The organism is Gordonia sp. PS3, from assembly GCF_041950545.1.
Classification (GTDB): domain Bacteria; phylum Actinomycetota; class Actinomycetes; order Mycobacteriales; family Mycobacteriaceae; genus Gordonia; species Gordonia sihwensis.
The window spans coordinates 2,574,475-2,630,002 of record NZ_CP169524.1; the positions used below are offsets into that span (position 1 = coordinate 2,574,475).

Here is a 55,528-nt window from a genome sequence, read left to right on the forward strand (position 1 = left end):
TGTTCGGCCTGCTGGCCGAACCGGGTCAGGCCGCATACAACTCCGCCAAGTTCGCCGTCCGCGGCTTCACCGAGGCGCTGAATCAGGAGATGATCATCGCGAAGCACCCGGTCAAGGTGACCTGCGTGCATCCGGGCGGAATCAAGACGGCGATCGCCCGCAATGCGACCACGTCGGGCGATCACGACCAGGCGAAGACCGCGGAGTTGTTCGACAAGTACCTGGCGAACACCAGCTCGGAGAAGGCCGCCGACATCATCATCAAGGCGGTCGAGCGCGACCGCGCACGCGTCCTCGTCGGCGCGGACGCGAAGGTTCTCGATCTGTGCGTCCGTCTGGTGGCCTCCGGCTACCAGGGCATCGGCGCCCGCGTCACCGGTTGGGCGCTCAAGCGCACCAAGTAGCCTCCCGGACCACGGACGGGGCCGCCGCGACGAGACGATCGTCGCGGCGGCCCCGTCTCGGTGTACGAGCCCGGCGGATCAGACGCCGTGCGTGCCGATCCATTCGTTCGCGACGGCCGCGGGGTCGGCGCCCCGCTCCACGCGCGCGGCGAGCTCGGCCAGATCCGCGGTGGTCAACTCACCGGCGACACGGCTGAGCGCCTTCATCTGCGGCTTGCCGATCAGGGATGCGCGGAATACGGGCACGAGATCCTGCGCCATCGGCCCGGATTCGGCCGACCGCAGGGCCGTCACGTCGTCGCGGCCGGCCAGCGCCGTCGCCGCCTCCAGCCCGGTCAGCGTTCCGAGCGCCTGCCCGCCGCGGACGCGGTCGACCACCTGCTGCGACGTCAGGCGCTCCGTGATCGCACCGAACCGGCAGACGCTGAACGCCTGCTTCTCCTCCGCGGTCAGCTCGCCGGTGCTCACCAACGGCAGTCCGGGCGGCACCGCCCCGCATTGCGCCAGGTCGGTGAGGTGATCGGCGTCGGAGACGGTCTGGGCGAGGATCAACTGCCTGCGGTCGTTCACCGCTGCCGGATCGCCGATCGTCACGCCCTGCGGCAGAGCGCGGTTCACCGCCTCCTCCACGTCTTCACTCGACACGGCGTCGGGCCCGGGCATCAACGCGGTCAGCAGATCGCCGGTGAACGCCGGGAACAGGTCCACATCGCCCTGCGCCGCCTCGTCGAGGAGCCGTCTGTCGGCCGACGCCCGGCCGCCGACGTCGACTCGGACGCCGGTGCGCGCGAGCGCTCCCGCGTAGATCTGCGCTGCCACCTGCATCTCGGGGGTGCCGTCGGTACCGACGCGCAGAGGTGCCGGTACATCGGATCCGCACGCCGTGATCAGGGTCGCAGCCGCGCCGATCGCGGCCGCGAGAGCGGCGGCGCGGCGGGAGAATCGTCGAGTAGACATCGCCGACCAGACTAATCGACGCTCACGCCGTGGCCGCGAAACCGATCACCGACGTCGCGATCAACTGGACCGCGATGGCCGCCAGAAGCAGACCGGCGATCTTGGCGAGCAGCGTGATGCCGCTGACCCGCAGCACCCTGATGATGCCGGTCGAGAAGAACAGCGCCAGCGCCACCACGGCATGGACGGTGAGAATGGCCGCGGCGATCGCCGTGTACCCGGGCACATCTCCGTGTACCTGGCTGACGGCGACGATCACCGCGGCGATGGCTCCGGGGCCGGCGAGCATCGGTGTGCCGAGCGGTACCAGCGCCACGTTGACGTCGTCGGACACCTGTGCGGCGGTCGAACCGCCGAGTCCCATGAGCAGTTGCAGCGCGACCAACAACAGCAGCAGTCCACCCGCGCCCTGCAGCGCCGGTATGCCGATGTGCAGGTAGGCCAGGATGGCGCGGCCGCCGACCGCGAACAGGCTGATGACGAGCAGCGACACCAGCGGTGCCTGCCAGGCGGCCTTACGCCGGTACTCGGCTGAGCGCCGGCCGACGAGGGACAGGAACACCGGAACCTGCCCGGGCGGGTCCATGATGACGAGCAGGGTGATCGCGGTCGTCGTGTACACGGAGACGTCGAATGGCACGGACTGAGTGTAAGCGGGCGGCCCGGCGGCTCGCTAAGGTCGACGTGTGCCGTCCATGCCGAGAATGCTGCAGCCGGGTAACCGCGGGCCGGGTAAGAACCCCGAGGTCGCAACGCCCCCGGTCCCCGTGGCTCGCGCGATCGTCGACTGCGGCGTCTACGTCGACGGCATCCGGCAGCCCACCCCGCCCGACATCCGCTCGGCTCTCGCATTCGTGCGGACCACCGGAAGCGGCTTCGTGTGGCTCGGTCTGCACGCACCGGACGAGCGGCAGATGAACGACGTCGCCGAGACCTTCGGGCTGCACCCGCTGATGGTCGAGGACGCCGTCCACGCCCACCAGCGTCCCAAGCTCGAGACCTACGACGACACTCTGTTCCTCGTTCTGCGGACCGTCAAGTACATCGACCACGACGACGACGAGGTCGCCAACGACATCGTCGAGACCGGCGAGATCATGGTGCTCGCCGGACGGGACTTCGTCATCACCGTCCGCCACGGGGAACACACACATCTCGCGGGCGTACGCGCGCGCCTCGAGCAGACACCCGAGCATCTGCGGCTCGGCCCCGCGACTGTCGTCCACGCGATCGCCGACCGGGTGGTCGACTCCTACCTGAGAGTCGTGCGCGAGATGGAGGCGGACGTCGACGGGCTCGAAGAGCGCGTCTTCGCGGCGTCGTCACGGGATCTCGACATCGACGTGGTCTACCTGTTCAAACGCGAGGTGCTGGAGCTGCGCCGCGCGGTCCAGCCGCTGGCGGTGCCGCTCTCACTGCTGTCGGGCAGCTCCGGCACACTCGAATCGGCGGCGCTCACCCCGCACGACACCGAGATCCAACGGCACTTCCGCGACGTCGCAGACCATCTGACCACGGCGAACGACCTGGTCGTCGAGTACGACGAGCGCCTGACGGCACTGCTGAACGCCGCCGCGACCAAGGTCAGCACCCAGATGAACACCGACATGCGGAAGATCTCGGCGTGGGCCGCCATCGCCGCGGTCCCCACCGCGGCGGCGGGGATCTACGGGATGAACTTCGACTTCATGCCCGAACTCCACTACCGGTACAGCTACCCGCTGCTGCTGCTCACTCTGTTCGCGGTGTGCTTCACCCTGTGGCGGATCTTTCACCGCTCCCACTGGCTGTGAGCGACGCTACGGCGACACCGCGGCCCGGCCGGGGTCGGTCACATCCGTGCCGGCCTCAGCCCACGCCGCGCGCAGCTCATCGGCGCCCTTGAGCCGCACCCATGCCGCTTCGTTCGCGGTGATCGGCACCGCACGCAGGAAACGCACCGGATCGGCGGGGTCGTCGAGCGGCAGATCGGCGAACCGGTCGTCGCCGGTGAGGAGGAAGGCCGAGCAGATCGCCCCGGCCCACAGCGGCTCCTGCAGGTCGATCAGCGAGTCCTCCGCCAGGATCAGCCCTTCGACGGCGGGCGCCGCGGCGAGCATGGCCAGCGACTTGTGCAGTCCTTGCAGCGGCATGCTCGCGCGCAGGGTCACCGTCACCTCGGCTCGCGGTCCGCGGACCGGGTCGGGAGCGAAGTCGGCCGGATCGTGCATCGGGTGGCGTGCGCACCCCACCGTCACGTAGACCACTCGGTCGCCGTCGGCGAACCGCAGCACGTCGATCGGTTCGACGCCGAGAAAGGTGACCGACGCCCGCTGCGGCTCGCTGCCGACGGCGGCGGACACGTGGGCGATCACCCGATCGCTGACAGAACTCACCCCACCAGTTAAACACCGGTGGGGTGAGTCGGATCGGTGCGGGGCCGTGCCCGGCGCACGGCCTCAGCGCAGGCTGACGCCGCTCGCGGTGTCGAAGACGTGCATCCGTGCCGGGTTCAGCGCCAGGGTGAGCGTCTCGCCCCTGCGGGCCTGGGTGTAGGGCGACAGCCGGGCCACCTTCTGCCCGCCCGCGGTGGTGGAACCGAGGTCCTCGGCCAGCTTCGAGAGCACCTGCGTCGCCGAGTCGGGCGCCTGCCAGCCGAAGTACACGTACTTGTCCGACCCCATCGACTCCACGAGGTCGACCGTGATCGGAAAGCTGAGGAAGCCGGCCAACTCGGCCTCGTGCGTCAGCGCCGCGTCCACCAGGTGCTCCGGCCGGATGCCCAGCAGCACCTCGCCGTTGCTGTCGGCCTGGCGCGCACGGCCGGCGATCTCGTTGTAGTCGGGGAACTCGATGTGGCCGATGGCGGTGTCCGCGCCGGTCGCGGTCAGCCTGCCCGGGAGGAAGTTCATGGCCGGCGAGCCGATGAATCCGGCCACGAACAGGTTGGCCGGGCGGTCGTAGAGCTCCTGCGGCGCGCCGACCTGCTGGACGTAGCCCGCGCGCATCACCACGACGCGGTCGCCGAGCGTCATGGCCTCGGTCTGGTCGTGGGTCACGTACACGGTCGTCGTCCCCAACCGGGCCTGCAGCGAGGCGATCTCGGTACGCATCTGGACACGCAGCTTCGCGTCGAGGTTCGACAGCGGCTCGTCCATCAGGAACGCATTGGGCGTGCGGACGATGGCCCGACCCATCGCGACGCGCTGACGCTGACCGCCCGACAGGTTGGCGGGCTTGCGGTCGAGGTACTCGGTGAGGTCGAGCATCGCGGCGGCCTCGTCGACGCGGCGGGCGATCTCGGCCTTGTCCATCTTCGCGAGGCTGAGCGGGAAGGCGATGTTCTGACGCACCGACATGTGCGGGTACAGCGCGTAGCTCTGGAAGACCATCGCGATGTCCCGGTCCTTCGGAGCCACCTCGTTCATCCGCTTGCCGCCGATGCGCAACTCACCGGACGTGATGTCCTCGAGACCGGCGATCATGTTCAGCGTCGTCGACTTGCCGCAGCCCGACGGTCCCACCAGGATGACGAACTCGCCTTCGGCGATGTTCAGGTTCACCCCGTGCACGGCGATCGAGCCGTCCGGGTACTGCTTGGAGACGTTCTCCAGAACGATGTCGGCCATGGGTTATCCCTTCACCGCGCCGGAGGTGAGGCCGGCGACGATACGACGTTGGAAGAAGAGCACGAAGATGATGATCGGAATGGTGATGACGACGGCCGCTGCGGCGATGGCCCCGGTGGGCTCCTCGAACTGACTGCTGCCCGTGAACTGCGAGATCGCGACGGGCGCCGTCTCCGCATTCTCGGTGGAGGTCAGCGACAACGCCAGAAGCAGGTCGTTCCACGCGAAGATGAAGACCAGGATCGCGGCGGTCACCACGCCCGGCGCCGCCAGCGGGACGATCACGCGGCGGAACGCCTGAGCCGGCGTGGCTCCGTCCATCTGCGCGGCCTTCTCCAGGTCCCATGGGATCTCCCGGAAGAACGCCGAGAGAGTGTAGATCGCCAGCGGCAGCGCGAAGGCCACGTAGGGCAGGATCAGACCGAGCCACGTGTCGAACAGGCCGAGCCGGCGTTCGATGTTGAACAGCGGCGTCACCAGTGAGATCTGCGGGAACATCGCGATCAGCAGGGCCGCTCCGATGAGCAGCTTCTTCCCGCGGAACTCGAGCCGCGCGACCGCGTAGGCGGCCATGGTTCCCAGCAGCACGGCGATCACCGTGGTGATCAGGCCGATGCCGATCGAGTTGATCAGCGCCGACGTGAACAGGCTGGTGTCGAAGATTCCCTTGTAGTTGTCGAAGGTCCACTGCTTCGGGATGAAGCTGCCGTCGGTCACACTGCCGGTCGGCTTGAACGACAGGCTGATGATCCACCACAGCGGGATGATCGCGTAGAGGACCACCAGAACATTGGCGACGGTCCAGCCGACTTTACGGCGAATGCTCGCATCCATCGGTGGTCACCTCCCCTCGTCGTCGGAGCCGGGGGCGGCGGTGCCGAACCCCTTGATGAACACGAAAGCGATGATGGCGACGCACAGGAAGATCAGGATGCTGATCGCCGAGCCGACACCGAGATTGAAGGCCTTGAAGAGGTTGTCGTAGCCGAGCATCGACACCGACCCTGTGCCGTTGGAGCCGGCCGTCAGGACGTAGATGTTGTCGAAGATGCGGAACGCGTCCAGCGTGCGGAAGAGCAGCGCGACGAGGATCGCCGGCTTCATCAGCGGCAGGATGATGCGGAAGAGCCGGGTCCACGCGCCCGCGCCGTCGAGTTGGGCGGCCTTGAGGAGGTCGTCCGGCACCAACGCCAGCCCGGCGAGCAGCAACAGCGCCATGAACGGCGTCGTCTTCCACACCTCGGCCAGGATGATGATGAACAGCGACGGCCACTGCTGGGTGAGCGGCGCGGAGCCGTCCGGGAGCAGGTTGGCCAGGTAGCCGGTGCCCGGCGTCCACGCGTAGTACCAGGAGAACGCCGCGGCGACCGTCACGATGCCGTACGGGATGAGGACCACGGTGCGGACCACGCCCCGGCCGAACAGGGTCCGGTGCATGACGAGGGCGATCGCCATGCCCAGCACCAGTTCGATCAGCACCGACACCAGGGTGATGAACACGGTCACGCCCAGCGCCGACCACCAGTAGCCGTCCGAGAGGACGGTGCCGTAGTTCGACAGGCCGATGAACTTCTGCTCGTCCGGCGCGGTCAGCGTCGCCTTGTTGAGCGAGAGCCAGAAGGCGTAGACGATCGGGTAACCGGTCACCAGCGCCATGACGATCGCGGCGGGTGCGATGAGCCAGTACGCCAGACGTCGCTCCGACGACTTGCGTCCAGTCGCCTTCGGCGCCAGGGGCGCCGGCTGCGCCGGAGTGGGACCGGTGTCGAGGATCTCAGACATCGAACCTCCGTTCATTCCAGGCCCGGCGGGAGTCGCTCCGGCGGCAGCCGCGGCCATCGCGGTCTCGGGCACGGCCTGCGGCATCGGTGGGGGCGGCGGTGGCGGGGCGGGTTCATCGGGTCGGGGTGCGGCGGCCTCCGGCGGCACCCATACGTCGGAGTGCACCGGCTCGGCGCCGTCGCGGGAGTGCTGACCGTGCCCGTCCCCCGAGACGCCGTCCCCGTCACGGGGTTCCGGCGACCGCTGGTCATCGTGCTTGTCGTCGCTCACGGGATGATCCCCTCGCCGTCGATGGCCTTCTGGACCTGCTCGGTGAGCTTGTCGACCATCTGTGCGGGATCCCAGGCGCCCACCGGCGCGAGGGTGGCGGTCACGAGCGTCGAGATCGCCTGATACTGCGGCGACGCCGGCCGCGGCGCCGAGTGCTCGGATTCGAGCTGTGTGCGGATCACGTCGCCCATCGGATACGCGAGCTTGAAGTCCTTATCGTCGTAGATCGACGCGATGGTCGGCGGCGTTCCACCCGATATCGCGTACACCTTCTGCGCCTTCTCGCTGGTCATGCACTTCGCCGCCTCGAAGGCGAGCTCCGGCTGCCGGGAAGTGGATGCGACGGCCAGGTTCAGCCCGCCGGGCGTCGACTTCGCGGTCTTGCCGGGGAAGACACCCGGGTAGAGCGCGAAGTCGAAGTGCTTACGCATCTTGGCGTTGATCGGAGCGAGCTGCGCGTCGGTCGGCGGATTGTCCTCGTCGGTGAGCAGAGTCTTGTACGGCGAGAGAACGTCCTGGAGGAAGGCGACGTCGCCGGTCGCACCGTTGGTGCGCGCCGAAGCCCACACGAACGGCCAGTTGATCTCGAACGCCGCCTTGCCCGTCTCCATCCCGAGCCGGGCGGTGCCCTCGTCGGACTGGGTGATCGACGGGTCGTGCCCCGGCGCCGTGGCCACCGCCTTCATCACCTCGAGCGCCTTCAGCGTCGCCGCCCGGTGCTCCGGGGTGTCGCTGAGGGTCACCTTGGACGCGTCGTTCGGATCGAGCACCGAACCACCGGCGCTGGCGAGCAGCGAGTTGAACCAGACCATGAGGCCCTCGTACTGCTTGGCCTGGACCATGATCCAGCTCGGTCCGCCGGCCTTCTTGATGGCCTGCGTATCGCTGAGCATCTCATCCCAGGTCGCCGGCGCCCGCCGGCTGCCGAGCGTGTCCTTCATCAGGTCGGGCCGGTACCAGAGCAACTGGGTGTTGGTCCAGATCGGCATCGCGTACATGCGTTTGGCCGCGTCGTCGGGCCGCTGCCACATCGCTGTGGCCACCGGGCCGCCGAGATTGGTCTTCTCGATCTCGGCCGCGGTGTCGTCCGGGACCGGCACGAGCCAGCCGGCGTTCGCGAACTCCGCGGTCCACACGACGTCCATGCCCATCAGATCCAGGGTGTGGTCGTTTCCGGCCAGCCGCCTGGCCAACTGCAGTCGCTGATCGTCGGCGCTCTTGGGCAGGACGTTGGCCTGCAGCTTGTAGCGCCCGCCCGACTCCTCGGTACAGGTCTGCGCGAACTGCTTGATGTAATCGAAGCCGTCGGCCGGCGCATAGATGTTCAGAACACCCTGCTCGTAGCCCGTGGAGCAACCGGCCAGCATCGGCGCGGCGACCGCCGCCGCCACCGCCACTGCCGACAGCCGCCTGGCCAGAGATCGTCCCCTCGGCGCGGATCTACCCTTGCTCATCTCGCTGCCAGCCTCCTGCCTGTCGGCCTCGTCTAAGAATCAGCTGTGAAAGCTGATGCGGGCCTTAGGTTATCCCACGACAGGTGACATAGCGCACACGATGGCACATCGGCGCGCCCGAGACGACGGAGGAGCGGTCAGAGAGCCAGTTTGGCGAGCATGTCGCGCGCCTGTTCCGCGGTGCGCGGATCGCACAGCACGTCGTACCGTCCGGCGACCAGTTGCATGGTGGAGGTGAAGTCACGCTGGCCGCGGGTGGCCGCGTACGGGATGGCGGCGCTGATCAGCCCGAACACCATGCCGGCGAGCACGCCGAAGAGGATCGGCGTCCACGACGTCCCGACCACCAGTGAGACGAGTGCGCCGAAGAACAGGCCCAGCCAGGCGCCGGACCCGATGCCTCCCGCGATCACCTTGCCCCAGGTGAGTCGTCCGAGGACTTTCTCGACCTGCATCAGGTCGACGCCGACGATCGTCAGATTGTCGACCTGGAATTCGTTGTCGGACAAGTAGTCCACCGCGCGCTGGGCCTGCGCGTAGGTGTCGTAGGACCCTACCGGCCAGCCCTTCGGCGGCGTCGGCAATCCCGGCATCGGTCGCATTGGGTTCGTCACTTCGGCTCCTGAGCTCGGCTCACTTTAGGCTTGACGTATGACGCCCGCCCTCAAGGTCTTCGTCGCCAGACTAGTCGGCCTCGCCGTTCTCGGCCCTGATGGTGAATCAATCGGTCGGGTCCGGGACGTCGTGATCTCCATGCACATGCCGGGCAAACAGCCGCGCGCGCTCGGGCTCGCCGTCGAACTCACCACGCGCAGACGCATTTTCGTGCCGATGCTGCGTGTGACGAGCATCGAGCCCGACGCCGTCACCCTGACCACCGGACATGTGAATCTGCGACGCTTGCGGGTGCGCCCGAACGAGGCGTTGGCGGTGGGTCAGATCCTCGACACCCGGGTCCGCACCGACGATCCGGACTACCCCGAACTGCACGATGTGGACCTGACGGTGGTGGATCTGGCGATCGAGCAGAACCGCAGCCGCGACTGGATGGTCAGCCGCGTGGCGCTGCGCACCACCCGCAAGGGCCTGCGCAGGCGCGGCGAGACGATCGTCGTGCAGTGGCGCCACGTCCGCGGCATGAACCGTCTCGAACTCTCTCGCCCGGGACAGGGCGTGGAGATGGCCCTGGCGCAGTTCGAGGACATGCGCGCGCCCGACGTCGCCAACGCGCTTCGCGAACTGCCGGTGAAGCGGCGCGACGAGATCGCCGCGGCGCTCGACAACGAGCGTCTCGCGGACGTGCTGCAGGAGATGCCCACCGACGATCAGACCGCGATCCTCGGCAGCATGGAGCCCGACCGCGCCGCCGACGTCCTCGAAGCGATGGACCCCGACGACGTCGCCGACCTGATGGGTGAACTGCCCCAGGCCGAGGCCGAGGCGTTCCTGTCCCGGATGGACCCGGAGGACTCCGAATCCGTCCGGCGGCTGCTGCTGCACTCCCCCGACACCGCCGGCGGCGTCATGACGCCGGAACCCCTGATCGTCACCGCGAACGCGACGGTGTCCGAGGCACTGGCCCGGGTGCGCGACCCGGACGTGAACTCGGCGGCCGCGAGCATGGTCTTCGTCGTCCGCCCGCCGACCAACACCCCCACCGGGAAGTTCCTCGGCGCGGTGCACACGCAGGCACTGCTCCGAGAGCCGCCGGCCAATCTGGTGGGCGGCATCCTCGACAAGGAGATGCCGCGACTGCTCCCCGACGACTCGCTGGAGAAGATGACCCGGTTCTTCGCCACCTACAATCTGGTCTGCGCACCGGTGATCGACGAAGCCGATCACCTCCTCGGCGCCGTCGTCGTCGACGACCTCCTCGATGCCCTGCTCCCGCGCGACTGGCGCGAGACCGACCCCGAAGGGACCGCTCCATGAGTCCTTCCGGACGCCATCTCGACACTCCGAGCCCTCGTCGCAGCCGGTTCAACGTCAATCTCGACTCCGACGTGGTGGGCGTGTACTCCGAGCGGATCGCCCGCTTCCTCGGCACCGGCCGGTACCTGCTGATCCAGACCGTGATCGTGGTGATCTGGGTGCTTCTCAACGTGGGCCTGTTCGCCTTCGAATGGGATCCGTACCCGTTCATCCTCCTCAATCTGGCCTTCTCCACTCAGGCCGCGTACGCCGCGCCGCTGATCCTGCTGGCACAGAACCGCCAGGAGAACCGGGACCGTGTCTCGCTCGAGGAGGACCGCGCCCGCGCCGCCCAGACCAAGGACGACACCGAGTTCCTGGCCCGTGAACTCGCCGCCGTGCGGCTCGCGGTCGGCGATACCGTCACCCGCGACTACCTGCGCCGCGAACTCGACGATCTGGTCGACGAACTGGTGGAACGGATTTCGGCACGCGCGGGCAAGGGTGAAGAACCGGATCCGACATGACCGGAGGAAACGCTGCATGTATGCTGGCTCACAGTCGTCGGGGGGATGATCGCAGACTCCCCCTGATTCGACGTGAACGACACGCCGAATGCAGTGAGAGTCGATGAGGACCAATGGGATGACTTTCTGGCGCAGCCGCCCGAACCGGATTCACGTGCCGCGCCGCGGCCTGGCGGTCGGGACCACCGCGGCCGCACTCGGCGCGCTGGTGCTCGGCGGAACGGTGTCGAGTGTCGCGGCCGATCCGGTGTCCTCGGTCCAGCCGGGACCCTCGATCGATCTCGCGGGTGCCCAGAGCGCGGTGGCCGCCCGCGCGGTCGCGGAGACCGTGCCCTCCGGCAGCAGCCAACTCGTCGGATTCGCTCCCCCGGCCGACCCCACGGCCGCCGGCGGCGGCGACCCGCAGTTCCGGCTCGCCGCCGACCTTCCCGCAGGTCCCCTCGGCATTCCCGGGATGGTCCTCAAGGCGTACAAGCTCGCCGCCACCCGGGTGGCCGCCGAGTCGCCGCAGTGCAAGCTGCCCTGGTTCCTTCTCGCCGGCATCGGACGCATCGAGTCCGGCCACGCGGGCAACGGGAACGTCGACGCGTACGGCAACACCCTGACCAAGATCCGCGGCCCGGTACTCGACGGCTCGCTCGCCGGAAACGCCGTCATCCACGACTCCGACGGCGGCAGGCTCGACGGCGACGGCGGGCACGACCGCGCGATGGGTCCGATGCAGTTCATCCCGAGCACGTGGGCGGCCTGGGGCGCCGACGCCAACGGCGACGGCAAGGCCGACCCGGACAACATCTTCGACGCCACCTATTCGGCCGGACGCTACCTGTGCGCCGGTTTCACCGACATCATGGCCGGCCAGAACAAGGTGAACGCGGTCCTGCGCTACAACCACTCGATGGCCTATGTGAACAACGTGCTCGCATGGGCGGCCGCGTACTCGACCGGCGTGATGCCGACCACACCCATCCCGGAGATGTCGGCGACTCCGGACGACAAGGACAAAGACAAGAAGGACAAGGACCGCGACAAGAAGAACGGGGACCGCGACAAGAAGCCCGGCGAGTCCACCCGGCCGTCCACCCCGAAATCGTCCACGCCGCCGAGTAAGCCGTCACCGAGCAAGCCTCCGCAGGCCTGCCTCGGCATCATCTGCCTGCCGCCCGGCATCGGTCCGGCCCCGGCGCCCGCCCCCAAGCCCTCGCCCAAGAAGCCGGCGCCGGCTCCCGCCGGCCCGGCGAAGACCGCCGACCGCTGAGGCGAGAAGCCGAGTCCGTCTCGGCAGCGATATGGTTGAGGTGTGACCACTCCCGCCACACCCACTGAGTCCGCCGTCCGTTCCGCACTGAGCAAAGTGATGGACCCGGAGATCGGCAAGCCGATCACCGACCTCGGCATGGTCAAGTCCGTCGCGGTCGCCGCCGACGGCAGTGTCGACGTCGGGGTGTACCTGACCACGGCGGGCTGCCCGATGCGCACCAAGATCTCCGACAACGTCGAGACGGCCGTCGCCGATGTGCCCGGTGTGGGCGCCGTGCGCGTCGAACTGGACGTGATGGACGACGAACAGCGCACCGAACTCCGCAAGAAGCTGCGCGGCGACCGTGCCGAGCCGGAGATCCCGTTCGCCAAGCCGGGCAATCTCACCAGGGTGTACGCGATCGCCTCCGGCAAGGGCGGTGTGGGCAAGTCGAGTGTCACCGTGAACCTGGCGACCGCACTCGCCGACCGCGGTCTGTCCGTCGGCGTCCTGGACGCCGACATCTACGGTCACAGTGTTCCGCGCATGCTCGGCAGCGACGCGAAGCCCACCCAGGTGGAGTCGATGATCATGCCGCCGCAGAGTCACGGCGTGAAGTTCATCTCGATCGGCCAGTTCACCGACGGCAACACGCCGGTCACGTGGCGCGGCCCCATGCTCCACCGGGCGCTGCAGCAGTTCCTCGCCGACGTCTACTGGGGCGATCTGGACGTTCTGCTCCTGGATCTGCCGCCGGGCACGGGCGATGTCGCGATCTCGATCGCCCAACTCATTCCGGGTGCGGAGATCCTGGTGGTGACCACCCCGCAGCAGGCCGCCGCAGAGGTCGCCGAACGCGCGGGCGCGATCGCCCTGCAGACCCGGCAGAAGATCCTCGGCGTGGTCGAGAACATGTCCTGGATGCAGCTCCCGGACGGCACGCGGATGGAGCCCTTCGGCTCGGGCGGCGGCGAGTTGGTGGCGCAGCGGCTCACCCGCGCCGTGGGATCTCCCGTCGAACTGCTCGGGCAGGTCCCGCTGGAACAGGAACTCCGCGAAGGCGGCGACGTGGGCACTCCCGTGGTGCTCTCGGCACCCGAATCCGCCTCCGGCTCGGCGCTGCGCGCCATCGCCGACAAGCTGGCCGTCCGCCGGCGCGGGCTCGCCGGCATGAGCCTCGGAATCGACACCACCCGGCACTGACCCGCCGGGACCCGACCGGTCCGGCTAGGTCGCGTCCCAGTCGGTCACGTCGTACTTGCGGGCAGGAGGTGCGGGCGGCTGCGGCGATTCGCGCGACACCTGCCGCTCCCCGTCCGGCTTCGCCGGCGGCCGACTCACGTCGAGGGTCTCACGCACCGACTTGCCCAGATCGTCGATCGTCGACGAGTCACCGTCGAAGATGTGCTTGGTGACGATGCTCTTCGGGCTCATCTGGCGGAGTTCGTTGAGCTGAGTGAGCGGCTCACGGAGTTGATCGAAATCGGGCCCGAGTTCGTCGCGCAGCTGCGAACTCGCCCCCGTCGCATAGTCGCGCACCTTGCGTACCGCGCCCATCGCCCAGCTGACCGCGCCCGGCAGACGTTCGGGGCCGAGGATGATGAGCGCTGCGGCCAACAGAATGAGGAGTTCACCCCAACCGACACTGCTGAACATGATTCCTCGCCGCTCTCTGGACTGGTCCGACGCTTCCGGCGCTAATCGCTGACCGGGGTGAGCTCGCCGTCGAAGTATCGACCGTCGCGCCAATACGTGAACTTCACCTGCTCACCGATTTTCGACGTCCGCACCGCGACGGTCAACTCGTCCGCGCTCTCGATCGGGCGCCCGTTGAACTTGGTGATCACGTCGCCCTCGCGCAGACCGGCCTGGGCCGCCGGACTGCCCCCGGCGACGTCCTTGATCTGCGCACCGAAGATGCGGTCGTTACGGACGGTGGCGGCGGTGATGCCGACCGACGGGTGCTTCACCTTTCCGTCCGCGATCAGGGTGTTCGCGATCGGGATGACCTCATTGATCGGAATCGCGAAGCCGAGACCGATGGACCCGCCGCCGGTCATCGCGCCGGCCGTGTTGACGCCGATCACCTGGCCGTCGTCGTTGAGCAGCGGCCCGCCCGAGTTGCCCGGGTTGATGGCCGCATCGGTCTGGATGGCGTTGATCACAGCGTCGGTATCGGAGTCGGCGTCCGGCCTCAGCGGCACCGGCCGATCGAGTGCGCTGATGATGCCGCTGGTGACCGTCTTGTCCAGCCCGAGCGGCGAACCGAAGGCGATCACCTCCTGACCGATCTGAAGGTCGGCGGAGTCGCCGAGCTTGGAGACCGTCAGATTCGCGACGTCGTCCACTTTGATGACGGCCAGATCGGTCTTCACGTCACGTCCGACGAGCCGCGCGGGCACGCGCTGACGATCGGAGAAGACGACTTCGAGCTTGGCTTTGGAGTCGTTGGCGGCCTTGGAGATCACGTGGTTGTTCGTGACGATGTACCCGGCCTTGTCGACGATGAATCCCGAACCCGAGCCGCCGTCGACCGCGGTGCGGACCTCGATGGTGACCACCGATCGCTGAACGGCCTTGGCGACCCGCTCCACATTGGTGCCGCCGGTCGCGGAGTCGGGGCTGTCGCCCTCGAGGTGAACGGTGTCGGCGTGCAGCGGCGTGACGACCTCTGCGGTCCATCGTCCGACGAGCCCGCCGAAGAGTCCGACGAGCAGTGCGAGCAGTCCGAGAGTCGCCAGAGCCCACCAGTGCACCCGGCCGCCGAACAGCAGCTCGCGTATCCCCAGTAGCGGCCCCTTCTCCCTCGGCGACGACTCCGGGTCGACGCCGACAGCCGGTGCGGACAGGTGCGCGGCACTGTCGGGATCACGCCACGGATCCGGTTCCGGCACGTCGTCCGTGGCGGGCTGGGCGTACGGGTCGCGCTGTAGCGTCTGGGTCTCGCCCTCGGGCCGGCCGAATGCCTCCGCGAGGACCGGATCGGGCGGTGCGATCGTGGGCTGCGGGCGCTCGGCCGGTGATGCCTCGGGAGCGAACGAGCCGTCGACACCCTCCGGCCTGCCGAAGGTGGCGGCGAGGTCGGACGCCGGTTCGTTCGCGGGCAGCACCGGATCGGTCGGCCGGTCGTCGGACGAAGCAGAGCTGTCGGTCACGAGTCAGCGGCCCCAGCGGTTGGTGCGCCGATCCCTGCGGAAGTCGATCTCCTGAGTCGGGATCTGGCTGAGCTGCGCGCGGAGCGAGTCGGGCACGCTGAGGTCGGTCTGGCAGGTCTGCAGCATCGACCGCGCACGCGCCTGTGCGGCGACCTCGCGCGAGCAGTCGGGGCAGAGCGCCAGGTGAGCGTCGGCGCGCGCCGACGCCTGACGGGTGAGTTCGTCGTCGACGTAGGCGACGACCGCCTCGGGATTCAGATGCTCGGTGGACGCGAATCCGGTCGGGCGCCGGTATTCGGGGTTCGGTGCGATCGACGTCGGAAACGGCGACCACCGACTCCCGCGTGAACGTCCTGTCTGGCCCAGACCCACCGGCGTCACCCCTCTCCTCAGATGCACTCGAACTCGATTCAGAGCCACGGTCCAGCGTAGCCGACAGAACCGGAGAGGGTCGCGGAGGTCACTCTGCGGCCGCGACCGAGCGGCTGTCGGTGTGGCCGCGAGCCGCCAGGTACTGGCGGATGCCCTGGCGTCCGCGGTGGATCCGGCTGCGGACGGTGCCCATCTTGACCCCGAGCGTGGCGCCGACCTCCTCGTACGAGAGTCCCTCGATGTCGCAGAGGACCACGGCGGCGCGGAACTCCGGCGCCAGCGAGTCGAGGGCCGCCTGCAGATCGGGATCGAGGTTGGCGTCGGCGAAGGCCTGCTGCGGGTCCGGGGTGTCGGTGGGGATCCGGTCGTAGTCCTGCTCCAGCGCCTCCATGCGGATCTTGGCGCGGCGTCGGACCATGTCGAGGAACAGATTCGTCGTGATGCGGTGCAGCCAGCCCTCGAAGGTGCCGGGCTTGTAGTTGGTCAGCGACCGGAACACCCGGATGAAGGTCTCCTGGGTGAGGTCCTCGGCGTCGTGCTGATTTCCGGAGAGGCGGTACGCCAGCCGGTACACCCGGTCCGCGTGCTCTGACACCAACTCGTCCCACGAGGGCATCAGATCTCGATCGCCGGTCGCGTCGAAGCCCGCGGTTCCGCGGAACGCTCCGGTGGTGGTGTCGGGGTCTGCTTTGCCGATCATCGGGACGGTCATCGTGTAGGTGCCAGTTCCTTTCCTCGCTCCGGGCCTGTCAGGGCTATTCTCCCCGATCAACGCGCCCGGCGCGATCGATATTCCGGACCATTGCGCTCTACCCTGTCGCACCTGAATGTGGTGCCCCTATAACTGTCCTGAGGGTTTGATAAGGAAGACCGGGCCCGCAGACGGCGTGCCCGCAACCGCAGGTCAACGACCGTATGGCACCCTCGATGTCATGAGTGACACAGCGGCCGCGGCCGCAAGCCTGAGCGAGTACGCCGAAGCCGCGATCATCGAGGACGAGGCCCTGATCGAAGCCCGCATGCGCGCCGAGGAGCTCGGCGCCACGGCGATCTCCCCCGCCACCGGAGCGCTGCTGTCGCTGCTGGCCCGGGTCGCCGGGTCGACGCACGTGGTCGAGATCGGCACCGGAGTCGGCGTCAGCGGGCTCTGGCTGCTGGCGGGCATGCCCGAGAATGGCGTCCTGACCACGATCGATCCCGAGCCCGAGCATCACCGGGCCGCCCGCGAGACCTTCGCCGACGCGCACATCGGTCCCGGCCGCACCCGGCTCATCAACGGCGCGCCGACCGACGTGCTCACCCGGCTCGCCGACGAGACATACGATCTCGTCTTCGTCGACGGAGCACCGCTGAGCTATCCCCTGTTCGTCACCGAGGCGATCCGCATTCTCCGGCCGGGCGGACTGGTCGTCGTGAACAACGCCTCGGCCGACGGCACGATCGCCGACCGTGAGGCCGACGATCCGCGGACCCTGGCCGCGCGCGAGGCGGCGTCGATCATCGCCGAGGACGACCGGCTGCTGCCCGCTGTGATTCCGGTGGGAACGGGTCTGCTCGCTGCCGCCAAGGCCTGAGCGGCCGGCCGATCGCGCTCGGGATCACACGTCGGTCGAGAACCGGATTCCGCTCTCGGGGATCTGCACTCCCGGCCATACGCGCGCGCCGCGCAGCAGCTCGCATCGGGCACCGACCTGTGCACCGTCGCCGATGACGGTGTCGCGCACCAGCGCATGCGCGCCGACGGTGGCGCCGAACCCGACGATGCTGCGCTCGACCACCGCTCCTGCCTCCACCGACGCGCCGTCGAAGATCACCGCGCCGTCCAGCCGTGCCCCCGACCCGACCCGCGCGCCGCGGCCGACGACGGTGCCGCCGATCAGCACGGCGTCGGACGCCACGTCGGCGCCGTCGAGCGAGAGCGACTCCCCGCAGGGCTTCGCCAGCGCGGGCGACGGCGCGATGCCGCGGACCAGGTCCGCCGAACCGCGGACGAAGTCCTCGGGAGTCCCCATGTCGCGCCAGTAGGCGTCGTCGACGTGCGCCTGAATGTGCCGTCCCTGCGCGAGCAGCGACGGGAACACCTCGCGCTCCACCGACACCGGCCGACCGGCCGGGATCTCGCCGATCACCTTGCGGTCGAAGACGTAGGTGCCCGCGTTGATCTGATTGGTCGGCGGATCCTGAGTCTTCTCCAGGAACGCCGTGACCCGCCCGTCGGCGTCGGTCGGCACGCAGCCGAAGGCGCGCGGATCACCGACCCGGACCAGGTGCAGGGTCACTTCGGCACCCGAGCGCTCGTGCGTCGACAGCACGTCGCGGATGTCGGTGCCGCCGAGGACGTCGCCGTTGAACACGAGCACCGTGTCGGCGGTCAGCTCGTCGTAGACGTTGCGGATGCCGCCGCCGGTGCCCAGCGGTTCGCTCTCCGTGACGTAGGTCAGATTCAGGCCCAGATCGGAACCGTCGCCGTAGTGGTCGGAGAAGACGTGCGCCTGGTAGGAGGTGCCGAGGACCACGTCGGTGATCCCCGCCTCCCGGATCCGCGACAGCAGGTGAGTCAGAAACGGGGTCCCCGCAGTCGGGAGCATCGGCTTGGGCGCCGACAGGGTCAGCGGCCGCAGCCGCGTGCCCTTTCCTCCGACGAGGATCAGTGCCTGAACTGATGAGGTCACAGAGTTTCCTTCCTTGTCCACACTCGTGTCGCGGCTGTTCACGCGGGCCCTCCCGTACGGCGCTGTTCACGCAGGGCCGCGGCGACAGCGATCTTCGATCGCACCGCCAGCCCGGCCCGCAACGCCAGGCGGATCGGCGCGCGCAACGGGCCGGGATTCCGGTCGGCGGTGAAACGATAGGCGCTCGCATGATGAGCCGGAATCATCTTCTCCGGATGTCTGCTGACCGAATGGCTCTTCGCGTGCATCACCGACACCGACGGCACGAAGACGTTGAGCCACCCCGACCGGCCCAGCCGGTCGCCGAGGTCGACGTCCTCCATGAACATGAAATAGCGCGAGTCGAAGCCGCCGATGGCGTCGAAGGCCGCGCGCCGCAGGAGCAGACACGAGCCCGAGAGCCAGCCGACCGGCCGTTCGGTGAGGTCGGCGTCGTCGTTGCGGTACGCAGCCGTCCAGGGGTTCGACTTCCAGACCGTGCCGAGCACCGCGTGGCCGGTGCCCGAGATCAGATCGGGGACGCGGCGCGCGGACGGGTACACGGTGCCGTCGGGCTCGGTGATCAGCGGCCCCAGACTCGCGGCCCGCGGCCAGCGGCGCGCCGCCTCGAGCAGTCCGTCGATCGCGCCCTCCGACCATTCGACGTCGGGGTTGGCCACCACCACGAACTCGATGTCCTCGTCTATCTGCGCGACTCCCCGGTTCACGGCGCCGCCGTAGCCGATGTTTCCGCCGGTGTGCACCAGGGTGACGTTGTCGTGGTCGGCCGCCGCCTGTTCCGGTGCGCCGTCGGTGGACCCGTTGTCGGCGATGATCACTTCGGGCGTCTCACGCGATGCGCGCGTCAGCGTGCGAAGGAAGTTGTGGAGGTAGTCGCCCGAGGAATAGGTCACGGTCACGACGGCGAAGCTGGCAGTCACGCGCTCAGACTAACCGAGCGTCCGGGTGCGGACCGCGATCGCATCGTGCAGGGCGAGCGTCCAGTTCCGCAGCGGTGTGAGACCCGCGGCAGCCCAACTCGCGCCGGAGAGCACCGAGTACGCGGGCCGCGGCGCGGGGCGCGGGAACTCCGCGGTGGTGCACGCCTGGACCCGGGCCGGGTCGGCACCGAGCTCGACGAACACGGCGCGGGCCAGATCGCACCAACTGGCCGTTCCGGCGTTGGTGGCGTGCAGAGTCGCGCCGTCGCGCAGATTCGGCCCGTCGCACCGTTCGGCGAGTTCCCACAGGCCGGCCGCGAGATCGCGCGCGTAGGTGGGCGATCCCACCTGATCGTCTACCACCCGCAGAGTATCGCGCTCGGCCTCCAGTCGGGCCATCGTCGCGACGAAGTCGCTGTCCGCGGACCCGCCGGTGAACACCCACGCGGTGCGCACGACGATCGTCCGCGGATCGGCCTCGCGCGCGGCGCGTTCGCCGGCGAGCTTGGTGGCGCCGTACACCGTCGGCGGCTCACCGGAGACGTCACCGGGTTCGAAGGGTCGCGGTGCGTCGCCGGAGCCCGCGTCGTCGCGGGCGAAGACGTAGTCGGTGGACAGATGGATGAGTCGCGCCCCCGACGCGCCGGTGACGGCCGCCAGATGGGCCGGACCGAGTGCATTCACCGCGTGCGCCGCCTCGCGGTCGGTCTCGGCGGCGTCCACGGCGGTGTACGCCGCGGTGTTGATCACCACATCGCCTCGCGCAAGACCACCGAACGCGTCGCGAACCGATCGCTCGTCGCGCACATCGACATCGGACGAGGTCAGCATGACCGCTTCCCGGCCGCCGCGCGTCGACGCGAGCGCCGATCCCACCTGCCCGGAGGCGCCGACGATGTACACCCGATTCGAACCCATGAGTGACCATCCTGGTGCATCCGGACCTCCGCCGGGAGCTGACGGTCGCGGGCAGTGCTGCAGATCACCGGGCCCGGCACCGGCTGCGCCTCCCCGGCAACGGCTCTCCCGATCAGTATTCTTGCGGAAGACCAGCAGCCGAGACGACCGGAAGGGACATCGCGACAGGTGGAGTCACGACGCGACGGCTCGGCAGAGCCCGAGGACACCGACGCCGGCGCCGTTTCCGGCGGCCGTGCCGGGGAGCCCTCGACGCGGCGGTCCGTGCCGACGCGCACGGGTGCGGGCACCCGGTCCCGCCGGACCTCCGAGGAGATCCACACGCGGCCCCGCCGACGCCCCCGCAGCACCGACCCCCGCAGCAAGACGGACCGGGCCGCGCGCCACGGCGCCCGGACGCGCACGCGGCCCTCCGGTCCACCGCCGGGCAGCTTCCGCGCCGCCCTCAAACTCTGGACGACCCGCCCGATCGCCGGGATCGCACCGAAGAACATCGGCCGGGCACTGATCGCCCTCGTCACCGTGATGACACTGGTCGTCACGGGGCTGGGCTGGGCGAAAGTGCGCAGCCTCAACGGGGCCGTCACGCTGCTGGGAGACCTCGGCCTCGGCGGCGGTGACGACGGCGCCATCGACATCCTCCTCGTCGGCACCGACTCCCGAGTGGATGCGAAGGGCAACCCGCTCTCGGAGCAGGAGCTCAAATGGCTGCGGGTGGGCGGCGACGTCAGCACCAGCACCGACACCATCGTCCTGGTGCGCATCCCGACCGACGGGTCCAAGGCCACCGCCATCTCGATCCCCCGCGATGCGTACGTCGACGTCCCCGGGATCGGCATGAGCAAGATCAACGCCGCCTACGGCGCCACCAAGGAGGGCGTCCGCGAGCGCGAGGTGGAGCAGGGCACCAGCGAGGAGCAGGCGGAGAAGGACGGGACCAAGGCCGGGCGCAAGGCCCTGATCGACTCCGTCGCGAATCTGACCGGCATCACCGTCGACCACTACGCGGAGGTGGGACTGCTGGGATTCGCGCTGCTCACCGATGCCGTCGGCGGAGTGGACGTGTGTCTCAAGAATGCGGTCGACGAGCCCTTCTCGGGCGCCAAGTTCCGCGCCGGCCGGCAGACGCTGAACGGTCCGAAGGCGCTCAGCTTCGTCCGGCAGCGCCACGATCTTCCTCGCGGCGACTTGGACCGGATCACGCGTCAGCAGGTGTACATGGCTTCGCTGGCGCAGAAGATCCTCTCGACGCAGACACTGACCAACGCGGGCAAGCTCGAGGAGTTGCAGGATGCCGTGTCGCGCTCGGTGATGATCGACGACGGCTGGGACGTCCTCTCGTTCGCGGAGAATCTGAAGGACCTCACCGGCGGCAACGTGAAGTTCACGACGATCCCGATCGAAGACGATCAGGCCTGGAGCGATGACGGGACGCAGAGCGTGCTGAAGGTCGACCCGCAGGCGGTCCACGCCTTCGTCGACCGGCAGCTCGGCCGCACATCGAAAGCCGGATCGGAGAATCCCCGCTCGGACTACACCGTCGACGTGGTGAACGCGGGCACCGTGGACGGTCTGGCGTCCAATGTGATGCGGCTGCTGGGCGGCCTCGGCTACCAGCAGGGCGCCACGTCGAGCAAACCGATGAACGAATTCGATTCGCTGATCTTCGCCGATTCGAAGGACAACGAGGGCGCCAAGCAACTGGTGAAGGACCTCAAGGCGGGCCCCATCGAGATCCGCGAGGACTCGTCGCTCCCCGAGGACAAGCTCCGGCTGGTGCTGACGAACACCTACAACTACGGTCTCGGTGCGGTCTCCGACACCGGCGGCGACAGCGGTTCGGACTCGGGGTCGTCGTCGGCGCCGTCGTCCAAGCGCCCGTCCCCGGTCATCAAGGCCGACGGCGACGGACCGGTCTGCGTCAACTAGCTCCGGCGGTCGCCGGAGCCGGACACGATAAGCGAGGACACTCGATGAGCCACGACACCGTCACGGGCGCGATCTTCGCGGCCGTGCCCGACCATGCGCGGCCGATGCTGACCTACTACAACGAGTCGACCGGCGAGCGCACCGAGCTCTCCGGTGCGACGCTGGGCAACTGGGCCGCCAAGATCGCGAACTACCTGCGGGACGGGCTGGGCCTGGCGCCCGGCGACCGCGTGCGGGTGGATCTGCCGGAACACTGGCAGACCGCGGCCGTTCTGCTCGGTGCGTGGTGGGCGGGCGTCGCCGTCGATCTGAGCGACGACGCGGCCGACGACCGCGCGACCTTCACCTCGCGGGAGCGGGTCGACGAGCACGACACCGACGAGGTGATCGCGGTTCCCCTGGATCCGTTCGCCATGGGTGTGCGCGACCTCCCGGTCGGCGTCGAGGACTTCGGCGAGTCGGTGCGCGCGCACGGTGACCAGTTCGTCCCGGCGGGTTCCGGGCGGGACGCCGTCGACGAGGTGACGGTGGCGCAGGTGCTCTCGGCCGCCGACGGCGGGCTCGATCCGGCCGACCGACTGCTCAGCACCCGCGGATGGCGCACTGTGACCGACGTCGTCGCGAACCTCGCCGCTCCGCTGTTGTCCGGGGCGTCTCTCGTCGTCGTCGCGGGGGACGTCGAGGACTCCCGTCTGCGGGCGATCGCCGAGACCGAGAAGGCCACCGTCGTCCGGACCTGACCGACACGAATGCGCGGGCCGACCGCCACCCGCTGACCTCTCGGTCGGGACGGCGGCCGGCCCGCGCATTCGACGGTCCGGCCGGGTTCAGCCGCGCAGCAGCGCGCGGCTCATGACGACGCGCTGGATCTGGTTGGTGCCCTCGTAGATCTGGGTGATCTTGGCATCGCGCATCATGCGCTCGACCGGGAAGTCGGTGGTGTATCCCGCACCGCCGAAGAGCTGAACGGCGTCGGTCGTGACCTCCATCGCGACATCCGACGCCAGGCACTTGGACGCCGAGCTGATGAAGCCGAGGTTGCCCTCGCCGCGCTCGGCACGAGCGGCGGCGGTGTAGACCATCAGGCGCGCGGCCTCCACCTTCATCGCCATGTCGGCGAGCATGAACTCGACGCCCTGGAACTGGCTGATGGTCTTGCCGAACTGCTTGCGGTCCTTGACGTACGCGATGGCCGCGTCGAGGGCGCCCTGCGCCACGCCGACGGCCTGCGCGCCGATGGTGGGACGGGTGTGATCCAGGGTGGCCAGAGCGGTCTTGAAGCCGGTGCCCTCGTCGCCGATGATCCGGTCGGAGGGGATGGTGCAGTTCTCGAAGTACAGCTCCGCGGTGGGGCTGCCCTTGATTCCGAGCTTGTGCTCCAGCGGGCCCACCGTGAAGCCGGGGTCGTCCTTGTGGACCATGAACGCGGAGATGCCGTTGGCGCCCTTCTCCGGGTCGGTGACCGCCATGACGGTGTACCAGGTGGACTTGCCGCCGTTGGTGATCCAGCACTTGGAGCCGTTGAGCACCCAGCTGTCGCCGTCCTTGCGGGCGCGCGTCTTCATCGAGGCGGCGTCCGATCCGGCCTCGCGCTCCGACAGTGCGTACGACGCCATGGCCTCACCCGAGGCGATCGACGGCAGCACCTTGGCCTTGAGCTCGTCCGAGCCCGACAGGATCAGGCCCATGGTGCCGAGCTTGTTGACCGCGGGGATCAGCGACGCCGAGACGTCCACGCGCGCAACCTCTTCGATCACGATGCAGGCCGCGACCGAGTCCGCACCCTGCCCGTCGAACTGCTCGGGAACGTGCACCGCGTTGAAGCCGCTGGCCACGAGTGCGGCGCGCGCCTCCTCCGGGAAGCGAGCCTTCTCGTCGACGTCCTTGGCGTGCGGTGCGATCTCCTTCTCGGCGAGCGCGCGGATGGCCTCGCGCAGCGCCTGGTGCTCCTCCGGGAGCTGGAAGAGGTCGAAATCGGGGTTCCCGAACTTGCCCATCGTTTCTCCTTAAACCGGCGCTACGAGCCCTGTCACTCAGTGCCGTGATCGTCTTCTCGATAAGTGCATCACGGCACTGGGTGCCGCGTCAATCGCCTCCGCACCGCCTCCGCGACCTCATCGGGCGTGGTCCCGGCCGGAAAGCTGACCACCGCGACCTCGGGAGCGGAGGCCGACGACGGATCGGCGTACTCACCGACCACGCCGTAGATCGCGAGCAACTCCCGCCGCAGGGTCTCGGCGGTGGCGTTCTCGTCGCCGCGGACCATCGACCGCAACAGATAGTTGTGGGCGCCGGTCACGGCGGCGGCGAAGGCCACGATCCGCACCCGCGGCACATCCGGCAGAGCGCGGCGGAGGAACTCCTCGAACTTGCGCTGATAGCGGTAGGTGGTGACCAGCTCCCGGTCGCGCAAGGCAGGCACCCGCGCCACCACCTGATAGCGCCGGACCGCGAGATCGCGGAGCGTCGCGAAGTGCGCGAAGACGAGCTCGGCCGCGGCACACACCGCCCACCAGGGATCGGTGCCCGCCTCTTCCTCGCCTCGCAGCAAGTCGGTGACCTGTTCGAGCAGGGACTCATGGTCGGCGAAGATGAGGTCCTCTTTGGACCGGAACTGCCGGAACAGGGTCCGGCGCGACACGCCGGCGGCGGCGGCGACCTCGTCGACCGGTGTGGCTTCGTAGCCGCGTTCGGAGAACAGGCGGATCGATTCCGCCACCACGTGCGCGGCGAACTCCGCGGGATCGGTGTGCACCTGGTCGGTCGTCGCCATGCCGACATTATCGCGCAGATCCCCTCGCCTCATGCCTCGGCCTCGCCGACCGCCCGTCGATACGGCAAGCTGGAGCACATGAAGGTTCCGCATGCCGTGGCGCTCGTCAACAAGTACGTGACCAATCCGATCCAAGGAGTGTGGGCGGGACGGATCGCGCCGTGGGCGATCGTCGAACACGTCGGGCGCAAGTCGAACCGCCGCTACCGCACGCCGGTCCTGGCCTTCGTCGACGCCGGCCGCATCAGCATCGCGCTGAACTACGGCGCCGACTCCGACTGGGTCAAGAACGTGCTCGCCGCCGGCGAGTTCACGCTCGTCCGCAGCGGTAGGGAGCTGAAGGTGGCCGGCGTGCGGGTGATCCCGTCCGACTCCCCCGACGTCGTGAAGTCCGCTCGGATTCCGGCCAAGCTGTCCGAATCGGTGCTCTACGGCCGCCTCGTCGAAGCATGACCGACGCACTCGACGGCTTCGACCGCGCAGAGTTCACCGACGACGGCGTCACCCACCGGTACTACCGCCGCGGATCGGGCCCGGCGGTGATCGTGATCCCCGAGATCCCCGGCATCACACCGAAGGTCGCCGCCTTCGCCCGCGGGGTCAGCGACGCGGGCTGCACGGTGTACGTCCCCTCGCTGTTCGGCGTCGACGGTGCCGATCCGTTCCCCGGCGGTGTGACCGGACCGGCCCGGACCGGTGCGCTGATGGCCCGAGCGCTCGGCCGGGTATGCGTCAGCCGCGAGTTCACCGTCTTCGCCACGGGACGGTCGTCGCCGGTGGTGTCCTGGCTGCGTGCCCTCGCGCGACGGGCCCACGCCGAGTGCGGCGGCCCCGGCGTGGGCGCCGTCGGCATGTGCGTCACCGGCGGCTTCGCACTCGCGATGGCGGTCGACGACACCATGCTGGCGCCCGTGCTGTCGCAGCCCTCGCTGCCGGTGGGCCTCACGCCCGCACGGCGCAGGACCATCGACATCTCGCCCGGCGATCTGGAGACCGTTAAGGTCCGCTGCGCGCGGGGACTGCAGGTGATGGGTGCCCGGTTCGAGGGCGACCGGCTGGTCCCGGGCAGCCGCTTCGATTTTCTGCGAGAACAGCTCGGCGACGCCTTCATCGGCGTCGACCTGCCCGACGACGCCGCTGCCCCGGACGCGTTGATTCCGCCGCACTCGGTGCTCACCGAGCACCTGATCGACCAACCCGGACAGCCGACGCACGACACGCTCGAGGCGGTCATCGCGTTCTTCCGCCGGAAGCTGGAAGTCGAATGACGGGCACCGTCGATCTGACGCCGCTCGACGATCCGTTCACCTGCGCTCTGACCGGGCGGCAGGAGCGGTTCGCCCGGCGGCGCGGCCGCATCAGTGCGTTCGAGCCGGAGGTCTCGGTGTTCTTCGGTCATCCGCGCGAGATGACCGACGCCGACTGGGTCGACATGGCAGCGCTGGCCGGACCCGGGAACACCGTCGGCCTGCGCGACTGCCGGACCCCGGCGCCCCCGGGTTGGCGGCACGTCGAGACCTTCGATCTGGTGCAGTACTCCGGTGAGGACACCGAACGGCGACCCGACCCGGAACTCGTCCGGCTCGGCCCGCCGGACGTGGCCGAGATGACCGAGCTGGTGACACTGACCAAGCCCGGGCCCTTTCTCCCGCGCACCGTCGAGATGGGCGTCTACCTCGGCTACCGGGACGGCGACGGCCGGCTGCTCGCCATGGCGGGTCAGCGGCTGCGGCTTCCCGGCTGGGTGGAGATCAGCGCGGTGTGCACCCATCCGGAGGCACGCGGACGCGGACTGGCACGCAGACTCGTCGCCGCGGTGGCTCAGGTCATCGTCGACGACGGCGACCTGCCCTTTCTGCACACGACGGCGGAGAATCCGGCGCGCAGCCTGTACGAGGCGATGGGATTCGTCCTGCGCAGCGAGGTGAGCCTGGAGATCGTCCGGGTTCCGAAAGGAGAGTGAATGATGTTCGATCTCGGTCTGCTCGGCGTTCCGATCGCGGGCGCTCCGATGGCCGGAGGCACGTCGACACCCGAACTCACTGCAGCCGTCTCCGGCGCGGGTGGTCTCGGCTTCTACGGTGGCGCCTATCTCACGCCCGAACGACTCCGTGAGGACATCCGCGCGATCGCCGCGCTGACCGACGCGCCGTTCGGCGTCAATCTGTTCGTGCCCGAGGAGATCCCGTTCGACGAAGCGGCCTTCGCCGAGTACCGCGACCGGCTCGCCCCGCTCGCCGAGCGGCTGGGCGCACCGCTGCCCGAGCACGTTCCGTTCACCGACGACCACTTCGACGCCAAGGTCCAGGTGCTGATCGACGAGCGCGTGCCCGTCGCCTCGTTCACCTTCGGCTGTCCCGACGCCGCCACGGTGGCACGACTGCACGCCGCGGAGGTCTTCGTGGTCGGGACCGTCACCTGTGTCGACGAGGCGCTGATCGCGCGAGAGTCCGGAGTGGACGCGCTCTGCGCCCAGGGCGTGTCGGCGGGCGGACACCGCGGCACGTTCGGCATCCTCGACGCCGACCCGGGCATCGACACGCTGCCCCTCCTCACCGGCGTTGCTGACGCAGCGGGCCTGCCGGTGATCGCTGCGGGCGGCGTCGCCTCCCGCGACGACGTGATCGCACTGCTCGAGGCGGGCGCCGCCGCCGTGCAGGTGGGGACGCTTCTGCTCCGCTGCCCCGAGGCCGGCACCAAACAGGCGCACCGGGACGCCCTCGCCGACCCGCGCTTCACCGAGACCGTCACCACCCGGGCGTACTCGGGCCGCTTGGCGCGTGGCCTGGTGAACGAGTTCATCGCCGCCTACAGTGATGCGGCACCGCCGGTGTATCCCCAGGTCAACACTCTCACCGGCGGTATACGCCGGGCCGGTTCCACCGACCCGGACGTCATCAATCTCTGGGCCGGGACCGGCTTCCGGGCTGCTCAGGCGGTCCCGGCGGCCGACGTGGTGGCCGCATTGAGCCCGTAGCGCTCGGTCAGCCGTCGAGCAGGGTCCTGCGCAGCTTCTCGTCCTTCTCGAGGACCATCTCCTCCAGTCCGGCTTGGAACTTCGCCATCGCACTCTGAACGGCCGGATCGGAGGCTCCGAGGATGCGTGCGGCCAGCAGACCCGCGTTCCGGGCGCCGCCGATCGACACCGTCGCGACCGGCACGCCGGCCGGCATCTGCACGATCGACAGCAGTGAGTCCATCCCGTCGAGGTACTTCAGGGGAACGGGCACCCCGATCACCGGCAGCGGTGTGGCCGCCGCGACCATGCCCGGCAGATGAGCGGCGCCACCGGCACCGGCGATGATCACCGAGATACCGCGTCCCGCGGCGTTCTTCGCGTAGTCGAGCATCCGCTGGGGGGTGCGGTGCGCCGAGACCACGCCGACCTCGAACGGTATGCCGAACTCGGCGAGCGCCTCCGCCGCGGCCTGCATCGTCGGCCAGTCGGAGTCACTGCCCATGATGAGGCCGACGCGGGGTGCGGGCACGGTGGCGGGTGCGGTCATCGACGTCTCCAAGGTTCTCGGGGCTGATTCTCAACAGCGTAGGCGAGGCAACCGTGCGCGGTGACGCCGGCTGTCGTCCCCGACGCGGTGTGAATGCGGCTCGAAGCGGGCGGCCGGCGTCTCCGCGGTCACCGGATCTTGCGGCGGTAGAGGCGAATCGCCGCCGCGTAGGCGATGGCGCCGATCCCGATGCACCACGCGAGCGCGGCCACGAGGTCGGCGGTGGCGACGGGCTGCTCGCCGAGCAGCGCGGAGACGGTGTCGACGATGGAGGTCACCGGCTGGTGCTCGGCGAAGACCCGCACCGGGGTGGGCATGGTGTCGGTCGGGACGAACGCGGAGCTGACGAAGGGCAGGAAGATGAGCGGGTACGAGAACCCGGTCGCACCGTCGACGGTCTTGGCGGCCAGTCCCGCGACGACCGCGATCCACGTCACCGACAGCGTGAAGAGGGCGAGGATGCCGGCGACTGCGAGCCAGGCGAGCGGTCCCGCGGACGATCGGAAACCCATCGCCAGTCCGACCGCGATGATGATGACCACCGTGACCGCGTTCGCCGCCATCGAGGTGAGGACGTGGGCCCAGAGGACGGCGGCGCGAGCGATCGGCATCGATCCGAAGCGCTCGAACAGCCCGCTCTGAAGGTCGTTGAACAGGCGCAGTGCCGTGTACGCGACGCCCGATGCGATGGCCATCAGCAGGATTCCGGGAAGCAGGTAGTCGACGTAGCTCGCAGTTCCGGTGCTCGCCTTGATAGCTCCGCCGAAGACGTAGACGAACAGGAGCATCATGGCGATCGGGGTGAGCGCGGTGGTGACGATGGTGTCGACACTGCGCGTGACGTGCTTGAGCGAGCGACCCAGGAGGGCGCCGGTGTCGCTGAGGACGTGTGTGGTCATGACCGGCCTTCGTTCTCGGTGCGGTGTCTGGTGAGCGCGAGGAAGATCTCCTCGAGGGTGGGCTGCTTCTCGACGTACTCGACCTTGGTCGGCGGAAGCAGTCGCTTCAGTTCGGCGAGTGTGCCGTTCGCGATGATCCGGCCGTCGTGCAGCACGGCGGTGCGGTCGGCGTGTTGTTCGGCCTCCTCGAGATACTGGGTGGTCAGGAGGATCGCGGTGCCGCGGCCGGCGAGTTCGCGGACGGTGTCCCACACGTCGATGCGGGCTTCGGGGTCCAGTCCGGTGGTCGGTTCGTCCAGGAAGATGACGGACGGATCACCGATCAGGCTCATGGCGATGTCGAGACGACGCCTCATACCGCCCGAGTACGTGGCGACGGCGCGTCCGCCGGCGTCGGTGAGCCGGAAGCGCTCGAGCAGGCCGTCCGCGACGGCGCCGGGGCCGTGCTCGTGGCGCAGGCGGGCGATGAGCATCAGGTTCTCGCGGCCGGTCAGTACCTCGTCGACGGCGGCGAACTGACCCGTCAGGCTGATCGACCGGCGAACCTCGAGGGGCTCGGTCGCGAGGTCGTGGCCGCCGACGACGGCGGTGCCGGCGTCGGGCCGCGTCAATGTCGAGAGGATGCGGACGAGCGTCGTCTTGCCTGCACCGTTAGCGCCCAGGAGTGCGACGACACTGCCCGCCTCGACGTCGAGGTCGACCCCGCGCAGCACAGAACGGCCGTCATAGGACTTCTCGATTCCGCGGATCCTGATCGCGGGCGGAGCGATGGTCGTGGTCATGACCGTGTTCCTTCGTCTTCGACTGAGCGAGCGCTGTCTGAAACCGAGTGGGCGCGCCGAATCTCGATGTCGCCGTATGACGTTCGCGCGCGAATGGACACATGCTCACCGGTCGACGGGACGGTGGAACCGTCGAGACGGTTGCGCAGCTGTCCTTGAGTGGACGAGAGGTCGAGCCAGGCGGGAACCCCGTCGGCGACGCCGACGACGATCGTCCCGAAGCTGCTCTCCAGGTCGAGAGCGCCGCCGCGCGCCTCACCGACGGTGACGCTTCCGTACGCGGTGCGCGCGGTGACCGACGACGCCGAACCGTCGATGTGCAGGTCGCCGTACGAGAGATTGGCTTCGACGGCGGCGTGCGCCGTGCCGAGGTGGACGCTGCCGTACGACGACTTCAGGGCGGCGTCGCCGGCGACGGTGCCGATCCGGATCTGCCCGTGCCCCGCGACGACCTCGGCCGACCCGTCGACCGTGCCGACGGTGGCGTTGCCGTACGCGGCGTGCAGCCACAGGTCGCCGGTGGCGTCGAGGTCGACGGCACCGACGGACGCCTTCACCCGGGTCGCGGCCAGCCTGCCGGTGGCGCGGACACCTCCCGTGGAACATTCGGCGGTGAATCGCGAGCCCTCCGGGAGTTCGACCGTGATGTCCACCGACTCGGAGGGGCCGAGGAAGCGGAACCTGGGACGCGGTCCGAGGACGGTGATTCGGCGGCCGTCGAACTCGACGGTGGTCGCTGCCGCACCGCGCTGATCGGCGGGTTTGTCCGGGTTACTGGGCGATACGGTCACGACGGCGTCGGGGCGGTCGCTCGCGATGACGTCGATGTGGCCGAGCGGCAGGTTCACGGCGAGATCGACGGGTTCTGGGGTGCGGTAGGTGGGCATGGGAGAGCCTTCCGGAGGGTGCAGTCGACCGAGCCCGTGGTCGAGACGGGATGATGGGGATCGTTCGCGAAGGTGTGGAGAGTGATCAGCGCGCCCAGCCGGCGAAGTCGCCGCCGGTGCGCAACGCGCGTTGCACGGATCGTCGCCGGCGCGGATTCAGGGCTGAGGCGACGGCGCGCACCAGCCAGGTGTTGACCGAGACGCCCTCGGCGGCCGCGGCTTCGTCCACCTGCGCCTTGAGGACATCCGGGAGTCGCAGTGTGGTGCGTGAGCTGGTGGTGTCGTCGAAGTCGACGCCGATCGCGGACTCCGAGTCGGCATCGTCGGTGGTGCGCGGCGTTGCGACGACGAAGTCCACCTCGCGCCCGCGCAGGCGGAGGTCGACCGAACCTGGAACCAGGTCACGAGTGATCTCGCCGGCCGCCGCGGACAGGACATCGAGCAGGGCGAGTCGGATGGTGGCGTCCATACTGTTCGCGAGACGCTCCGCGGCGGCGCGGACGTCGTCGACCCCGTTGTCAGCGGCGTCGGAGAGGTCACGTTCCGCCGCGGCTCCGAACCGGCGCTGAAGGTCGTCGACGTACTGATCGAGGTCCATGACATCAATCATGACACCACGATGGTGTCAATTCAACCCCGTGGCGGTTTAACACCCTCGGTTCACACACCGAGACCGCAGCGTCACGATGGTGTCACCGCGTCCGACTAGCCCGCGTGCGGATCCCAGCCGTCGGTCCACACGGCCGCGCTCATCCACTGGGCGGCGCGCTCGGCCCGTTCGCGGACGTCGTCGACGCCCTCACCCGGACGTCCTACGACATTGACGTGTCCGATCTTGCGATCGGGCCGCTCGCCCTTCCCGTACAGATGGACCTTGGCCTCGGGCATCCGGGCGAACAGATGATGCAGGCGCTCGTCCATCGACATCTGCGGAGCCTCCGGCGCCCCCAGGATGTTGGCCATCACGATCACATCGGCGCGCGCCGCGGTATCGCCGAGCGGATAGTCGAGAACCGCGCGCAGATGCTGTTCGAACTGCGAGGTGACGGCGCCGTCCATGGTCCAGTGACCGCTGTTGTGCGGGCGCATCGCGAGCTCGTTGACCACCAGTTCGCCGTCCGTCGTCTCGAACAGCTCCATCGCCATGGCGCCCACCACGCCCAGTTCCTCGGCCAGCGTGAGCGACATCTGCTGCGCCTGCTGAGCGACATCGGCGTCCAGGCCCGGAGCCGGAGCCAGAACGACGGCGCACTGGCCGTTGCGCTGGACGGTTTCGACGACCGGCCACGCGGCGCCCTGTCCGTACGGCGACCGTGCCACCATCGCCGACAGCTCGCGCACCATCGCCACCTTCTGCTCCGCCATGAGCACGGTGTCGCCCGAGGAGGTGTCGTCGAAGACGCGCAACGCTTCGTCGCGGTTGTCGGTGAGCCACACTCCGCGACCGTCGTAACCTCCTCGGACCGCCTTCAGAACCACCTGCCAGTCGTGCGACTCGCCGAAGGCGATCAGCGCAGAGCGCGCCGCGCCGACCTCGCCCGACAGGTCGACGAAGTCGGGAACCGGGAGGCCCAGTTCCGACAGTTTGGTCCGCATGGCCAGCTTGTCCTGTGCGAAGTGCAGCGCCTTCGACGGCGGACGCACCGCGACGCCCTCGGCCTCGAGCGCTTCGAGGTGAGCGAGCGGAACTCCCTCGTGATCGAAGGTCAGCGCGACCGCCCCTTCGGCGGCGGCGCGGAGGGCGTCGAGATCATCGTGCGAGCCGAGCACCACGTTCGCGCTCACCTGCGCGGCCGGCTCGTCGGCGCTGCCCGCCAGAACCCGCAGGCACTGACCGAGGGCGATGGCCGACTGATGGGTCATTCGGGCCAACTGACCACCGCCGATCATGGTCACGGTGGGCATGCCGCTGGAACGTCGGTCTGGGCTGGAAGTCACCGTTCAATGTTGTCATGCCCGGCCGCGGACACGCGCACCCCGGCCGGTCGGTGACAATTCGGCGGGCCAGATTACGTACACTCGAACCTTGTGCCGACAATTGACGGGGCAGTGAAGCGACTGCCGGAGCCCGTGCGACGGCTGGTGCTCAAGCACAGCGAACTGATCAAGTTCGCGATCGTCGGCGGCACCACATTCGTGGTCGACATGGCGGTCTACTACGCACTCGCCCTCAGTGTTCTCGAATCGAAGCCGACGGTGGCCAAGGTGATCTCCGGCGTGGTCGCCACGATCCTGAGCTATGTCCTCAACCGCGAGTGGGCGTTCAAGAATCGCGGCGGACGCGAGAAGCACCACGAGGCGCTCCTGTTCTTCGCCATCAGCGGCATCGCCGTCCTGATCGCCGCCGCGCCGATCTGGATCGCGAACAACGTCTTCAACATGCGCGAGAACCTGGTCGGCCTCGAACTCGCGATCTTCGACTTCCTGCTCGCCTTCGTGATCGGCAACCTGCTCCAGATGGTCTTCCGGTTCTGGGCGCTGCGGCGGTTCGCCTTCCCCGACGAGCAGCCGCGCGGCGGCGAAGGCGGATCCACCGACGTCAACCCCACGTCCGAGGAACTCAGCGATGAGGAACTCGGACATGCGTGAGCGCCGACCCGTCGCCGTCTGTCCCGTCGCCGTCTGCCCCACCGCCGTCCGCACCGGCACCGCCGCCGGCGTCTGACTCCTCGCCGTAGGACGCACCGCTCGCCGGATGCAGCGGCGCCACCACCGCGAACACCGCGGGCCGCCGCGACACCAGATCGAGCCGACCGCCGTCGGCCTCCACCAGGGCGCGGGCCAGTGACAGACCCAGCCCGTTCCGTCCCCCGCCCGACACACCCCGGCGGAACATCTCCGGTACCACCTCGTCGGGCACGCCGGCGCCGGCGTCCGACACCGTGACGCGGACCATCTCGCGCGATGTCAGCACCCCGACCCGGACGACGCACTCCCCGCCCCCGTGGACCAGTGCGTTGTCGACGAGCACGCTCAGCGCCTCGCGGAGGCGGCCCGGACGACCGTAGGTGTGCGGGACCGGTTCGTCGACCACCATCCGCACCGACCGCCCGGCCGCTCGATACGCGGGCTCGAAATCGCGCACCAGGGTTTGAACGACCGACGTGACGTCGATCGCGACCCCCGCCTTGGGATCCGCACGCGAGGCCGCGATCATCTCGTCCAGTTCGTCGGCGAGCCGTTCCACCTGCGCCAGTCCCGCCTCGGCCTCGGCGACCACTGCCGGATCGCGGTGCAGGGTCAACTCGTCGAGCCGCAGCCCGATCGCGGTGAGCCGGCTGCGCAGCTGGTGGGAGACGTCCCCGATGATCTCGCCCTCGCGCTCGAGCCGCAGGACGATCTCGTCATTGGCGTCAGCCAGCGCCGCCGAGACCCGATCGAGCTCATCGATGCCGTATGCAGGCCAGTCGGAGGAGAAGTCGCCCCGACCCATGGCGGCGGCGCGGCGCGCGACGTCCGACAGCGGCTCCGACAGCCGCCGCGCCGTGAGGACGGCCACCACCGCACCGCCGACGACGGCGACCAGGATCGCCAGCAGCAGGGTCAGCACCGCCAGCAACTGGGTCGGACGGACGTCCTCCTGCGGTATCGCGAGCGTCAGGTCCACGTCGCGGCCGAGATTGACCGACTCCGAAACCGCCGCGCCGTCGAAGACATGGCCGATCTGGCGGATCCCGCGCTGGTAGCCGCCGGGCGCGTCCCGATCGCGAACGCGATAGGTGAGCGTGAGGCGACCGTTCGGCGGCACCAGCAGACGGAACTGTTCGAGATCCAGATCGTGCGGGGATACGGCGCGGCCGGCGGCCTCCTCCGCGAGCACGTGCTCGCTCATGCGTTTGAGCCGCTCGGAGAGGTCCTGGTGAGCGGAGGTGGAGAACCAGTCCCAGGTGATGATGGTCATCGGCACGCCGAACATCACGCCCATCGCCACGAGGGACGCGATCATCATCTTCAGGATTCGACGACGCACACGGCTCCTACGGGTCGAACCGGAAGCCGACACCGCGCACGGTCACGATGTGTCTGCGATTCTTGGGACGGTCGTCGCCGATCTTCCGCCGGATCCAGGAGATGTGCATGTCGAGCGTCTTCGACGACCGCAGATCCGTCGACCCCCACACCGCGTCCATGATCTCGTCGCGCGACACCACTTCGCCCGACCGCTCCATCAGGAAGCGGAGCAGATCGAACTCCCGGTTCGCCAGCGTCAGATCCTCGCCGTCCACCACCACGCGCCGAGCGCGCGGGTCGAGCTGGATGTCGCCGCTGTCGAGGATCTCCTCCCCCTCCACGGCCGTGACGCTGCGCCGCATCAGCGCGCGCACGCGCGCGAGCAACTCGGCCAGGCGGAAGGGCTTGCCGACGTAGTCGTCGGCGCCCGCATCGAGACCGACGACGAAGTCCACCTCGTCCGTGCGAGCGGTCAGCATCAGCACGGGCAGTTGCGGCAGTTCGGAGCGGATCCGGCGGCACACCTCCAGACCGTCCATCCCGGGCAGGCCGAGATCGAGGATGAGCAGTCCGTAGTCGCCGCTGCGCACCTTCTCCAGCGCCTCGGGACCGGTGGCCGCGATCTCGCAGTCGTTGCCCTCCCGGCTCAGCGCTCGGGCCAGCGGCTCGGCGATGGCCGCGTCGTCCTCGGCCAGGAGCACCGCTCGCGACCTCATCATCGGCGCCACTCGTCGACGCGGCCCGTCAGCGCGTCGTCGTCCTCGTCGAGCAGCTCCTGGTAGAGCTGAGCGTGCACCGCCTCCACCTGCGGGATGTCATGGAAGGCGAGCGGCTCGTCGGATGCCGATTCGATCACCAGAGTGCCGGTGCGGAGGATCCGGTCGATCACCCCGTGTCGGAACTCGACGGTGTTGATCCTGCGGATCGGAATGTCGATGCCGGACCTGGTCAGGACGCCGCTGCGGTAGATGACCCGACGGTCGGTGACGACGAAATGAGTGGTCTTCCACGAGATCAGCGGCCGGATGAGGAACCACGCCACGGCCGCCGCCCAGATCGCGACGACGACGGCGGTGACCCACAACGCGGCCCGGTCGGCCATTGCGGACGTCTGGGCGTAACCGACCGCGACTCCCGCGGCAGCGGTCACCGCCCAGAAGATCAGCACCGGCACCAGCAGGCTCTTCCAGTGCGGATGCCGGTGTATGACCACCACCTCGCCGGGCGCAAGGTTCTCGCGCGGGTAACCCATGGCGTTTCACCTTAGTGCCGGATTCTTAGGAGGGCCTGATATCGGCGCTACACTGGGGCGGATCTGGCCTCACGACCGCAGCGATACCGAGCAGCAACAACAGGCAAGGACCATGACGTACAACGATCCGCGCGACCCGAACCACCGTCCGCCTCAGCCGCCGGCGACGCGTGCCTACAGCCGGCCGAACGATTACGGGCAGTACACCGAGGCCGGCGACTACGGCCAGACCGGGTACGACGCCCAGTACAGTCAGCCGCCCGCCACACCCCGCCGCCGCGGCCCGGACATCGACCCGCTGATGTTCTGCGGAGGCGTTCTGATGACCGGAGTGGTCACGGGGCTGGCCGCTTGGCTCGCCGCCTGGGTGATCCGCGCCGTCACCCAGAAGATCAACGAGTCGGGCCGGTTCGGCATCTGGAATCCGCTCGCACAGGACGAGGTGTGGTTCGCCGTCACCGGGTTCGTCGCCGCGATCGTCGCCGGCGCCCTGTGGTACCTGCTGCAGGTGGGTACGCCTGCGCCCAATCAGTTCTACCGATGGATCGTCGGGCTGCTGATCGCCGCCGCGGTGATCCTTCCGCTGCTGCTGTCGGAGCAGATCTCGTCCGGCATCGGCACCGCGGTGCTGCACCTGATCATCGGCTTGCCGGTGCTGACGCTGATCCCGACGATGGGCCGCGCCAGCAGCGACCGCAAACGCAGCTAGAGGTGTCCGGCGCTAGTCGGCGGGCCGCAGATGCGTGACGTCGCCCGCCGAAGCCGTGACCGGACCGTCCGGACCGTCGACGATCACCCGCCCCTCGTCGTCGATGTCGGTGGCGATACCGACCACCTCGACGTCGCCGGGCAGGATCAGCCGGACCCGTGACCCCAGGGTGGCGCTGACGCTGCGATAGTTCTCGGCGAGGACTTCGATGCGGTCGGGCCAGTCCGCGAGCCGCTCGGACAACGCCCGCAGATACGCGGCCGCGACTCGGGTCTGGTCCACCGGCGCGTCGGCGAGGCCGCTGATCGAGGCCGCCGTGTCGGGCGCCGACCCGGCGGGCAGATCCAGGTTCAGTCCGGTGCCGATCACCGCCACGCCCCCGCCGTCGCCGGTGAGCCGGAACTCCGAAAGGATGCCCGACAGCTTGCCGCCACCGGGTGCGAGGACATCGTTGGGCCACTTGAGCTCGAGACCGGTTCCGGTGAGTGCGGAGACGGCGTCGTGGACGGCGAGGCCGGTGAGCAGCGACAACCAGCCGAGGCTGCGAATCGCGTCGGCGTCGACCGCGATGGCAGCCGAGACGGCGAGCTGTCCGGGCGGTGTCTCCCATACCCGCGCATGCCTGCCGCGGCCCGAGGTCTGCCGCGCGGCGATCAAAACAATGCCGTCGACGTCTTCCCCGGCATCGATTCGCGCAATCAGATCGGCATTGGTCGAGCCGGTCTCGGCGATCACCTCCACGGCGCGCCACCGCGTGTCCGACAGCTGTTCGGCGAGGATTTCCTGATCGGGCACGTCGTTGCTCATGTACGAGCACTTTACGGGCCCGCGAGTGAATACACTCACAGCACCGCTTCCGCAGTGATCTCGAATGTGAGGATATTCTCACATTATCGGCGCGGTTGACCTCGCATAGGTGTCGGTCGTTAGCATCGGATCCCATGACGACTGCTTCACGCGACGACGGCGCTGCGCCGGACATCCACACCACGGCGGGCAAGCTCGCCGATCTGCGCAACCGCCTCGCCGAGGCCGAGTTCCCGGTCGGCGAAGCCGCTGCGGAGAAGGTTCACGCCAAGGGCAAACTCACCGCACGCGAGCGCATCACCCACCTCCTCGACGAGGGTTCGTTCGTCGAACTCGACGCGCTGGCGCGTCACCGGTCCACCAACTTCGGGCTCGCCGAGCGGCGCCCGATGGGCGACGGTGTCGTCACCGGCTACGGCACCGTCGACGGCCGCGAGGTGTGCGTCTTCAGCCAGGACGCCGCGGTCTTCGGCGGCAGCCTGGGCGAGGTGTACGGCGAGAAGATCGTCAAGGTCATGGACCTGGCGATCAAGACCGGCCGCCCCCTGATCGGCATCAACGAGGGTGCGGGCGCCCGCATCCAGGAGGGCGTGGTCTCCCTCGCCCTGTACGGCGAGATCTTCGGTCGCAACGTCCGCGCATCCGGCGTCATCCCCCAGATCTCGCTGATCATGGGCCCGAACGCCGGTGGCCACGTGTACTCCCCAGCTCTCACCGACTTCGTGGTCATGGTCGACCAGACCAGCCAGATGTTCGTGACCGGTCCCGACGTCATCAAGACCGTCACCGGTGAGGACGTCACTCAGGAGGACCTGGGCGGCGCGCACACGCACATGACCAAGTCGGGCGTCGCCCATTACGTCGGCCAGGACGAGGAAGACGCCCTCGACTACGTCAAGGAACTGCTGGGTTACCTGCCGAGCAACTGCCGCGCCGAGGCCCCGCGCCTGCCCGCACCGGAGCGCGTCGGCGCCATCGAGGACAATCTCACCGAGGACGATCTCGCGCTCGACACGATCATCCCCGACTCGCCCAACCAGCCGTACGACATGCACAACGTCATCCGGAACATCCTCGACGACGAGGAGTTCCTGGAGGTGCAGGCCGAGCGTGCGATGAACGTCATCGTCGGCTTCGGACGGGTGGACGGCCGCAGCGTCGGCATCGTCGCGAACCAGCCGACCCAGTTCGCCGGCTGTCTCGACATCGACGCCTCGGAGAAGGCGGCGCGCTTCGTGCGCACCTGCGACGCCTTCAACGTTCCGATCGTCACCCTGGTCGACGTCCCCGGCTTCCTGCCCGGCACCGAGCAGGAGTACAACGGCATCATCCGCCGCGGCGCCAAGTTGCTCTACGCCTACGGCGAGGCGACGGTCGGCAAGATCACCGTCATCACCCGCAAGGCCTACGGCGGCGCGTACGACGTCATGGGCTCCAAGCACATGGGCGCCGACGTGAACCTGGCCTGGCCGACCGCTCAGATCGCGGTCATGGGCGCCTCGGGCGCGGTGGGCTTCGTCTACCGCAACCGCCTCAAGGAGGCGCAGGCGAACGGCGAGGACGTCGACGCACTGCGCCTGGAACTGCAGCAGGAGTACGAGGACACCCTGGTGAACCCGTACGTCGCGGCTGAGCGCGGCTATGTCGACGCGGTGATCCCGCCGAGCCACACCCGGGGCCAGATCGCGAATGCCCTGAAGCTGCTGGAGCGCAAGATGGTGCAGCTGCCGCCGAAGAAGCACGGCAACATCCCGCTGTAGTCCGCTCCCCGATCCAGAAAGGCGACGACATGAGTGACGACGTCACCTCGGCGGGCAGCCAAGAGCAGCCCGCCCGCCCGTTCCTGACCATCGTCGACGGCAAGCCCACCGACGCGGAACTGGCCGCCCTGGTCGGTGTCTTCGCCGCGGCGAGCGGCGGCACCGCCGACACCGGACCGCAGATCCGGAACGACTGGGGCCGCCCCGTCGACATGTTCCGGGTGAACTGGGGCCAGCCCGGCAGCTTCACCAACCGCGGCGGCTGGTGAGCCCCGCACACCGTTCCACCGCGACGACCGTCGTCCTCGGTTCGGCCTCGCCCGCACGCCTGCGCGTGCTGCGAGACGCCGGACTGCGGCCGGCGGTCGTCGTGTCAGACGTGGACGAGGACGCCCTGCTCGACGAGCTGGCGGGCGCCCCGCCCGCGCAGATCGTCACCCGGCTGGCCGAGGCGAAGGCCGACGCGGTGGTCGCCGCCGTCCTCGGTGACGGCGCACCGCAGGCGGCGGGTGCGGCGACCGACGGCGTGGTCGTGACCTGCGATTCGATGCTGCTCACCGGCGGGTCGCTCGCGGGCAAACCGCACACTGCGGCGGCCGCCGCCGAGCGGTGGAGACGGATGCGCGGGACCACCGGTCATCTCATCACCGGACACTGCGTGCGGCGCCTGCGTGACGGCGAGGTCGTCGCGTCCGCCAGTCACAGTCAGTCGACGGCGATCTTCTTCTCCGACGTCTCCGACGAGGTCATCGAACGCTACGCGGCGACCGGCGAGCCGCTCGAGGTCGCGGGCGCGTTCACTCTCGACGGGATCGGCGGCTGGCTGATCGACGGCATCGACGGCGACCCGTCGTCGGTGATCGGCATCAGCCTGCCGCTGGTCCGGCGCCTGCTGACGCAGGTCGGCGTCGACGTCGCCGACCTGTGGTCCGCCGAGCGCTGAGACCTCACTGCCGGAGTACGGCGGGCCAGTACGCCTTGAGGCAGTCGCCGGGCTGTCCCTGCCGTCTGAGGTTGTCGGTGAATCCGCGCCAGAGGGCCCGCGCCCGCGCTACGGAGGTTCCGTGGCCCTGCCCGGGCGCGGCGTCGCCGACACTGACGATCAGCGCTGCGGCCTGCAGCATCGACGTGAATGACAGGTCTTTGCGCTCGAAGACGGTGGCCGCCCAGTTGCCCGCGAAACAGTCGGCGATCAACTCGCGGTCGTCTCCGGGCGGCCCGGCCGCGTCGCCCATGCCGTACGCCTTCGCGAGGCGGTACACGACGTTGTGGCCGTATTCGTGGGCCATGATGGTGGCCGCGGTGAAGTCACCGAGCATGATGCCGGACGAGCCCATGAGCTTGCCGTTCCAGATGTCGGCGAAGGTCTGCACGGGCAGGATCACCGACCCCTGCCTGTCGGTGCCGCCGCCGTCCGGCCGGCGGTCGAGCGGGCAGAAGAAGGCGTTCGGGAAATCGCTCGGGATTCCGTCGGGCAGTTCACCCGAGTCCAGGCACGCGCTGTGGAAGGCATCGCCCGGGGCGATCAGCACCCGGCCCGCCGTCGACCCCTCGATCGCCAACTGGGCGAACCAGTCCTGCCACACCGAGTCCAAGTCGTCGAGCACCGCCGACATGTACGCCGGGACCGCGGTCGACTGATTCGTCTCGTCGACCCCGGAGGCCGCCAGCCGCTCAGCCGAGACGGCGGCCAGTTCCGGACACCGAGCGGCCGAACAGTGCGCGGGTGGCGTGGGCGCCGCGCGATGCGCCGTTCCGTCCACCCCGCATGCGCTCATCGTCAGCGCGGCCACGACCGCCAGGGCCGTACCCACCACTGTCCGGAGCCCGCGCCCCGATCCCCTTCTCGGCATGACGGGAACGCTAACACCGTCGCCCCCGGCGACGTGCCCGACGTCATTCGGACGATTGCGCAGGCCGGACCGCGGATCGGAACGAACTTGAGACCGGTCCGGCGAAACGCCTCGGCGCGGTCGTCCGTATGCTTGTATCCGCGGCCGGTTCCGGTCGCCTCCGACATCAGCAGAGGCGGGAGACCCTCAGTGACTGTGGAATTCGATCCGAATCCGGCTTTCTCCGCATACGCACATCCGGAGCGCTTGGTGACGACCGAGTGGTTGTCCGCGCACCTCGGCGCGCCCGGATTGAAGATCATCGAGTCGGACGAGGACGTGCTCCTCTACGACATCGGCCACATTCCCACCGCCCAGAAGGTGGACTGGCACCTTCACCTCAACGATCCGGTCACCCGCGACTACATCAACGGCGAGCAGTTCGCGAAGCTGATGAGCGAGAAGGGGATCTCCCGCGACGACACGGTCGTGATCTACGGAGACAAGAGCAACTGGTGGGCCGCGTACGCCCTCTGGGTCTTCACGCTCTTCGGCCATGAGGACGTCCGGCTCCTCGACGGCGGCCGCGACGCGTGGATGGACGAACAGCGCGAGACCTCCTTCGACGTCCCGGTCTACCGCCCGACCGACTATCCGGTCGTGGAGCGCGACGACTCCAAGATCCGCGCCTTCGCCGAGGACGTGCTGTCCGAGATCGGTTCGACTCCGCTGATCGACGTGCGCTCGCCGCAGGAGTACACGGGCGAACGCACGCACATGCCCGATTACCCGCAGGAGGGTGCGCTGCGCGGCGGTCACATCCCCACCGCCGTCTCGATCCCGTGGGCCAAGGCCGCCGCCCCCGACAGCCGGTTCCGCAGCCGGGCCGAATTGGAAGACGTGTACGCCGGTCTCGACCCGGCCACCCCGACCATCGCGTACTGCCGGATCGGCGAGCGGTCGAGCCACACCTGGTTCGTGCTGACCCATCTTCTCGGCTTCGAGAACGTCCGCAACTACGACGGCTCCTGGACCGAATGGGGCAACCGCGTCCGGGTTCCGATCGCCGTCGGCGACGAGCCGGGCACGGGCGTCGCCGACTGACGCCGGAAACAGTTCCATGACGCTGCCCGCCCCTCTCGCCGAGATCGTCTCGGATTTCGCCGATCTGGCGGATTCGGACAAGGTCACTCTGCTGCTCGAGTTCTCCCGCGAGCTCCCCGAGCTGCCCGAGTCGCTGAAGCCCGAGTCGATGGAGCCGGTTCCCGAGTGCCAGTCGCCGATCTTCCTGTCTGTGGACGCCTCGGACGCCGAGGCCGTGCGCCTGTACTTCAGCGCTCCGCCCGAGGCACCCACCACCCGGGGTTTCGCCTCCATCCTGCACGAGGGGCTCGACGGCGCCAGTGCTTCGGAGATCACCGCGGTGCCCGACGACTTCTTCCACGAGCTGGGTCTGTCGTCGGTGATCAGTCCGCTGCGTCTCAACGGGATGGCGGGCATGCTGACGCGGATCAAGCGTCAGGTGCGCGAGCAGACCTCCCGCTGAACGCCGTCGCAGCGCAATGGACTTTCTGCAGATCCTCGACGCCCCGATTCAGCCCGGCGGCCTGGTCGAGTGGATTCCGGCTGTGCCGGGCGGTCTGGGCAGCTGGAGCCGAGACGTACGCGAGACCTCGCACAACCACGAGGAGCATCTGCGGTCGGCGTTCGAGTACCGGGCGCTGACGCATCGCGAGGGCGGCCGCGAATCGTGGCTCGGGCTCGCGATCGAGTTCGACGAACCGATGTCGGTGCCCTCGGTCCGCTCCGCGCTGGTGGCGTACATCAATCGCCACGAGGTGCTGCGGACGCACGTGGTGCTCAAGGCCGACCGCGACGCCCGCTACCGCACGGAGCGCTACACCACCGAGCCCGACACCGTCCGGGTCAAGATGGCACGCATCGGCTGGTACACCGAGACGCCGCTGCTCCTCGAGCAGATCGCGGGATCGTTCGACCGCGCGACCGCCCCTCTGCACTGGCCGGCGTACCGGTTCGCGACCGTGGCGCGACCGGACAGTTTCACCCTGTTCTTCGCCGCCGACCACTCGCTGGTGGACGGCTACTCCCTGGTCAATGCGCATCACGAGTTGTCGGAGCTGTACCGGGCGGCCCGCGAGGGTCGTCCACCGGCTCTCGAGCCCACGGGCAGCTACCTCGACTTCAGCGACGCCCAGCGCCGCGCCGCCGACGTCGCCGACCCCGAGCACCGCGCAGTGCGCACATGGGCCGAGTTCGTCGCCCGGTTCGGCGGCCGACTGCCACCGAACCCCCTGCTGACCCCCGGTCGGGCGGGGCCCGCCGAGGAGGGCACCGGGCCGGTCCAGCTCGCGCGCACCCGGTTGCTCCTCGACGACGCCGGCGCGACGCGCTTCGAGGCCTTCTGCGCCGCCTCGGGCGCGTCCCCGGTGGGCGGGATCCTGGGAGCGATGGCGGTGGCCTTCCGCGAGACCAGCGGCGCCGACGACTTCGCCGTGATCATGCCCCGGCATACGCGGACCGACCGCTCGTGGCTGCACTCGCTGGGCTGGTTCGTCGGTCTGGCGCCCCTGGTGATCGACGTCTCCGACGATCCCACGCCCGCCGAGGCGTCGCGGCGGAGCACCGCGGAACTGAGCGCTTCGCGGCACGGAAGCGAGCTTCCGTTCCTTCGTGTGGCGGATCTCATCGGCGTCACCGGCTCGCCGCATACGGTGGTCTCGTACATGGACACGCGCGGGGCACCGCGTGCCCAGGCCGCCGACGACGGTGCCGCACGGGTCCTGCGCAGCCATTCTTATGCCGACGACGAGGTCTACGTGTGGGTCAACCGGACGCCCGGCGGCCTGCGGATGCACGCTCGCTATCCCGCCGAAACCGCAGGTGATGTTCCCGTCTTCCTCGACCGTTTCGCGGACCTACTCGCGCGTACAGCCGAAGCCGGGTAGACAATTTTCTTGACCTGCGTGAGATGCGTCGTACCGAGCAATTGATCGGTGCGTTAATCTGAGTCGCGGAAATCACGTTGCCCGTCTGATGCGAGCCACGTGTAGGACGCCACGAGCGGGAGAATCCCGCGCGAGACGCAGCCCGTCGACCCCGGATGGTGAGAGCCGTCCCCGACAACGGCACCGCCTGACCGGTGGTGCCACAGGAGTGCCAGTGACCAGTTCCGCTGAGATCAGTCAGACGACCATCAAGAAGGTCCTCATCGCCAACCGCGGTGAGATCGCCGTTCGCGTGATTCGCGCCGCGAAGGACGCAGGCATCGCCAGTGTCGCCGTGTACGCCGAACCGGACGCCGACGCACTGTTCGTGCAGCTGGCGGACGAGGCGTTCGCACTCGGCGGCCAGACGTCGGCCGAGTCGTACCTGGTGTTCGACAAGGTCCTCGACGCCGCCGCCAAGTCCGGCGCTGACGCAGTCCACCCCGGATACGGCTTCCTCTCGGAGAATGCGGACTTCGCACAGGCCGTGATCGACGCCGGTCTCACCTGGATCGGCCCGCCCCCGTCGGCCATCCGTGACCTCGGCGACAAGGTGACCGCACGCCACATCGCCGAGCGCGCGAAGGCGCCGATGGCCGCCGGCACCAAGGATCCCGTCGCCGGCGCCGACGAGGTGGTCGAGTTCGCCAAGCAGTACGGCGTCCCGGTCGCGATCAAGGCCGCCTTCGGCGGCGGCGGCCGCGGCATGAAGGTCGCGCACACCGTCGAGGAGATCCCCGAGCTGTTCGAGTCGGCCACCCGCGAGGCCGTCGCGGCATTCGGTCGCGGCGAGTGCTTCGTGGAGCAGTACCTCGACAAGGCGCGACACGTCGAGGCCCAGGTCATCGCCGACCAGCACGGCAACGTCGTCGTCGCTGGAACCCGTGACTGCTCGCTGCAGCGCCGGTTCCAGAAGCTGGTGGAGGAGGCACCCGCTCCCTTCCTGACCGACGAGCAGCGGGCGCGCATCCACTCCTCCGCGAAGGCCATCTGCCGCGAGGCCGGCTACTACGGCGCGGGCACCGTGGAGTACCTGGTCCAGGGTGACACCGTCTCGTTCCTCGAGGTCAACACCCGACTCCAGGTGGAGCACCCGGTCACCGAGGAGACCTCGGGCATCGATCTGGTGCGCCAGCAGTTCCGCATCGCCGAGGGCAAGGCCCTGGAGATCACCGAGGATCCGACCCCGCGTGGTCACTCCTTCGAGTTCCGGATCAACGGTGAGGACGCCGGGCGGGGCTTCCTGCCCGCGCCCGGCCCGATCACCGTCTACCGCGAGCCCTCCGGCCCCGGCGTCCGCGTCGACTCCGGCGTCCGCCAGGGCGACGTCATCGGCGGTCAGTTCGACTCGATGCTGGCCAAGCTGATCGTCACCGGCGAGAACCGGACCCAGGCACTCGAGCGCGCCCGCCGCGCACTGGCCGAGTTCGAGGTCGACGGCCTCGCCACCGTGATCCCGTTCCACCGCCACATCGTGTCGAACCCCGCCTTCATCGGCAGCACCGACGAGAACGGCGTCGAGGGCTTCGAGGTCTACACCAAGTGGATCGAGACCGATTGGGACAACCCGATCAAGCCCTTCACCGGCGGTGAGCCGCTCGACGACGAGGACGACACCCAGCGCCAGAAGGTCATCGTCGAGGTCGACGGCCGCCGCGTCGAGGTCTCGCTGCCCGGCGATCTCAACCTGGGCGGCGGTGGCGGCACCAACGGCGCCATCCGCCGCAAGCCGAAGTCGCGCACGCGCAAGAAGGGCGGCGGCGCCGCTGCCTCCGGCGACGCCGTGACCGCGCCGATGCAGGGCACCGTCGTCAAGGTGGCCGTCGGTGAGGGCGACGAGGTCGCCGAGGGCGACCTGGTCGTGGTCCTGGAGGCCATGAAGATGGAGAACCCGGTCACTGCGCACAAGGCCGGCACCATCACCAGCCTGTCCGCCGAGGCCGGTGCCGCGGTCACCCAGGGCACGGTGCTGCTCGAGATCAAGTAGAACCGGATACACCTCCGGCTGTGCCGTTCCGCCTGACCGATGTCGAGTCAGGAGGAACGGCACAGCCCGTTTTCGGAGCCGTGCACGCGCCCGGATCCGGCCGATTCGTGAGCGAACGAGAAGGACCCGTCATGGAAGCTGTCGAGATCAACGCCGGTGCGTGGTATCTGCGCGCCCTGCGGCACGACGAGCGGTTGTCCGATGTGCCCGCGCTCGAGCTCCTCGGCGTCGGCGATCCGGTCGAGTACATCCGAGCCGCCGACGCCGCGTGGGCCGACGAGTCGCGTCTCACGTGGGCGGTGTGCGTCCCCACCACCGGCGAACTCGCGGCGCTGATCGGCGTCGACGCCGCGGGGTCGGTGGCCGGCCTCGCCCGCGACGGCTACGACGCCGCGCTCGCGGCCGCGGTCGATCCCGCCACCCGTTGCGCGAGCGCACTGCTCGACGTCGAAGCGGCGGCTCTGCGCTCCGGACTGCCAGGCCGCTGACCCGGACGCCGCGCATCCAGGTCGCCGCGCATTCAGGCAGGCGCTCAGAGGGGCGAGTCGGCGGGGTTCCCGAGATCGGTGCAGTCGACCAGCACCATGTCGTCGCGGTGCGCGACGAGATACCGCACGGCAGGCAGTCCCGCCCCCAGCTCCGCGATGGCCTCGCGAACGCGTTCGGCTCCCAGGTAGAAGGGTTGGGCGGGACGGCCGCCGAACGCCGCGCGGCACAGACTCGTCGGGCAGTCGGCGGCGGCCTCGATGACGCGTGCGACGGCGATCGAACCGGCATCCGGGCTGTCGAGGGTCTGGATCACCGCCCCCGCCAGACTCGGATGCTGATCGACGAACTTCAGCGCCGCACTCGAGCAGGCGTCGAGACTGTCGTACCACTCGGGGAGATAGAGCGTCGTCGACGAGGTGTCGGGCGCCGGAACCACGCGGGCGCCGAGCGCCACATAGATGTCCTTGCAGCCGCCGGCGCCCAGACTTGACACGCAGGCCATCAGTCGCTGTTCTGTCGGAACATCGCCGTCACCTGCGGGATTCCGCTCGTCTCCACGGGCTACGAGGATGATCCCAGCGACCGGATGAGCCGGTCCGCCGGAGTTAAAATCACCGCCGGATCCCATGCTGCCCAATGGTACCCGGTCCCTTACCATCGATAACTGCAACTGGTTCGCCCGGCCGGGATCACTATGGAGCCCCTGCTTCCCGCCGGGCGTCGACGCGAGTTCGCTGCCGACGGCAGCGACCGCCCGCGAAGAGGGAATCCGGTGAGACTCCGGAGCTGACCCGCAGCGGTATGTCGGAACGACCGCCGTCACACGCACTGGGACCGCCCCGCCCGAGCCACGGCTCACCGGCGGCGGCGCCTGGGAAGCGACGGCCAGTAGAAGCGGGCTCCATTCCTGGCCCGCGCGCCGACGAGCCCGAAGACCTGCCGGATGTATCGAGCGCATCCGCGCCCGATGGCTGTCCGCCTCGAGGAAACGGGCGACTGACGAACTGCGGTTCGCAGCGCCCGGTATGGCGACGGCTCGAACTACTCATGCAGGAGAAGAACACGTCATGTCTGATGACACGACTATCACCACCGACACCAGCACCACCCACTCTGCGGGCTTCACGGCCACCGTCCCCGGCGTCGCCCGGATCGGCGCCAACCGGGAGCTCAAGCGCGCGGTCGAAGCCTATTGGGCGGGCCGGATCGACGCCGCCGCGCTCACCCGGGTCGCAACGGGCATCCGCCGCGACAACTGGAGCAGGCTGATCGACGCCGGTTTCGACTCGGTGCCCGTCAACACGTTCTCGTACTACGACCAGGTGCTCGACACGGCTGTGATGCTCGGCGCGCTGCCACCGCGAGTGGCGGCGATCGACGATCCGCTGGACCGCTACTTCGCCGCCGCCCGCGGCACCGCCGGCGGCCCGGGCCCCGACATCGCACCGCTGGAGATGACCAAGTGGTTCGACACCAACTACCACTACCTGGTTCCGGAGATCGGTCCGGACACCGAGTTCACCCTCGACCCGGGCGCAGTCCTCGATGAGATCGCTCAGGCGCAGGCTCAGGGCGTGCCCGCCCGTCCCGTGGTGATCGGACCGATCACCTTCCTCGCGCTCGCCAAGGCGGTCGACGGCGGCCCGGCACCGCTGACCCGCATCGACGATCTCCTGCCGCTCTACACCGATCTCCTCGGCCGCCTGGCCCAGACCGGTGTCGACTGGGTCCAGATCGACGAACCCACGCTGGTGACCGATCAGGCCGACGGTCTCACCGACCTCGCCGAACGCGTCTACGGTGTGCTGTCGGCTGTCCGGACGCGCCCGCGAATCCTGGTGCAGACGTACTTCGGCGATACGGGCGACCGTCTCGCGGCACTGGCGCGGACCGAGGTGGAGGGCGTCGGAGTGGACCTGGTGACCGGCTCTCCGGACACCGTCCGCACGGCCGATCTGACCGGAAAACTGGTAGTCGCCGGCGTGGTGGACGGCCGCAACGTCTGGCGCACCGACCTCGACGCGGCGCTGGCCGCACTCGAGTCGCTGCGCGCGCACGCCGGTGCCCTCGCGGTCTCGACCTCGTGTTCCACACTGCACGTCCCGTACACCGTGCGCGGCGAGTTCGAACTCGACCCGGTGCTGCACGGATGGCTGGCCTTCGCCGAAGAGAAGTTCGGCGAGGTGGCCGCGCTCGCTCGGGCCCTGGCGCACGGCCGGGACGACCAGGCGTGCCGGTTCGAGGCGGCGCGCGCGGCACTGGCGTCCCGGGCAGCGGACCCGCGCGTACACGTCGCCGCGGTCCGCGAACGCCTCGCCGGGCTCACTCCGGCCGACTGGACCCGCTCGCCCGCGCCCGACCGCCGTGAGGCGCAGGACGCCGCGCTCGGCCTGCCCGTCCTGCCGACCACGACCATCGGCTCGTACCCGCAGACGGTCGAGATCCGCAAGGCGCGCCTCGCGCTGCGCAACGGAACCATCGACTCGGCGGCCTACCGGTCCCGGATGGAGCAGGAGATCGCCGCGGTGATCGCCCTGCAGGAGCAGGTGGGTCTGGACGTCCTCGTCCACGGGGAACCCGAGCGGAACGACATGGTCCAGTACTTCGCCGAACAACTCGACGGCTTCTTCGCGACGGCCGCCGGCTGGGTCCAATCGTACGGGTCACGCTGCGTCCGGCCGCCGATCCTCTTCGGCGACGTCCGGCGGTCGTCGCCGATGACGGTCGGCTGGATCACCTACGCGCAGTCCCTGACCGAGAAGCCGGTCAAGGGCATGCTCACCGGCCCGGTGACGATCCTCGCGTGGTCGTTCGTCCGCGACGACCAGCCGCTCGCCGAGACCGCGCGTCAGGTGGCTCTCGCGATCCGGGACGAGACCACCGATCTCGAGCGCGCGGGGGTACCGATCATCCAGGTCGACGAACCGGCACTGCGCGAACTGCTGCCGCTGCGGACCGCCGACCGCGCGGCGTACCTCGACTGGGCGGTGACCGCCTTCCGTATCGCCACCGGCGGGGTCGGCGACGCCACCGCGATCCACACACATCTGTGCTACTCGGAGTTCGGCGAGGTGATCGGTGCGATCGCCGCGCTCGACGCGGACGTCACCTCCATCGAGGCGGCGCGCTCCCATATGGAGGTCCTCGACGACCTCGACGCGGCCGGCTTCGCCGCCCAGGTGGGTCCGGGCGTCTACGACATCCATTCGCCGCGCGTGCCGGCCGCCGATGAGATGGCCGCGTCGCTGCGTGAAGCGCTCGACGCGGTGCGCGCCGACCGGCTGTGGGTCAATCCCGACTGCGGGCTCAAGACCCGCCGCACCGACGAGGTCACCGCCGCGCTGCGGAACATGGTCGACGCCGCCCGCCGGGTCCGCGAGGAGATCGCCGCCGATCGGGCCACGGTGCCCGCCACCTGATCGCGACCGGATCCATCGGACACCGCTCACCGGTGACCGATGGATCCGGTGCGGCCCGTCCTGCCTCCGGTACCGCCGCGTCCGAACTACAGTGGGAGCCGCCCGATTCCCCGACCGGCGGTGCCCGCGACAAGAGGTGGAGACGATGCTCAGATGGTTGGCTGTTGCCGCGACGTGGGTTCTCGCCGCGGTGTCCTCGACGCTCGTCCTGGTCTCCCCGTGGTGGCTATTCGTCACCGGCGTCCTCGCCTTCATCGCACTGGTCGGCACGTACGACCTGGTGCAGGCCCGCCACAGCATTCTGCGGAACTATCCGGTGCTCGGGCATTTCCGCTTCCTCATGGAGAGCATCCGGCCGGAGATCCAGCAGTACTTCATCGAACGCGACACCGACGGGACCCCGTTCGACCGGGAGACGCGCACCACGATCTACGAACGCGCCAAGGACGTCAAGGACGTCGACCCGTTCGGCACCCAGCGCGATCCGACGGTGATCGGATACGAGTACGTGCGGCACTCGATCGTCGCGCACTCCGCCACCGACGAGACCCCCACCGTGCGGATCGGCGGGCCGGCGTGCACTCAGCCGTACGACATGGCGATGTACAACGTGTCCGCGATGAGCTTCGGCGCGCTGTCGGCGAATGCGATCCTGGCACTCAACGGCGGTGCCGCCAAAGGCGGCTTCGCACACGACACCGGTGAGGGCGGGCTCAGCTCCTACCATCTGCGGCCCGGGGGCGATCTGATCTGGGAGATCGGCACGGGTTATTTCGGCTGCCGCACCCCCGACGGGCACTTCGACCCCGAGCAGTTCCGCGCCAAGGCATCGAACCCGCAGGTCAAGTGCATTTCGATCAAGCTGTCCCAGGGGGCCAAACCCGGTCTCGGCGGAGTGATGCCCGGCCCCAAGGTGACGGCCGAGATCGCGCAGATGCGGGGTGTCCCCGCCGGGCGGTCCGTCGTCTCACCGCCCTCGCACAACGCTTTCCACACCCCCGTCGGGCTGTGCGAGTTCATCGGCCGTCTGCGCGACCTGTCGGGCGGCAAGCCGGTCGGCTTCAAACTGTGCGTCGGTTCGCGCAGTGAGCTCCTCGGCATCTGCAAGGCCATCCGCCAGACCGGGATCGCACCCGATTTCATCATCGTCGACGGGGCCGAGGGCGGCACCGGGGCCGCGCCGGTGGAATTCGAGGACAACGTCGGGACCCCGCTGACCGAAGGCCTGATGACGGTGCACAACGCGCTGGTCGGCACCGGTCTGCGCGACCATATCCGGATCGGCGCGTCGGGCAAGATCACCAACGGCATCGACATCGTCAAGCGCGTGATCCAGGGCGCCGATTTCACCCTCGCGGCGAGGGCGATGATGATGGCCGTCGGATGCATTCAGGCGCAGCAGTGCCACACCAACAAGTGCCCGGTCGGCGTCGCCACCCAGGATCCGAAGCGAGCCCGCGCACTCGACGTGTCCGATAAGACCGAACGGGTCTACAACCTGCAGCGCCACGTCGTCGACAACGCCAAGCAGTTCGTCGCGTCGATGGGGCTGACGAGCTTCGACGATCTCCACCCGTCGATGCTGATGCGGACGGTGGGGCCGAACAGATCGAAGTCGTACGCGGAGATCTACGAGTGGCTCGCGCCGGGCGAACTGCTGACCCGCCCGCCGGAGTCGTGGCGCGAGGACTGGGAGTACGCGAGTGCGGAGTCCTTCGTCCTCACGAGTGCGCACGAACCCGATCCGTCACACCGGCCGCCGAGCCACGGCAGCACCCGGCATCCGCTCGCGGTGTAGGCCCGCTCGCGGCGCTCTCAGCGCCAGGCGAACACCGGCTGTTCGAGATCGTGAACGCGGGTGTCCCGGCCCGCCAGCACCACCTCGGCGAACTGATACACGACCGCGGCCGTCGGCGCGTGGATCCGGGCGCCCGCGATGTTCAGCGCGACCAGGGTGCGCGGCGACTCCGGTATCCGACTGAACACCGCCGGCCGGCGCAATTCGTCGAAGGACACGAAGAAGAGCTTGTCCACCTCGGCCGGACTCGGATGGACGGGCGGGTCGTCGTCCACCCAGCACACCACCGGTGTCATCAGATAGCCCGACCGCGTCTCGTAGTCGTCGAGAAGGCCGAGCACCGTCTCCTCACCGAGCTCGATCCCGATCTCCTCGTGCAGTTCGCGCAACGCGGCCCGGGTCGGCGTCTCGCCGGGATCGAGGCGTCCGCCCGGGAGCGCGAACTGATTGGAGTGGTTGCGCAGGGACGACGGCCGCCGGGCGATCCAGATCCCGTACTCCCCGCCGTGACGGACGACGGTGATGGCGACCGCCGAGTGCCGGAGCCTGCCCGCCGGGTCGTCGATGGTCCGGCGGGCCCAGCTCCCGATCCGCTCCCGTGCCAGTTGCCGCGTGATCTCCATGCCTTCATCTCTACCCGGTGCGGCGTCCCGAGGGCGGCTAACCGATCACCACGAGCAGGTCGCCGGGCGCCACCTCGGCGACCGCGTCGACGGCGACCCGCTCGACCACCCCGCCGACGGGCGCGGTGATGGAGGCCTCCATCTTCATCGCCTCGATCGTCGCCACGGTCGATCCCGCGGTCACGCTGTCGCCCTCGGCCACGGTGACGGTGACGACGCCGGCGAAAGGCGCACCGATCTGGCGCGGATCACTGCGGTCGGCGCGTTCGGCGACAGCTGCCGACGGCTCCACCGACCGGTCCTGGGCCGGCACCGGCCGCAGTGTCCCGTTCACCGTGAACAACACGGTGCGGCGGCCGAGGTCGTCGGGTTCGCCGACCGCTTCGAGACCGACGAGCATCTCGGTGCCGGGACCCAGCCGGACGCGATGCTCCTCGCCGGGCCGCAGACCGTAGAAGAACTCCGTCGCCGACAGCCGCGAGGTGTCGCCGAACGTCGCCCGATGGTCGCCGAACTCGGCCGCCGGGCCGGGGAACAGCAGCCGGTCCAGAACCCGCCGCCTGCGCGGCCCGGATCGGGTGAGCGCCTCGCGATCGTCGGCCGCGAGGGCGGCGGTCGGCGGCGTGTGGGTCCGGCCCGCGAGGACCTGCGTGCGCAACGGTTCCGGCCAACCGCCGGCGGGCTCTCCGAGATCGCCGGCGAGGAAGCCGATCACCGAGTCGGGGACATCGTGCGATGCGGGGTCGGCGGCGAACTCGGCAGCGGTGATCTGCTGCGCCACCAGCGACAGGGCGAGATCGCCGACCACCTTCGACGACGGCGTCACCTTGATCGGCCGCCGCAACAGTGCGTCGGCGTCGGCGTAGGCCCGTTCCACCTCCTCGAAGCGGTGGCCGACGCCGAGGGAGATGGCCTGCTGCCGCAGATTCGACAGCTGTCCCCCGGGGATCTCGTGTTCGTAGACGCGTCCGGTCGCGGCTCCCACCCCGGACTCGAACGGCGCGTACACGCGGCGCACGGCCTCCCAGTAGGGCTCGAGGGAACACACGCTGCGAAGATCCAGCCCGGTGTCGTGTTCGCCGTTCTCCAGCGCCGCCACCACCGCGGAGAGCGATGGCTGACTGGTGGTGCCCGACAGCGGAGCGCTGGCTGCGTCGACCGCGTCTGCTCCCGCGGCGATCGCCGCGAGATAGGTGGCGACCTGACCGCCCGCGGTGTCGTGGGTGTGGACGTGGATCGGGATGTCGAACTCCCGGCGCAACGCGCCGACCAGGGCGGTCGCGGCACGCGGACGAAGCAGACCGGCCATGTCCTTGATCGCGAGCACGTGGGCGCCGGCGTCGACCACCTGCTCGGCCAGACGCACGTAGTAGTCGAGGGTGTACAGGTCTTCACGCGGATCCGACAGGTCGCCGCTGTAGCTCAACGCCACCTCGGCCACCGCCGTCCCCGTCTCGCGTACCGCGTCGATGGCGGGCCGCATCGCCTCGACGCTGTTGAGCGCATCGAAGATCCGGAACACGTCGATTCCCGTGGCCGCCGCCTCCGCGACGAAGCCGCGGCACACGTCGTCCGGATGCCGGGTGTAGCCCACGGTGTTGGCACCGCGGAGCAGCATCTGCAAGCAGACGTTCGGCAACCCCTCCCGGAGTCGTTCGAGCCGCTCCCAGGGATCTTCCTTCAGGAAGCGGAGCGCTACGTCGTAGGTGGCACCGCCCCAGCACTCCACCGACCACAGCTGCGGGGTCAGTGCCGCCACGTACGGTGCGACGGCGTCGAGGGCGCTGGTGCGCAGCCGGGTGGCGAGCAGCGACTGATGGGCGTCGCGGAAGGTGGTGTCGGTGATCGCGACGGCGGACTGAGTCCGCAGCGACTCGGCGAACCGGTCCGGCCCCAGACTCAGCAGACGCTGCCGTGAGCCCGCGGGCGGCCGCGCCAGCAGGCTCGCCGGGACGGCGGGCAGTTTGGAGGTGGGACGGACGGTCGACGGCGCCTCACCGTGCGGCCGGTTCACCGTCACGTCGGCCAGATACGCCAGCAGCTTGCCGACGTCGTCGCCCGGTGCGTGCCCGGTGAGCAGTTCCGGGTGGTCGTCGATGAACGAGGTGGTGGTCCCGCCCGCGAGGAAGTCGTCGTTCTCCAGGACCGCGCGGAGGAACCCGATGTTGGTGGTGACGCCGCGGATCGAGAACTCGGCCAGCGCCCGCCGGGCCCGCGCGGCCGCGGTCGCGAAATCGCGGCCCCGGCAGGTGAGTTTGACGAGCATCGAGTCGAAGTGGCCGGTCACCTCGCTGCCCAGAGCGGCGGCGCCGTCGAGCCGGACCCCCGCCCCGCCGGGCGCGCGGTAGTCGCGGACGCGGCCGGTCTGCGGCCGGAAGCCGTCGGCGGGATCCTCGGTGGTGATGCGGCATTGCAGCGCCGCACCGCGGACGGTGATCGCGTCCTGGTGCAGCCCCATCCCGGCGAGCGAGGCACCGCCGGCGATCTGCAGCTGGGCCGACACCAGATCCACCTCGACCACCTCTTCGGTGATCGTGTGCTCCACCTGAATCCGCGGGTTCATCTCGATGAAGTAGTGCCGGCCGCGTACGTCGAGCAGGAACTCGACGGTGCCCGCACAGGTGTACCCGATATGCCGGGCGAAGGCGACGGCGTCGCGGCAGATGCGGTTGCGCACCTGGGGGTCCAGGCCCACGGCGGGCGCGATCTCGATGACCTTCTGATGCCGCCGCTGCAGGCTGCAGTCCCGCTCGTACAGGTGCACCACGTCACCGCCGGCGTCGGCCAGGATCTGCACCTCGATGTGTCGCGGTCGCACCACCGCCTGCTCCAGGAACACCGTGGGATCGCCGAATGCCGCATGGGCTTCCCGGCCCGCCGCCGTCACCGCATCGGCGAGATCCTCGATCCGTTCCACCCTTCGCATCCCG

56 protein-coding genes and 1 riboswitch (2 of these 57 running past the window's edge) are annotated in these 55,528 nt (G+C 69.2%); of the genes, 25 read left to right on the forward strand and 31 right to left on the reverse strand.

What is annotated here, in order from left to right:
* Window positions 1-404: the final stretch of an SDR family oxidoreductase gene (locus ACE11G_RS11870; protein ID WP_045538384.1), read on the forward strand. 427 nt of this gene lie to the left of the window's left edge; the window shows 404 of its 831 coding nt (coding positions 428-831); the start codon falls outside the window, past its left edge; the stop codon is at window positions 402-404.
* A gap of 78 nt (window positions 405-482) precedes the next feature.
* Here ACE11G_RS11870 and ACE11G_RS11875 read toward each other — a convergent pair whose 3' ends face one another.
* Together ACE11G_RS11875 and ACE11G_RS11880 are read right to left on the reverse strand one after the other, a co-directional pair.
* Window positions 483-1,361 (reverse strand): glycine betaine ABC transporter substrate-binding protein, encoded by an 879-nt coding sequence (locus tag ACE11G_RS11875; protein WP_346075753.1) that lies wholly within the window; start codon window positions 1,359-1,361, stop codon window positions 483-485.
* 22 nt (window positions 1,362-1,383) lie between these two features.
* Window positions 1,384-2,001 carry a MarC family protein gene (locus ACE11G_RS11880; protein WP_039867436.1) on the reverse strand — a complete coding sequence of 206 codons (618 nt, stop codon included), beginning with the start codon at window positions 1,999-2,001 and terminating at the stop codon, window positions 1,384-1,386.
* 55 nt (window positions 2,002-2,056) lie between these two features.
* On the opposite strand from ACE11G_RS11880, the gene ACE11G_RS11885 reads away from it, so the two are divergent.
* Window positions 2,057-3,154 carry a magnesium and cobalt transport protein CorA gene (locus tag ACE11G_RS11885; protein WP_039867437.1) on the forward strand — a complete coding sequence of 366 codons (1,098 nt, stop codon included), beginning with the start codon at window positions 2,057-2,059 and terminating at the stop codon, window positions 3,152-3,154.
* A gap of 6 nt (window positions 3,155-3,160) precedes the next feature.
* Here the strand turns inward: ACE11G_RS11885 and ACE11G_RS11890 are convergent, their stop codons facing one another.
* The 6 genes from ACE11G_RS11890 to ACE11G_RS11915 form a co-directional block, all read right to left on the reverse strand.
* Window positions 3,161-3,736: a suppressor of fused domain protein gene (locus tag ACE11G_RS11890; RefSeq protein WP_039867438.1), complete on the reverse strand. Its 576-nt coding sequence runs from the start codon at window positions 3,734-3,736 to the stop codon at window positions 3,161-3,163.
* Window positions 3,737-3,799: 63 nt separating this feature from the next.
* A complete protein-coding gene (locus ACE11G_RS11895) occupies window positions 3,800-4,969 on the reverse strand; it encodes an ABC transporter ATP-binding protein (RefSeq protein WP_006896441.1) in 1,170 nt (389 codons plus the stop codon).
* Window positions 4,970-4,972: 3 nt separating this feature from the next.
* Window positions 4,973-5,803, reverse strand: coding sequence for a carbohydrate ABC transporter permease (locus ACE11G_RS11900; protein WP_222111042.1), 831 nt, complete (start codon window positions 5,801-5,803; stop codon window positions 4,973-4,975).
* Between the two features lie 6 nt (window positions 5,804-5,809).
* Window positions 5,810-7,021: a carbohydrate ABC transporter permease gene (locus ACE11G_RS11905; RefSeq protein ID WP_082781302.1), complete on the reverse strand. Its 1,212-nt coding sequence runs from the start codon at window positions 7,019-7,021 to the stop codon at window positions 5,810-5,812.
* Window positions 7,018-8,475, reverse strand: a complete 1,458-nt coding sequence (locus ACE11G_RS11910) for an extracellular solute-binding protein (protein ID WP_222111041.1) — start codon at window positions 8,473-8,475, stop codon at window positions 7,018-7,020. The genes ACE11G_RS11905 and ACE11G_RS11910 overlap by 4 nt, the downstream gene beginning before the upstream one ends.
* Before the next feature lie 137 nt (window positions 8,476-8,612).
* Window positions 8,613-9,089 carry a general stress protein gene (locus tag ACE11G_RS11915; protein WP_039867440.1) on the reverse strand — a complete coding sequence of 159 codons (477 nt, stop codon included), beginning with the start codon at window positions 9,087-9,089 and terminating at the stop codon, window positions 8,613-8,615.
* Between the two features lie 37 nt (window positions 9,090-9,126).
* Between ACE11G_RS11915 and ACE11G_RS11920 the strand changes: the two genes are divergently transcribed.
* The 4 genes from ACE11G_RS11920 to ACE11G_RS11935 all read left to right on the forward strand — a co-directional run bounded on the left by ACE11G_RS11920 (window position 9,127) and on the right by ACE11G_RS11935 (window position 13,356).
* Entirely contained in the window at window positions 9,127-10,407 is a 1,281-nt protein-coding gene (locus ACE11G_RS11920) for a magnesium transporter MgtE N-terminal domain-containing protein (protein ID WP_006896446.1), read from the forward strand.
* Window positions 10,404-10,913 carry a DUF1003 domain-containing protein gene (locus ACE11G_RS11925; protein ID WP_006896447.1) on the forward strand — a complete coding sequence of 170 codons (510 nt, stop codon included), beginning with the start codon at window positions 10,404-10,406 and terminating at the stop codon, window positions 10,911-10,913. Before ACE11G_RS11920 ends, ACE11G_RS11925 begins: the two co-directional genes overlap by 4 nt.
* Window positions 10,914-11,031: 118 nt before the next feature.
* Window positions 11,032-12,171: a lytic transglycosylase domain-containing protein gene (locus ACE11G_RS11930; protein WP_222111040.1), complete on the forward strand. Its 1,140-nt coding sequence runs from the start codon at window positions 11,032-11,034 to the stop codon at window positions 12,169-12,171.
* A 42-nt stretch (window positions 12,172-12,213) separates the two neighbouring features.
* Complete coding sequence (locus ACE11G_RS11935; RefSeq protein ID WP_222111039.1) at window positions 12,214-13,356, forward strand: Mrp/NBP35 family ATP-binding protein; 1,143 nt, start codon at window positions 12,214-12,216, stop codon at window positions 13,354-13,356.
* Window positions 13,357-13,380: 24 nt separating this feature from the next.
* Here ACE11G_RS11935 and tatB read toward each other — a convergent pair whose 3' ends face one another.
* The 4 genes from tatB to sigE all read right to left on the reverse strand — a co-directional run bounded on the left by tatB (window position 13,381) and on the right by sigE (window position 16,392).
* Entirely contained in the window at window positions 13,381-13,809 is a 429-nt protein-coding gene (gene tatB, locus ACE11G_RS11940; protein ID WP_375002288.1) for a Sec-independent protein translocase protein TatB, read from the reverse strand.
* Window positions 13,810-13,850: 41 nt separating this feature from the next.
* Entirely contained in the window at window positions 13,851-15,308 is a 1,458-nt protein-coding gene (locus tag ACE11G_RS11945; protein ID WP_375002290.1) for a trypsin-like peptidase domain-containing protein, read from the reverse strand.
* Window positions 15,309-15,311: 3 nt separating this feature from the next.
* On the reverse strand, window positions 15,312-15,689 hold the full coding sequence (locus ACE11G_RS11950) for a zf-HC2 domain-containing protein (protein ID WP_006896452.1): 378 nt from the start codon (window positions 15,687-15,689) through the stop codon (window positions 15,312-15,314).
* 79 nt (window positions 15,690-15,768) lie between these two features.
* Window positions 15,769-16,392 (reverse strand): RNA polymerase sigma factor SigE, encoded by a 624-nt coding sequence (gene sigE / locus ACE11G_RS11955; RefSeq protein WP_006896453.1) that lies wholly within the window; start codon window positions 16,390-16,392, stop codon window positions 15,769-15,771.
* Window positions 16,393-16,612: 220 nt separating this feature from the next.
* On the opposite strand from sigE, the gene ACE11G_RS11960 reads away from it, so the two are divergent.
* Window positions 16,613-17,254 (forward strand): O-methyltransferase, encoded by a 642-nt coding sequence (locus ACE11G_RS11960; RefSeq protein WP_006896454.1) that lies wholly within the window; start codon window positions 16,613-16,615, stop codon window positions 17,252-17,254.
* Between the two features lie 24 nt (window positions 17,255-17,278).
* Here the strand turns inward: ACE11G_RS11960 and ACE11G_RS11965 are convergent, their stop codons facing one another.
* From ACE11G_RS11965 to rfbD, 3 genes are read right to left on the reverse strand one after another with little or no spacing between them, the layout of a single operon-like run.
* The gene (locus ACE11G_RS11965) at window positions 17,279-18,352 is read right to left on the reverse strand and encodes a sugar phosphate nucleotidyltransferase (RefSeq protein ID WP_006896455.1); all 1,074 of its coding nucleotides are present in this window, start codon (window positions 18,350-18,352) and stop codon (window positions 17,279-17,281) included.
* A gap of 38 nt (window positions 18,353-18,390) precedes the next feature.
* A complete protein-coding gene (locus ACE11G_RS11970) occupies window positions 18,391-19,272 on the reverse strand; it encodes a glycosyltransferase family 2 protein (protein ID WP_006896456.1) in 882 nt (293 codons plus the stop codon).
* A 9-nt stretch (window positions 19,273-19,281) separates the two neighbouring features.
* Entirely contained in the window at window positions 19,282-20,190 is a 909-nt protein-coding gene (gene rfbD / locus ACE11G_RS11975; protein ID WP_062367548.1) for a dTDP-4-dehydrorhamnose reductase, read from the reverse strand.
* 168 nt (window positions 20,191-20,358) lie between these two features.
* On the opposite strand from rfbD, the gene ACE11G_RS11980 reads away from it, so the two are divergent.
* Together ACE11G_RS11980 and ACE11G_RS11985 are read left to right on the forward strand one after the other, a co-directional pair.
* Window positions 20,359-22,119: an LCP family protein gene (locus ACE11G_RS11980; RefSeq protein ID WP_375002295.1), complete on the forward strand. Its 1,761-nt coding sequence runs from the start codon at window positions 20,359-20,361 to the stop codon at window positions 22,117-22,119.
* Window positions 22,120-22,163: 44 nt separating this feature from the next.
* Window positions 22,164-22,859 carry a TIGR03089 family protein gene (locus ACE11G_RS11985; protein ID WP_045538614.1) on the forward strand — a complete coding sequence of 232 codons (696 nt, stop codon included), beginning with the start codon at window positions 22,164-22,166 and terminating at the stop codon, window positions 22,857-22,859.
* An 87-nt stretch (window positions 22,860-22,946) separates the two neighbouring features.
* Here ACE11G_RS11985 and ACE11G_RS11990 read toward each other — a convergent pair whose 3' ends face one another.
* Together ACE11G_RS11990 and ACE11G_RS11995 are read right to left on the reverse strand one after the other, a co-directional pair.
* Window positions 22,947-24,116, reverse strand: a complete 1,170-nt coding sequence (locus ACE11G_RS11990; RefSeq protein WP_006896460.1) for an acyl-CoA dehydrogenase — start codon at window positions 24,114-24,116, stop codon at window positions 22,947-22,949.
* 68 nt (window positions 24,117-24,184) lie between these two features.
* Window positions 24,185-24,892, reverse strand: a complete 708-nt coding sequence (locus ACE11G_RS11995) for a TetR/AcrR family transcriptional regulator (RefSeq protein WP_006896461.1) — start codon at window positions 24,890-24,892, stop codon at window positions 24,185-24,187.
* 78 nt (window positions 24,893-24,970) lie between these two features.
* Between ACE11G_RS11995 and ACE11G_RS12000 the strand changes: the two genes are divergently transcribed.
* From ACE11G_RS12000 to ACE11G_RS12015, 4 genes are read left to right on the forward strand one after another with little or no spacing between them, the layout of a single operon-like run.
* A complete protein-coding gene (locus ACE11G_RS12000) occupies window positions 24,971-25,345 on the forward strand; it encodes a nitroreductase family deazaflavin-dependent oxidoreductase (RefSeq protein ID WP_006896462.1) in 375 nt (124 codons plus the stop codon).
* Complete coding sequence (locus ACE11G_RS12005; protein WP_375002299.1) at window positions 25,342-26,160, forward strand: dienelactone hydrolase family protein; 819 nt, start codon at window positions 25,342-25,344, stop codon at window positions 26,158-26,160. The genes ACE11G_RS12000 and ACE11G_RS12005 overlap by 4 nt, the downstream gene beginning before the upstream one ends.
* Window positions 26,157-26,855 (forward strand): GNAT family N-acetyltransferase, encoded by a 699-nt coding sequence (locus ACE11G_RS12010; protein WP_006896464.1) that lies wholly within the window; start codon window positions 26,157-26,159, stop codon window positions 26,853-26,855. The genes ACE11G_RS12005 and ACE11G_RS12010 overlap by 4 nt, the downstream gene beginning before the upstream one ends.
* Before the next feature lie 3 nt (window positions 26,856-26,858).
* The gene (locus tag ACE11G_RS12015) at window positions 26,859-27,869 is read left to right on the forward strand and encodes a nitronate monooxygenase family protein (protein ID WP_045538619.1); all 1,011 of its coding nucleotides are present in this window, start codon (window positions 26,859-26,861) and stop codon (window positions 27,867-27,869) included.
* Between the two features lie 7 nt (window positions 27,870-27,876).
* Here the strand turns inward: ACE11G_RS12015 and purE are convergent, their stop codons facing one another.
* The 6 genes from purE to ACE11G_RS12045 all read right to left on the reverse strand — a co-directional run bounded on the left by purE (window position 27,877) and on the right by ACE11G_RS12045 (window position 32,904).
* Window positions 27,877-28,398 carry a 5-(carboxyamino)imidazole ribonucleotide mutase gene (purE, locus tag ACE11G_RS12020; protein WP_062367546.1) on the reverse strand — a complete coding sequence of 174 codons (522 nt, stop codon included), beginning with the start codon at window positions 28,396-28,398 and terminating at the stop codon, window positions 27,877-27,879.
* A 128-nt stretch (window positions 28,399-28,526) separates the two neighbouring features.
* Window positions 28,527-29,297: an ABC transporter permease gene (locus ACE11G_RS12025; protein ID WP_375002302.1), complete on the reverse strand. Its 771-nt coding sequence runs from the start codon at window positions 29,295-29,297 to the stop codon at window positions 28,527-28,529.
* The gene (locus ACE11G_RS12030; protein WP_278126806.1) at window positions 29,294-30,079 is read right to left on the reverse strand and encodes an ABC transporter ATP-binding protein; all 786 of its coding nucleotides are present in this window, start codon (window positions 30,077-30,079) and stop codon (window positions 29,294-29,296) included. The genes ACE11G_RS12025 and ACE11G_RS12030 overlap by 4 nt, the downstream gene beginning before the upstream one ends.
* Window positions 30,076-30,966: a DUF4097 domain-containing protein gene (locus ACE11G_RS12035; RefSeq protein ID WP_375002304.1), complete on the reverse strand. Its 891-nt coding sequence runs from the start codon at window positions 30,964-30,966 to the stop codon at window positions 30,076-30,078. Before ACE11G_RS12035 ends, ACE11G_RS12030 begins: the two co-directional genes overlap by 4 nt.
* An 85-nt stretch (window positions 30,967-31,051) precedes the next feature.
* Window positions 31,052-31,576, reverse strand: coding sequence for a toxin-antitoxin system HicB family antitoxin (locus tag ACE11G_RS12040; RefSeq protein WP_231650230.1), 525 nt, complete (start codon window positions 31,574-31,576; stop codon window positions 31,052-31,054).
* Window positions 31,577-31,671: 95 nt separating this feature from the next.
* On the reverse strand, window positions 31,672-32,904 hold the full coding sequence (locus ACE11G_RS12045; RefSeq protein WP_278126801.1) for a 5-(carboxyamino)imidazole ribonucleotide synthase: 1,233 nt from the start codon (window positions 32,902-32,904) through the stop codon (window positions 31,672-31,674).
* A 90-nt stretch (window positions 32,905-32,994) separates the two neighbouring features.
* Between ACE11G_RS12045 and ACE11G_RS12050 the strand changes: the two genes are divergently transcribed.
* Window positions 32,995-33,555, forward strand: coding sequence for a GtrA family protein (locus ACE11G_RS12050; protein WP_045538607.1), 561 nt, complete (start codon window positions 32,995-32,997; stop codon window positions 33,553-33,555).
* Here ACE11G_RS12050 and ACE11G_RS12055 read toward each other — a convergent pair.
* From ACE11G_RS12055 to ACE11G_RS12065, 3 genes are read right to left on the reverse strand one after another with little or no spacing between them, the layout of a single operon-like run.
* Window positions 33,527-34,936, reverse strand: a complete 1,410-nt coding sequence (locus ACE11G_RS12055) for an ATP-binding protein (protein WP_375002307.1) — start codon at window positions 34,934-34,936, stop codon at window positions 33,527-33,529. The two genes, ACE11G_RS12050 and ACE11G_RS12055, sit on opposite strands and share 29 nt — an antisense overlap.
* 7 nt (window positions 34,937-34,943) lie before the next feature.
* Window positions 34,944-35,636 (reverse strand): response regulator transcription factor, encoded by a 693-nt coding sequence (locus ACE11G_RS12060; RefSeq protein WP_197078082.1) that lies wholly within the window; start codon window positions 35,634-35,636, stop codon window positions 34,944-34,946.
* On the reverse strand, window positions 35,633-36,169 hold the full coding sequence (locus ACE11G_RS12065) for a PH domain-containing protein (protein ID WP_006896475.1): 537 nt from the start codon (window positions 36,167-36,169) through the stop codon (window positions 35,633-35,635). Before ACE11G_RS12065 ends, ACE11G_RS12060 begins: the two co-directional genes overlap by 4 nt.
* 112 nt (window positions 36,170-36,281) lie before the next feature.
* Here ACE11G_RS12065 and ACE11G_RS12070 point away from each other — a divergent pair, with 112 nt between their 5' ends.
* Window positions 36,282-36,878 (forward strand): hypothetical protein, encoded by a 597-nt coding sequence (locus ACE11G_RS12070; RefSeq protein WP_006896476.1) that lies wholly within the window; start codon window positions 36,282-36,284, stop codon window positions 36,876-36,878.
* Between the two features lie 12 nt (window positions 36,879-36,890).
* Here ACE11G_RS12070 and ACE11G_RS12075 read toward each other — a convergent pair whose 3' ends face one another.
* On the reverse strand, window positions 36,891-37,685 hold the full coding sequence (locus ACE11G_RS12075; protein WP_375002311.1) for a biotin--[acetyl-CoA-carboxylase] ligase: 795 nt from the start codon (window positions 37,683-37,685) through the stop codon (window positions 36,891-36,893).
* A gap of 134 nt (window positions 37,686-37,819) precedes the next feature.
* Here ACE11G_RS12075 and ACE11G_RS12080 point away from each other — a divergent pair, with 134 nt between their 5' ends.
* Genes ACE11G_RS12080 through ACE11G_RS12090 form a run of 3 tightly spaced genes read left to right on the forward strand, consistent with a single transcriptional unit; the run spans window position 37,820 to window position 40,388 of the window.
* Window positions 37,820-39,445 (forward strand): acyl-CoA carboxylase subunit beta, encoded by a 1,626-nt coding sequence (locus ACE11G_RS12080; RefSeq protein WP_062367543.1) that lies wholly within the window; start codon window positions 37,820-37,822, stop codon window positions 39,443-39,445.
* A 29-nt stretch (window positions 39,446-39,474) separates the two neighbouring features.
* Window positions 39,475-39,714: an acyl-CoA carboxylase subunit epsilon gene (locus tag ACE11G_RS12085; RefSeq protein WP_006896479.1), complete on the forward strand. Its 240-nt coding sequence runs from the start codon at window positions 39,475-39,477 to the stop codon at window positions 39,712-39,714.
* Complete coding sequence (locus ACE11G_RS12090) at window positions 39,711-40,388, forward strand: nucleoside triphosphate pyrophosphatase (RefSeq protein ID WP_346075777.1); 678 nt, start codon at window positions 39,711-39,713, stop codon at window positions 40,386-40,388. The genes ACE11G_RS12085 and ACE11G_RS12090 overlap by 4 nt, the downstream gene beginning before the upstream one ends.
* A 4-nt stretch (window positions 40,389-40,392) precedes the next feature.
* On the opposite strand, the gene ACE11G_RS12095 is transcribed toward ACE11G_RS12090, so the two are convergent.
* Complete coding sequence (locus ACE11G_RS12095) at window positions 40,393-41,298, reverse strand: neutral zinc metallopeptidase (RefSeq protein WP_346075779.1); 906 nt, start codon at window positions 41,296-41,298, stop codon at window positions 40,393-40,395.
* 189 nt (window positions 41,299-41,487) lie between these two features.
* Between ACE11G_RS12095 and ACE11G_RS12100 the strand changes: the two genes are divergently transcribed.
* From ACE11G_RS12100 to ACE11G_RS12120, 5 genes are all read left to right on the forward strand, one after another.
* On the forward strand, window positions 41,488-42,381 hold the full coding sequence (locus ACE11G_RS12100) for a sulfurtransferase (RefSeq protein WP_006896482.1): 894 nt from the start codon (window positions 41,488-41,490) through the stop codon (window positions 42,379-42,381).
* Between the two features lie 16 nt (window positions 42,382-42,397).
* Window positions 42,398-42,823 carry a SufE family protein gene (locus ACE11G_RS12105; RefSeq protein ID WP_006896483.1) on the forward strand — a complete coding sequence of 142 codons (426 nt, stop codon included), beginning with the start codon at window positions 42,398-42,400 and terminating at the stop codon, window positions 42,821-42,823.
* A gap of 16 nt (window positions 42,824-42,839) precedes the next feature.
* Entirely contained in the window at window positions 42,840-44,243 is a 1,404-nt protein-coding gene (locus ACE11G_RS12110; RefSeq protein ID WP_006896484.1) for a condensation domain-containing protein, read from the forward strand.
* 214 nt (window positions 44,244-44,457) lie between these two features.
* Entirely contained in the window at window positions 44,458-46,269 is a 1,812-nt protein-coding gene (locus tag ACE11G_RS12115) for an acetyl/propionyl/methylcrotonyl-CoA carboxylase subunit alpha (protein WP_006896485.1), read from the forward strand.
* Between the two features lie 131 nt (window positions 46,270-46,400).
* Window positions 46,401-46,757 carry a hypothetical protein gene (locus ACE11G_RS12120; protein ID WP_006896486.1) on the forward strand — a complete coding sequence of 119 codons (357 nt, stop codon included), beginning with the start codon at window positions 46,401-46,403 and terminating at the stop codon, window positions 46,755-46,757.
* Window positions 46,758-46,801: 44 nt separating this feature from the next.
* On the opposite strand, the gene ACE11G_RS12125 is transcribed toward ACE11G_RS12120, so the two are convergent.
* Complete coding sequence (locus ACE11G_RS12125; RefSeq protein ID WP_231650343.1) at window positions 46,802-47,251, reverse strand: hypothetical protein; 450 nt, start codon at window positions 47,249-47,251, stop codon at window positions 46,802-46,804.
* Between the two features lie 231 nt (window positions 47,252-47,482).
* Window positions 47,483-47,717, forward strand: a riboswitch (cobalamin riboswitch).
* Window positions 47,718-47,825: 108 nt separating this feature from the next.
* On the opposite strand from ACE11G_RS12125, the gene metE reads away from it, so the two are divergent.
* Window positions 47,826-50,177: a 5-methyltetrahydropteroyltriglutamate--homocysteine S-methyltransferase gene (metE, locus tag ACE11G_RS12130; protein WP_375002317.1), complete on the forward strand. Its 2,352-nt coding sequence runs from the start codon at window positions 47,826-47,828 to the stop codon at window positions 50,175-50,177.
* Window positions 50,178-50,322: 145 nt separating this feature from the next.
* Window positions 50,323-51,975, forward strand: coding sequence for an FMN-binding glutamate synthase family protein (locus tag ACE11G_RS12135; protein WP_375002319.1), 1,653 nt, complete (start codon window positions 50,323-50,325; stop codon window positions 51,973-51,975).
* A gap of 17 nt (window positions 51,976-51,992) precedes the next feature.
* On the opposite strand, the gene ACE11G_RS12140 is transcribed toward ACE11G_RS12135, so the two are convergent.
* Together ACE11G_RS12140 and ACE11G_RS12145 are read right to left on the reverse strand one after the other, a co-directional pair.
* Window positions 51,993-52,598 (reverse strand): CoA pyrophosphatase, encoded by a 606-nt coding sequence (locus tag ACE11G_RS12140; RefSeq protein WP_278126774.1) that lies wholly within the window; start codon window positions 52,596-52,598, stop codon window positions 51,993-51,995.
* A gap of 37 nt (window positions 52,599-52,635) precedes the next feature.
* Window positions 52,636-55,528, reverse strand: the 3' portion of a protein-coding gene (locus ACE11G_RS12145; RefSeq protein ID WP_375002322.1) for a pyruvate carboxylase. Its footprint extends 500 nt past the window's final position; 2,893 of the gene's 3,393 nt are visible here — the last part of the coding sequence; its start codon lies beyond the right edge, outside the window — the gene reads right to left on this strand; its stop codon occupies window positions 52,636-52,638.

What these genes read in the sequence shown, in the direction of transcription:
- ACE11G_RS12070 (WP_006896476.1), top strand. Translation starts at nt 36,282, where the DNA reads ATGACGTACAACGATCCGCGCGACCCGAACCACCGTCCGCCTCAGCCG.
- purE (WP_062367546.1), bottom strand. Translation starts at nt 28,398, where the DNA reads ATGACCGCACCCGCCACCGTGCCCGCACCCCGCGTCGGCCTCATCATG.
- tatB (WP_375002288.1), bottom strand. Translation starts at nt 13,809, where the DNA reads ATGTTCAGCAGTGTCGGTTGGGGTGAACTCCTCATTCTGTTGGCCGCA.
- ACE11G_RS11900 (WP_222111042.1), bottom strand. Translation starts at nt 5,803, where the DNA reads ATGGATGCGAGCATTCGCCGTAAAGTCGGCTGGACCGTCGCCAATGTT.
- ACE11G_RS11925 (WP_006896447.1), top strand. Translation starts at nt 10,404, where the DNA reads ATGAGTCCTTCCGGACGCCATCTCGACACTCCGAGCCCTCGTCGCAGC.
- ACE11G_RS11920 (WP_006896446.1), top strand. Translation starts at nt 9,127, where the DNA reads ATGACGCCCGCCCTCAAGGTCTTCGTCGCCAGACTAGTCGGCCTCGCC.
- ACE11G_RS12035 (WP_375002304.1), bottom strand. Translation starts at nt 30,966, where the DNA reads ATGCCCACCTACCGCACCCCAGAACCCGTCGATCTCGCCGTGAACCTG.
- ACE11G_RS12000 (WP_006896462.1), top strand. Translation starts at nt 24,971, where the DNA reads ATGAAGGTTCCGCATGCCGTGGCGCTCGTCAACAAGTACGTGACCAAT.
- ACE11G_RS12140 (WP_278126774.1), bottom strand. Translation starts at nt 52,598, where the DNA reads ATGGAGATCACGCGGCAACTGGCACGGGAGCGGATCGGGAGCTGGGCC.
- ACE11G_RS11885 (WP_039867437.1), top strand. Translation starts at nt 2,057, where the DNA reads ATGCCGAGAATGCTGCAGCCGGGTAACCGCGGGCCGGGTAAGAACCCC.
- rfbD (WP_062367548.1), bottom strand. Translation starts at nt 20,190, where the DNA reads ATGGGTTCGAATCGGGTGTACATCGTCGGCGCCTCCGGGCAGGTGGGA.
- ACE11G_RS12015 (WP_045538619.1), top strand. Translation starts at nt 26,859, where the DNA reads ATGTTCGATCTCGGTCTGCTCGGCGTTCCGATCGCGGGCGCTCCGATG.
- ACE11G_RS11995 (WP_006896461.1), bottom strand. Translation starts at nt 24,892, where the DNA reads ATGGCGACGACCGACCAGGTGCACACCGATCCCGCGGAGTTCGCCGCG.
- ACE11G_RS11910 (WP_222111041.1), bottom strand. Translation starts at nt 8,475, where the DNA reads ATGAGCAAGGGTAGATCCGCGCCGAGGGGACGATCTCTGGCCAGGCGG.
- ACE11G_RS12060 (WP_197078082.1), bottom strand. Translation starts at nt 35,636, where the DNA reads ATGATGAGGTCGCGAGCGGTGCTCCTGGCCGAGGACGACGCGGCCATC.
- ACE11G_RS12010 (WP_006896464.1), top strand. Translation starts at nt 26,157, where the DNA reads ATGACGGGCACCGTCGATCTGACGCCGCTCGACGATCCGTTCACCTGC.
- ACE11G_RS12080 (WP_062367543.1), top strand. Translation starts at nt 37,820, where the DNA reads ATGACGACTGCTTCACGCGACGACGGCGCTGCGCCGGACATCCACACC.
- ACE11G_RS12105 (WP_006896483.1), top strand. Translation starts at nt 42,398, where the DNA reads ATGACGCTGCCCGCCCCTCTCGCCGAGATCGTCTCGGATTTCGCCGAT.
- sigE (WP_006896453.1), bottom strand. Translation starts at nt 16,392, where the DNA reads ATGACCGTCCCGATGATCGGCAAAGCAGACCCCGACACCACCACCGGA.
- ACE11G_RS11960 (WP_006896454.1), top strand. Translation starts at nt 16,613, where the DNA reads ATGAGTGACACAGCGGCCGCGGCCGCAAGCCTGAGCGAGTACGCCGAA.
- metE (WP_375002317.1), top strand. Translation starts at nt 47,826, where the DNA reads ATGTCTGATGACACGACTATCACCACCGACACCAGCACCACCCACTCT.
- ACE11G_RS12110 (WP_006896484.1), top strand. Translation starts at nt 42,840, where the DNA reads ATGGACTTTCTGCAGATCCTCGACGCCCCGATTCAGCCCGGCGGCCTG.
- ACE11G_RS12095 (WP_346075779.1), bottom strand. Translation starts at nt 41,298, where the DNA reads ATGCCGAGAAGGGGATCGGGGCGCGGGCTCCGGACAGTGGTGGGTACG.
- ACE11G_RS11875 (WP_346075753.1), bottom strand. Translation starts at nt 1,361, where the DNA reads ATGTCTACTCGACGATTCTCCCGCCGCGCCGCCGCTCTCGCGGCCGCG.
- ACE11G_RS11990 (WP_006896460.1), bottom strand. Translation starts at nt 24,116, where the DNA reads ATGGGCAAGTTCGGGAACCCCGATTTCGACCTCTTCCAGCTCCCGGAG.
- ACE11G_RS12025 (WP_375002302.1), bottom strand. Translation starts at nt 29,297, where the DNA reads ATGACCACACACGTCCTCAGCGACACCGGCGCCCTCCTGGGTCGCTCG.
- ACE11G_RS12135 (WP_375002319.1), top strand. Translation starts at nt 50,323, where the DNA reads ATGCTCAGATGGTTGGCTGTTGCCGCGACGTGGGTTCTCGCCGCGGTG.
- ACE11G_RS12005 (WP_375002299.1), top strand. Translation starts at nt 25,342, where the DNA reads ATGACCGACGCACTCGACGGCTTCGACCGCGCAGAGTTCACCGACGAC.
- ACE11G_RS11930 (WP_222111040.1), top strand. Translation starts at nt 11,032, where the DNA reads ATGACTTTCTGGCGCAGCCGCCCGAACCGGATTCACGTGCCGCGCCGC.
- ACE11G_RS12040 (WP_231650230.1), bottom strand. Translation starts at nt 31,576, where the DNA reads ATGATTGATGTCATGGACCTCGATCAGTACGTCGACGACCTTCAGCGC.
- ACE11G_RS12065 (WP_006896475.1), bottom strand. Translation starts at nt 36,169, where the DNA reads ATGGGTTACCCGCGCGAGAACCTTGCGCCCGGCGAGGTGGTGGTCATA.
- ACE11G_RS11895 (WP_006896441.1), bottom strand. Translation starts at nt 4,969, where the DNA reads ATGGCCGACATCGTTCTGGAGAACGTCTCCAAGCAGTACCCGGACGGC.
- ACE11G_RS12085 (WP_006896479.1), top strand. Translation starts at nt 39,475, where the DNA reads ATGAGTGACGACGTCACCTCGGCGGGCAGCCAAGAGCAGCCCGCCCGC.
- ACE11G_RS12075 (WP_375002311.1), bottom strand. Translation starts at nt 37,685, where the DNA reads ATGAGCAACGACGTGCCCGATCAGGAAATCCTCGCCGAACAGCTGTCG.
- ACE11G_RS11985 (WP_045538614.1), top strand. Translation starts at nt 22,164, where the DNA reads ATGAGCCACGACACCGTCACGGGCGCGATCTTCGCGGCCGTGCCCGAC.
- ACE11G_RS12120 (WP_006896486.1), top strand. Translation starts at nt 46,401, where the DNA reads ATGGAAGCTGTCGAGATCAACGCCGGTGCGTGGTATCTGCGCGCCCTG.
- ACE11G_RS12030 (WP_278126806.1), bottom strand. Translation starts at nt 30,079, where the DNA reads ATGACCACGACCATCGCTCCGCCCGCGATCAGGATCCGCGGAATCGAG.